This is a genomic window from Dysgonomonas sp. BGC7 (assembly GCF_001261735.1).
Lineage (GTDB): Bacteria > Bacteroidota > Bacteroidia > Bacteroidales > Dysgonomonadaceae > Dysgonomonas.
Genome location: NZ_CVRP01000019.1, coordinates 1 through 57,671 on the forward strand (window position 1 = coordinate 1; position 57,671 = coordinate 57,671).

51 protein-coding genes and 1 tRNA gene (1 of these 52 running past the window's edge) are annotated in these 57,671 nt (G+C 35.7%); 26 read left to right on the top strand and 26 right to left on the bottom strand.

The window, feature by feature from the left end:
* Positions 1-190 precede the first annotated feature (190 nt).
* From nth to BGC7_RS14915, 4 genes are all read right to left on the bottom strand, one after another.
* Positions 191-829 (bottom strand): endonuclease III, encoded by a 639-nt coding sequence (gene nth / locus BGC7_RS14900; protein WP_050702404.1) that lies wholly within the window; start codon positions 827-829, stop codon positions 191-193.
* A gap of 70 nt (positions 830-899) precedes the next feature.
* Positions 900-3,011 carry a peptidylprolyl isomerase gene (locus BGC7_RS14905; RefSeq protein WP_050702405.1) on the bottom strand — a complete coding sequence of 704 codons (2,112 nt, stop codon included), beginning with the start codon at positions 3,009-3,011 and terminating at the stop codon, positions 900-902.
* 105 nt (positions 3,012-3,116) lie between these two features.
* Positions 3,117-3,749 carry an LPS export ABC transporter periplasmic protein LptC gene (gene lptC, locus BGC7_RS14910; protein ID WP_050702406.1) on the bottom strand — a complete coding sequence of 211 codons (633 nt, stop codon included), beginning with the start codon at positions 3,747-3,749 and terminating at the stop codon, positions 3,117-3,119.
* A 95-nt stretch (positions 3,750-3,844) separates the two neighbouring features.
* Positions 3,845-5,128, bottom strand: coding sequence for an OmpP1/FadL family transporter (locus tag BGC7_RS14915; protein WP_050702407.1), 1,284 nt, complete (start codon positions 5,126-5,128; stop codon positions 3,845-3,847).
* Positions 5,129-5,545: 417 nt separating this feature from the next.
* Between BGC7_RS14915 and BGC7_RS14920 the strand changes: the two genes are divergently transcribed.
* Positions 5,546-6,244 carry an archaeosortase/exosortase family protein gene (locus tag BGC7_RS14920; RefSeq protein ID WP_050702408.1) on the top strand — a complete coding sequence of 233 codons (699 nt, stop codon included), beginning with the start codon at positions 5,546-5,548 and terminating at the stop codon, positions 6,242-6,244.
* Here the strand turns inward: BGC7_RS14920 and BGC7_RS14925 are convergent.
* The 4 genes from BGC7_RS14925 to BGC7_RS14940 all read right to left on the bottom strand — a co-directional run bounded on the left by BGC7_RS14925 (position 6,241) and on the right by BGC7_RS14940 (position 11,394).
* A complete protein-coding gene (locus BGC7_RS14925) occupies positions 6,241-7,407 on the bottom strand; it encodes a glycosyltransferase (RefSeq protein WP_050702561.1) in 1,167 nt (388 codons plus the stop codon). The two genes, BGC7_RS14920 and BGC7_RS14925, sit on opposite strands and share 4 nt — an antisense overlap.
* A gap of 85 nt (positions 7,408-7,492) precedes the next feature.
* Positions 7,493-8,650: a diaminopimelate decarboxylase gene (gene lysA, locus BGC7_RS14930; RefSeq protein WP_050702409.1), complete on the bottom strand. Its 1,158-nt coding sequence runs from the start codon at positions 8,648-8,650 to the stop codon at positions 7,493-7,495.
* A gap of 14 nt (positions 8,651-8,664) precedes the next feature.
* Positions 8,665-9,978: an aspartate kinase gene (locus BGC7_RS14935; protein ID WP_050702562.1), complete on the bottom strand. Its 1,314-nt coding sequence runs from the start codon at positions 9,976-9,978 to the stop codon at positions 8,665-8,667.
* Positions 9,979-10,167: 189 nt separating this feature from the next.
* Positions 10,168-11,394 (bottom strand): HD domain-containing protein, encoded by a 1,227-nt coding sequence (locus BGC7_RS14940; RefSeq protein WP_050702410.1) that lies wholly within the window; start codon positions 11,392-11,394, stop codon positions 10,168-10,170.
* A 338-nt stretch (positions 11,395-11,732) separates the two neighbouring features.
* On the opposite strand from BGC7_RS14940, the gene BGC7_RS14945 reads away from it, so the two are divergent.
* Positions 11,733-12,578 carry a TerC family protein gene (locus BGC7_RS14945; RefSeq protein ID WP_050702411.1) on the top strand — a complete coding sequence of 282 codons (846 nt, stop codon included), beginning with the start codon at positions 11,733-11,735 and terminating at the stop codon, positions 12,576-12,578.
* A gap of 78 nt (positions 12,579-12,656) precedes the next feature.
* Here the strand turns inward: BGC7_RS14945 and BGC7_RS14950 are convergent, their stop codons facing one another.
* From BGC7_RS14950 to BGC7_RS14960, 3 genes are all read right to left on the bottom strand, one after another.
* On the bottom strand, positions 12,657-13,052 hold the full coding sequence (locus BGC7_RS14950; protein ID WP_050702412.1) for a DUF1398 domain-containing protein: 396 nt from the start codon (positions 13,050-13,052) through the stop codon (positions 12,657-12,659).
* Between the two features lie 342 nt (positions 13,053-13,394).
* Positions 13,395-13,466, bottom strand: a tRNA-Met gene (locus tag BGC7_RS14955).
* Between the two features lie 125 nt (positions 13,467-13,591).
* Complete coding sequence (locus BGC7_RS14960; protein ID WP_050702413.1) at positions 13,592-15,076, bottom strand: DUF3078 domain-containing protein; 1,485 nt, start codon at positions 15,074-15,076, stop codon at positions 13,592-13,594.
* Positions 15,077-15,348: 272 nt separating this feature from the next.
* On the opposite strand from BGC7_RS14960, the gene aroC reads away from it, so the two are divergent.
* Positions 15,349-16,425: a chorismate synthase gene (gene aroC / locus BGC7_RS14965; protein WP_050702414.1), complete on the top strand. Its 1,077-nt coding sequence runs from the start codon at positions 15,349-15,351 to the stop codon at positions 16,423-16,425.
* 75 nt (positions 16,426-16,500) lie between these two features.
* On the opposite strand, the gene BGC7_RS14970 is transcribed toward aroC, so the two are convergent.
* Positions 16,501-17,802: a mechanosensitive ion channel family protein gene (locus BGC7_RS14970; protein ID WP_050702415.1), complete on the bottom strand. Its 1,302-nt coding sequence runs from the start codon at positions 17,800-17,802 to the stop codon at positions 16,501-16,503.
* Between the two features lie 218 nt (positions 17,803-18,020).
* Positions 18,021-18,374 (bottom strand): hypothetical protein, encoded by a 354-nt coding sequence (locus tag BGC7_RS14975; protein WP_050702416.1) that lies wholly within the window; start codon positions 18,372-18,374, stop codon positions 18,021-18,023.
* A 186-nt stretch (positions 18,375-18,560) separates the two neighbouring features.
* On the opposite strand from BGC7_RS14975, the gene BGC7_RS14980 reads away from it, so the two are divergent.
* From BGC7_RS14980 to BGC7_RS14995, 4 genes are all read left to right on the top strand, one after another.
* Positions 18,561-18,956, top strand: coding sequence for a diacylglycerol kinase (locus tag BGC7_RS14980; protein WP_050702417.1), 396 nt, complete (start codon positions 18,561-18,563; stop codon positions 18,954-18,956).
* A 16-nt stretch (positions 18,957-18,972) separates the two neighbouring features.
* Positions 18,973-19,830 carry an endonuclease/exonuclease/phosphatase family protein gene (locus BGC7_RS14985; RefSeq protein ID WP_050702418.1) on the top strand — a complete coding sequence of 286 codons (858 nt, stop codon included), beginning with the start codon at positions 18,973-18,975 and terminating at the stop codon, positions 19,828-19,830.
* Between the two features lie 101 nt (positions 19,831-19,931).
* Positions 19,932-22,739, top strand: a complete 2,808-nt coding sequence (locus BGC7_RS14990; RefSeq protein ID WP_050702419.1) for a M16 family metallopeptidase — start codon at positions 19,932-19,934, stop codon at positions 22,737-22,739.
* 186 nt (positions 22,740-22,925) lie between these two features.
* Positions 22,926-23,951: a hypothetical protein gene (locus BGC7_RS14995; protein WP_050702420.1), complete on the top strand. Its 1,026-nt coding sequence runs from the start codon at positions 22,926-22,928 to the stop codon at positions 23,949-23,951.
* A 27-nt stretch (positions 23,952-23,978) separates the two neighbouring features.
* Here BGC7_RS14995 and BGC7_RS15000 read toward each other — a convergent pair whose 3' ends face one another.
* Positions 23,979-25,325 carry an MATE family efflux transporter gene (locus BGC7_RS15000; RefSeq protein ID WP_050702421.1) on the bottom strand — a complete coding sequence of 449 codons (1,347 nt, stop codon included), beginning with the start codon at positions 25,323-25,325 and terminating at the stop codon, positions 23,979-23,981.
* A gap of 163 nt (positions 25,326-25,488) precedes the next feature.
* Between BGC7_RS15000 and pstS the strand changes: the two genes are divergently transcribed.
* Genes pstS through BGC7_RS15035 form a run of 7 tightly spaced genes read left to right on the top strand, consistent with a single transcriptional unit; the run spans position 25,489 to position 32,246 of the window.
* Positions 25,489-26,559: a phosphate ABC transporter substrate-binding protein PstS gene (gene pstS, locus BGC7_RS15005; RefSeq protein WP_050702422.1), complete on the top strand. Its 1,071-nt coding sequence runs from the start codon at positions 25,489-25,491 to the stop codon at positions 26,557-26,559.
* A gap of 37 nt (positions 26,560-26,596) precedes the next feature.
* Positions 26,597-27,445 carry a phosphate ABC transporter permease subunit PstC gene (gene pstC / locus BGC7_RS15010; protein WP_050702423.1) on the top strand — a complete coding sequence of 283 codons (849 nt, stop codon included), beginning with the start codon at positions 26,597-26,599 and terminating at the stop codon, positions 27,443-27,445.
* Positions 27,445-28,323 (top strand): phosphate ABC transporter permease PstA, encoded by an 879-nt coding sequence (pstA, locus tag BGC7_RS15015; protein WP_050702424.1) that lies wholly within the window; start codon positions 27,445-27,447, stop codon positions 28,321-28,323. Before pstC ends, pstA begins: the two co-directional genes overlap by 1 nt.
* Entirely contained in the window at positions 28,308-29,090 is a 783-nt protein-coding gene (pstB, locus tag BGC7_RS15020; protein ID WP_050702425.1) for a phosphate ABC transporter ATP-binding protein PstB, read from the top strand. The genes pstA and pstB overlap by 16 nt, the downstream gene beginning before the upstream one ends.
* Positions 29,091-29,144: 54 nt before the next feature.
* Complete coding sequence (gene phoU, locus BGC7_RS15025; protein WP_050702563.1) at positions 29,145-29,825, top strand: phosphate signaling complex protein PhoU; 681 nt, start codon at positions 29,145-29,147, stop codon at positions 29,823-29,825.
* Entirely contained in the window at positions 29,809-30,510 is a 702-nt protein-coding gene (locus BGC7_RS15030) for a response regulator transcription factor (protein WP_050702426.1), read from the top strand. Before phoU ends, BGC7_RS15030 begins: the two co-directional genes overlap by 17 nt.
* Before the next feature lie 8 nt (positions 30,511-30,518).
* Complete coding sequence (locus tag BGC7_RS15035) at positions 30,519-32,246, top strand: sensor histidine kinase (protein ID WP_050702427.1); 1,728 nt, start codon at positions 30,519-30,521, stop codon at positions 32,244-32,246.
* Positions 32,247-32,260: 14 nt separating this feature from the next.
* Here BGC7_RS15035 and BGC7_RS15040 read toward each other — a convergent pair whose 3' ends face one another.
* A complete protein-coding gene (locus BGC7_RS15040; protein ID WP_050702428.1) occupies positions 32,261-32,560 on the bottom strand; it encodes a nitrous oxide-stimulated promoter family protein in 300 nt (99 codons plus the stop codon).
* Positions 32,561-32,623: 63 nt separating this feature from the next.
* Complete coding sequence (locus tag BGC7_RS15045) at positions 32,624-33,307, bottom strand: type IX secretion/gliding motility protein PorT/SprT (RefSeq protein ID WP_050702564.1); 684 nt, start codon at positions 33,305-33,307, stop codon at positions 32,624-32,626.
* A 327-nt stretch (positions 33,308-33,634) separates the two neighbouring features.
* On the opposite strand from BGC7_RS15045, the gene BGC7_RS17710 reads away from it, so the two are divergent.
* Positions 33,635-33,802: a DUF362 domain-containing protein gene (locus tag BGC7_RS17710; RefSeq protein ID WP_006842812.1), complete on the top strand. Its 168-nt coding sequence runs from the start codon at positions 33,635-33,637 to the stop codon at positions 33,800-33,802.
* Positions 33,803-33,955: 153 nt separating this feature from the next.
* Here BGC7_RS17710 and cydB read toward each other — a convergent pair whose 3' ends face one another.
* From cydB to BGC7_RS15070, 5 genes are all read right to left on the bottom strand, one after another.
* Positions 33,956-35,101: a cytochrome d ubiquinol oxidase subunit II gene (gene cydB / locus BGC7_RS15050; RefSeq protein WP_050702429.1), complete on the bottom strand. Its 1,146-nt coding sequence runs from the start codon at positions 35,099-35,101 to the stop codon at positions 33,956-33,958.
* A gap of 33 nt (positions 35,102-35,134) precedes the next feature.
* Positions 35,135-36,694: a cytochrome ubiquinol oxidase subunit I gene (locus tag BGC7_RS15055; RefSeq protein WP_050702430.1), complete on the bottom strand. Its 1,560-nt coding sequence runs from the start codon at positions 36,692-36,694 to the stop codon at positions 35,135-35,137.
* Between the two features lie 104 nt (positions 36,695-36,798).
* On the bottom strand, positions 36,799-37,905 hold the full coding sequence (gene ald / locus BGC7_RS15060; protein ID WP_050702431.1) for an alanine dehydrogenase: 1,107 nt from the start codon (positions 37,903-37,905) through the stop codon (positions 36,799-36,801).
* 30 nt (positions 37,906-37,935) lie between these two features.
* The gene (locus BGC7_RS15065) at positions 37,936-38,250 is read right to left on the bottom strand and encodes a DUF3467 domain-containing protein (protein WP_050702565.1); all 315 of its coding nucleotides are present in this window, start codon (positions 38,248-38,250) and stop codon (positions 37,936-37,938) included.
* 145 nt (positions 38,251-38,395) lie between these two features.
* On the bottom strand, positions 38,396-38,821 hold the full coding sequence (locus BGC7_RS15070) for a YbaN family protein (RefSeq protein ID WP_185112988.1): 426 nt from the start codon (positions 38,819-38,821) through the stop codon (positions 38,396-38,398).
* A 409-nt stretch (positions 38,822-39,230) separates the two neighbouring features.
* Here BGC7_RS15070 and BGC7_RS15075 point away from each other — a divergent pair, with 409 nt between their 5' ends.
* Together BGC7_RS15075 and BGC7_RS15080 are read left to right on the top strand one after the other, a co-directional pair.
* On the top strand, positions 39,231-39,737 hold the full coding sequence (locus tag BGC7_RS15075) for a peroxiredoxin family protein (protein ID WP_050702432.1): 507 nt from the start codon (positions 39,231-39,233) through the stop codon (positions 39,735-39,737).
* 122 nt (positions 39,738-39,859) lie between these two features.
* Positions 39,860-40,480, top strand: a complete 621-nt coding sequence (locus BGC7_RS15080) for an EcsC family protein (RefSeq protein WP_050702433.1) — start codon at positions 39,860-39,862, stop codon at positions 40,478-40,480.
* Between the two features lie 45 nt (positions 40,481-40,525).
* On the opposite strand, the gene BGC7_RS15085 is transcribed toward BGC7_RS15080, so the two are convergent.
* Positions 40,526-41,101 carry a superoxide dismutase gene (locus BGC7_RS15085; RefSeq protein WP_185112992.1) on the bottom strand — a complete coding sequence of 192 codons (576 nt, stop codon included), beginning with the start codon at positions 41,099-41,101 and terminating at the stop codon, positions 40,526-40,528.
* Positions 41,102-41,438: 337 nt separating this feature from the next.
* On the opposite strand from BGC7_RS15085, the gene BGC7_RS15090 reads away from it, so the two are divergent.
* Both BGC7_RS15090 and BGC7_RS15095 read left to right on the top strand, forming a co-directional pair.
* Positions 41,439-42,317: a LuxR C-terminal-related transcriptional regulator gene (locus BGC7_RS15090; protein ID WP_050702434.1), complete on the top strand. Its 879-nt coding sequence runs from the start codon at positions 41,439-41,441 to the stop codon at positions 42,315-42,317.
* A complete protein-coding gene (locus tag BGC7_RS15095) occupies positions 42,317-42,808 on the top strand; it encodes a hypothetical protein (protein ID WP_050702435.1) in 492 nt (163 codons plus the stop codon). The genes BGC7_RS15090 and BGC7_RS15095 overlap by 1 nt, the downstream gene beginning before the upstream one ends.
* Here BGC7_RS15095 and BGC7_RS15100 read toward each other — a convergent pair.
* Positions 42,805-43,653, bottom strand: a complete 849-nt coding sequence (locus tag BGC7_RS15100; RefSeq protein WP_050702436.1) for a metallophosphoesterase — start codon at positions 43,651-43,653, stop codon at positions 42,805-42,807. The genes BGC7_RS15095 and BGC7_RS15100 overlap by 4 nt on opposite strands.
* Entirely contained in the window at positions 43,650-44,270 is a 621-nt protein-coding gene (locus BGC7_RS15105; protein WP_050702437.1) for an inorganic pyrophosphatase, read from the bottom strand. The genes BGC7_RS15100 and BGC7_RS15105 overlap by 4 nt, the downstream gene beginning before the upstream one ends.
* A 524-nt stretch (positions 44,271-44,794) precedes the next feature.
* Here BGC7_RS15105 and BGC7_RS15110 point away from each other — a divergent pair.
* The 7 genes from BGC7_RS15110 to BGC7_RS15140 all read left to right on the top strand — a co-directional run bounded on the left by BGC7_RS15110 (position 44,795) and on the right by BGC7_RS15140 (position 53,431).
* Positions 44,795-45,217 carry a deoxycytidylate deaminase gene (locus tag BGC7_RS15110; protein WP_050702568.1) on the top strand — a complete coding sequence of 141 codons (423 nt, stop codon included), beginning with the start codon at positions 44,795-44,797 and terminating at the stop codon, positions 45,215-45,217.
* Entirely contained in the window at positions 45,207-46,934 is a 1,728-nt protein-coding gene (locus BGC7_RS15115; protein WP_050702438.1) for a S41 family peptidase, read from the top strand. The genes BGC7_RS15110 and BGC7_RS15115 overlap by 11 nt, the downstream gene beginning before the upstream one ends.
* 59 nt (positions 46,935-46,993) lie before the next feature.
* Positions 46,994-47,551, top strand: a complete 558-nt coding sequence (locus BGC7_RS15120; RefSeq protein ID WP_050702439.1) for a 5-formyltetrahydrofolate cyclo-ligase — start codon at positions 46,994-46,996, stop codon at positions 47,549-47,551.
* A gap of 119 nt (positions 47,552-47,670) precedes the next feature.
* A complete protein-coding gene (locus BGC7_RS15125) occupies positions 47,671-48,810 on the top strand; it encodes a hypothetical protein (RefSeq protein ID WP_050702440.1) in 1,140 nt (379 codons plus the stop codon).
* A 179-nt stretch (positions 48,811-48,989) separates the two neighbouring features.
* A complete protein-coding gene (locus BGC7_RS15130) occupies positions 48,990-50,843 on the top strand; it encodes a DNA topoisomerase IV subunit B (RefSeq protein ID WP_050702441.1) in 1,854 nt (617 codons plus the stop codon).
* 33 nt (positions 50,844-50,876) lie between these two features.
* A complete protein-coding gene (gene purU / locus BGC7_RS15135) occupies positions 50,877-51,737 on the top strand; it encodes a formyltetrahydrofolate deformylase (RefSeq protein ID WP_050702442.1) in 861 nt (286 codons plus the stop codon).
* A 131-nt stretch (positions 51,738-51,868) separates the two neighbouring features.
* Positions 51,869-53,431, top strand: a complete 1,563-nt coding sequence (locus tag BGC7_RS15140) for a peptide MFS transporter (RefSeq protein ID WP_050702443.1) — start codon at positions 51,869-51,871, stop codon at positions 53,429-53,431.
* A 129-nt stretch (positions 53,432-53,560) separates the two neighbouring features.
* On the opposite strand, the gene BGC7_RS15145 is transcribed toward BGC7_RS15140, so the two are convergent.
* Both BGC7_RS15145 and BGC7_RS15150 read right to left on the bottom strand, forming a co-directional pair.
* Entirely contained in the window at positions 53,561-55,516 is a 1,956-nt protein-coding gene (locus BGC7_RS15145; protein ID WP_050702444.1) for a hypothetical protein, read from the bottom strand.
* A gap of 732 nt (positions 55,517-56,248) precedes the next feature.
* Positions 56,249-57,671, bottom strand: the 3' portion of a protein-coding gene (locus BGC7_RS15150; protein ID WP_185112989.1) for a tetratricopeptide repeat protein. The gene runs 218 nt beyond the window's last position; 1,423 of the gene's 1,641 nt are visible here — the last part of the coding sequence; its start codon lies beyond the right edge, outside the window; it ends in the stop codon at positions 56,249-56,251.

Genomic DNA, 57,671 nt, shown 5'->3' on the forward strand with positions numbered 1-57,671 from the left:
CAAAGCGGGTGCAAAGATAAACACAATTATTCACCAATTCCAAATATTATCCAAACTATTTTTAATCTTTTTTCCAACCATCCAAACAATATACTATAAATGAACAACTTTCAAAACAAAAAAAATTTAATACAGACTGATGAAGTCAGGCGAGGAACGTTAATTCCAACTTCAATTAATTATAAAATAATTAATGATGGTTTAAAAAATATTTGCAGTATGCAACTAAACCACACTCTTCACACTTCGGTTTTCGAGCTTGACAAATATACCTACCATGCAAGATCAACCAATGATGAGCTCGCGAAAGATATTTCTGAGGTATATATTTTACAAGCTCTTTCTCTGTTTGTTCCGGATTTTTCGAATTATCTGTCAATCCGATTCTATTAGCTACACGAAATACATGCGTATCAACAGGCATAGCAGGCTTACCGAAAGCCACAATAAGCATCACATTTGCCGTTTTGCGACCAACACCAGGTATAGACTCCAACTCCTCCAATGTATCCGGAATTTGCCCCTTAAAATCGCTCATAACCTTCTTAGCCATACCAATAAGGTTCTTTGCTTTGTTATTTGGATATGAAATGCTTTTTATATACTCATATACTTCATCCTGAGATGAAGCTGCCATAACCTCCGGTACAGGAAAAGCTTTAAACAAAGCAGGTGTTACCATATTTACTCGTTTATCTGTACACTGAGCAGAAAGGATTACTGCTATAAGGAGGTGAAAAGGGTTGTCGTAATGCAACTCTGTCTCTGCTTGAGGCATTTGAAGTTCAAACCACTCTATTACTTTTTTGTATCGTTCTTTTTTTGTCATAAAGGATGCTTAAAAAACAAGTCCCTTACAGAGTGTGCTGTAAGGGACTTTAAATATAGTAAAAAAATAATTACCAAAATTTCACTCTGTTATCTTCTACATTCATTTTTTGTCTTAAAACACTTAAGGCCTGAGACATTGTTTGATAGAAGTTGTTTTGTTTTATACCCTCTTTTGTTTGCTGTGAATTAAATTCTTTCGAATCCGTTTCTTTAGCAGCAAGGCTTAATACATAAACCCCCATCTTCCCCTTCTGCGGAGACTCTAGTTTATTAATTTGTCCGGTTTTAGAAAATACATTCATTATCGGTTCATATCCAATACCTGATATTGTATTAGTTTGGAAGGTAACAAATTTAACAGTATCTACCTTTCCTGAAACTGCTTCGGCGCATGCTTCTAATGAATTCAGATTTTTAGATTTAAGATCTGCAATTATCTTTTCAGCTTTTTTATCATTAATCAACTCTGCCTTCAAAGCCGAAGACACTTCAGACATTGGCATATAATCACCTTTAATCTCAGACTTGATAATAGCAATGATACGCTTATCAGAAGCCTCAAACTTATGGATAGTTCCCACTTTATTATTAAATGCCCAATGAATAACCTGACGTGTCCCAGTTGCTTGTCCCAAAGCCATTTCTGATGGTGATAATATCGCATTAGATACTACACTATAACCTTTAGCTTGTGCAGCATTATCGAAAGTCTCAGTATTACTGTTTTCTGAAACAAACTGATTTAATTCATTATCTAATAAATTCTGAGTTTTATCACTTACTATTACAGGCATTTGGATAACTGCCAATTTCACTTTCGACACAGGTTTTGTTTTTTCCTGAATACGAATCAATTGAGTGATGCCTCCTATATTTAGTTTCAATACGTCTCCTACTGATGCAGCAAAACATTCTTTTCCGATACCAGCACTAGATAACATCATTTCTGTCATCCACCCTAGTTCACCTCCATTAGAGCCAGGCATAACTTCATTAGCCACTGTTGCAAAATCTTTACCTCCTTTGACAACAGATAGCAAACTATCTGCTAAATGAGTGGAAGAAGCTAAATCAAGTCCTTGAGGCATAGGGATAATCTGTAATTTTACAGAATCTGCTGCAACTGTTTTGTCAACAAGTTTATACATTATATATGCTTGTCCGTTACGGGCAGGGCCGTATACTTCGCCTATAGAAGCAGACTGAGCAAAGCTTCTTGTATCAGCAGGAAGAGTAGATGCTGATGCAAATGCATCAACATATGGCACTGCAGAATATTCACTAACCAGCGTCGCAGGATTTTCTGCTGTTACAAGTTTTTCATGAACTGCATTCATTTCATTTTCTACTACAGCAAAATCTTCATCGCTAGGTACAACTTCTTTTATAAAATATGATACTTTACGAAGCTCTGTTTCTAGCTTATAGTTACTTTTACGTAAATCGTATAAAGCTTTAATTTCCTTATTATCTACTTGTACTGTAGAATCGGAAATAGAAGAATATCTCTGAACTACATATGCTATATCTGCTATATTTTTAGAGTCTTCGTATACAGCTTTAGCCTCAGTATTACTTGCCAAAAGAGAACCGGCAACAAGAGATGAATACTTTTCTTCTAAACGCTGATATTTCATCATATTTTGAATAAAAGACCAAACCTCTCTATTTGCTACAATCTGAGCGGCTTGTTGTTCCGGTAATGTTTTCGGATCAAGATTTATATTAGATAAAAACTGATTCAAGCCATCTCTGTCTATCTGACCAGTTTGAGGGTTTCCGAAAATCTGAAACAATACAGGGCTCAGATTCTGAGTCTGGCCATATACCATATCTTCAAGTTCTTGTTTTGTAACCGTTAAGCCTAATTTATCACACTCTTCATCGAGCATTATTTCTTTTACCATTTGCTGATAAACTAACTCTCGAATTTGAGAAGAAGCAAACTCATCTAAAGAATTCTGTCCAGACATTGACTTCTGGAAGCTTTCCCATTCGGTTATTCTTTTTGCATATTCACCTGTTGTAACAACTGTCCCGTTCACAACAAAGGCTTTATCTCTCATTTTATTAACAAATGTCGTCACTTCGCCCCAAGGGATTACGAAAGCCAACAGTCCTACAGCAATTATACCTACCAACAGACTGGATTTGCTTCTGATTTTCTGTAATGCAGCCATCTAAAAAATTATTAATACTTTATATTTTGTTTTCTAATTTACTTAAAACATATTCAGGGCACGAAGATAATAAATAGAGATTAAATTTCGTTCATAATTGAACAACTATTCTTTTTTTTCTTTTCCGGCCTCTTCTCCCTCTTTATTTTCATTTACATATATAACTGTTTTCCCTGCAGGAGTATCTCCTACATCCTTAAATTCGTATTCCGTCATCTGCTGATTAGCTTCAAACCCACCTTTGCCTCGAAGCATACCTTTTTCAGGACGATTGATCTCTACAAACTTATCCGAATAGATCTTCTCTTTCTGCTGATCCCAATATAGCTCATCGCTTGAAAAGGTTTCATTCAATATATTACGAACAAACACATTCCCTTTTAATCTCCACAGTTTACGTCTTGAGAAATTCCACGCAGTATCAGCTTTCACTGTCACCACAACATGGAATGAGGTATCAAATTGCTCTAAATAAACTTTATCGGGAAAATAAGAATATGGATCTTTTGCCTGATCAAAGATCTCCCATGTTTTAGTTATTACTTTATACCTGATCATTCCTGAATCGGAAATCAGCATAGTTACACTATCTGTATTAATTGTAGGGACTGTTTCCGGATCGAACTTAAGATTAACAGAAGATTTTGTTTCTTGACCACAAGAAGCAAATATAAATGGTATGGAAAACATTAGCAATACCATTCCGAATAAACATATTTTCCGTTGTACCGATTTCATTATTTACTAGATCTCCGACATTTATCTCCAATCTTATCTAAAAAACTAAGCCTCAATTTCAGAAATTGAGGTTGTTTGTTTTATTTAGTTTTTGTTTATTCTGCTTTGCGTCGGAAGAACCAGAACTCATTGATATTAACATTTAAAGATATACCAAAATATTCCTCATTAACCATATTACTCAATTTCGGTTTAAGTTTCTTATACTCGAAATTAAGATTTATATATGAAACTCTTTGTCCTAAATTATCCTTAATAGGCAGACCAAATCCCAATGTGGCACCATATTCTTTATAACCATCAATATTATTTCCGGCTTTAACATTCATATATGAATTGCTATAATTAAGCCCTCCTCTGAATTTTATTTTCTTAAAGAAACTTCTGTCATAAGGATCGATCATATACTCGGCTCCTATATTATATTTCCACCTATCATTAAAACGATTTGAATTATCTAAACCATCATTCATGTATGCAGGAAATTTCACATCAGACCATCTCTGATATGTAGCATCTGCACCCCAGACTAATTTATTACCATGAGCCATTGTAAAACCTAACCCGTATGTATCAGGAATACCAGCATCTATACTATTGTGTCTGGTAGTATCACCCAACACAGTCGATGCTATATCATAATGCATATTTACGTAGTCAGCTTTAGAGTTAATCTTAGGAGAATATACTGCACCTATTGTAAGCTTCTTTGTTTTAGACAATGGCAATTCATATTGTATCCCTAAATCGAATTGGGCAGCCTTAATGGATAGTTCTGTAACATCTACAGATGAATATGCAGGACTCACTAATGTTAGATTTTTATTATACTCGAGTGTACCAAATAGATAAGAAACATTAGCTCCAACGGATAATCCTTTCAACGGTGTAGAATATCCTATACCAGCATATACCTGACTAAGCCCGCCTGTTCCTGAGAAAGACTGACTATTAGGCACCGGTCCACTGGTATCACTTGTGCCAAATTTATAACCTAAAGACGAAAAAGGAAGAACTCCAAAACTGAACCCCAATCCCTTCTTTAAAGGCACTAACATTGTAATATAATCAAGTCCTCCTGTTGTTTTATTCTCCGAACCGCTTGCGTCACTCATTTTGCCAAATGTAGCAGAAACACCTATATCGAATAGAAAAGTAAGAGAGTCTACCCTGGAATATGAAGCAGGATTTAAAGGATTAGCACTTTGGCTATTCCTTAACCCGTAGCCTATTCCCCCCATCGATTTTGACGGGCCTACAGCTTTGTCTCTCAATACACCGTAACCATATCTACTATAAGGTGAATCTGTTTGTGCACTCAATGAGCCTATTACAGAAGCCAATAAGGCTATAAAAAGAAGTTTCTTGATCTTTAACATTATAATTTTATATACGGTTTAAATCCTTTTCCAGACATCAACATATTCTTATTTGCACAATCCTTGTACTCTTAAGTATTTATTGGCGTCTCACCTAACTATAAACAAAAAAAACAAAGAATTATTATTTATAAAATAAAAAACTTACACATCCTTCATTCTTAGCTGAATCCAACAATTATTATTATTATTTGTCCAGAATATTCTTAGCCAACAGTTTATGCTTTATCAAAACAGCATTGTATTATCACATATATTAATATTTTACCTGCGACAACCATATAAACTGTATAAATCTGTGCAAAGTAAATTAAAAAAACTCAGTAAACCGACTATTTGCGTAAAATGTCATATTTTTTTTCTCCTCAAAAGATTAATTTACCTTATTTTCATATCTTTGTGTTCGCTTTTAATTTAATGAATACAATAATAGAAAAAAGCAAAAAGACCTTTGGGGAGCAATTAAAACCATTCAGAAACATTGTATGGTTTTTATGTCTGTTTCTCATATTCGAATTTCTTTGGAAACTATGTGTACACCAAGGCGAAGATGAAAGAGTACTCTTGATATTGGGCAAGGACCTTACCTCTTATACCGAAGGCATTAATCATTGGACTGCAGAAACTGTTTACTGGGTTTTACACAATCTATTGGGATATAAAGATTTCCATTTAATCAACGGAATAACTCTCTATTTCGAAGGTTCTATCCAAATAGATATTATATGGGGCTGCACAGGACTGAAACAGCTATTCATGTTTTCGTTCATAATGCTATTCTACTTTGGACCCAGAAAAAAGAAATTGTGGTACATTCCTCTATCTTTGATAATATTGGTGATAATAAATATAGTAAGACTTGCTATTATATTTATCATAATTAAGAACCCCTACCCCGATTGGTTTATCCCCCTTAATGAATGGTACAACAATCGCATTTGGGAAAACACAAAAGAATGTTACCTTGTTTTTTACAAAGACTGGTTCAACATATTCCATCGCGATGTATTTAAGTGGATATACTACGATGGAGTTATCTTTTTATTGTGGTTGATATGGGAAGAGAAGATAAGAAAAGCTGACAGTAAAAAAAGATCTGTAAAAGAATCTGATTAGTGCCACCCTCTTCTATGCCTTGTTCTGAAGTTCATATTATAGATAGGTTGTAATATATCTAATAGAAGCAAGGAAAAATAAAATTTCCCTGAACAGAAATATTTTGCAGATTTGTTCAATAAGATTAGCTGTACAATAAGCCTGAATAAAAACAGAAAAGCAAATATCCCCAGCAAAGCCCAATTTTGTAATATTACACTATAACCCATAGATATAACAGCAACAATATAAAATATATAACGCGTAGAACTCTCTATACTAAAAAAGAAAGGCGCTTTACTTTTATAAAATGATTTAGCTAATGAATATGACTTTTTAATCTGTTTCCAAACAGAAAAACGCTCTATATGTGTCTCCACAAAACTATCCTGTGATATTGCAACGACAGTATTGTCTCCATCTATTATTCGGTTTATAAACACATCTTCTGCATTCTCAGCTCCCAAACATGAAGCAAACCCCTTTCTTTCAAAGAAGAGATTCTTGCGAAACAGAATATTGCGGTATGTGCCTGTATAGCCTTTCTTCTTGATTGCACTTGATAGATATTGCAAACTGAATAATAGATTATCGAAACGAGCTACTCTATTATAAAACTTATAATTATTCTTATAAAATGAATACCCAAGCACAACATCTTTATCCTCTGCCAAACTTCCGACCATAGTCGAGATCCATTTATCGGAAACCGGTTTGGAATATGGTTCTATAAATAAAAGAATATCTCCTTTTGCGGCCTTTATACCGATAGTAAATGCAAGCTTCCTTCGTCCAAACTGAGTATCTATCGAATAACCGGGAACATAGGTATGATATAGATGAGAGTATTGAGTATTGAGTGATATCAACAATTCATCACTCTCGTCGGTTGAACCATTATTTACAACTATAACCTCATAATCCGGATAATCCTGTTCAAGGATCAATGGGAGGTTTTCTTTCAACTCATCCACTTCATTTTCCGAAGCTATAATAACCGACACCTTTGGCTTCGATGTATTTGACACATTCCCTGCCCGAACTTCTTTTTTTGCAAAAGAATACGGCTTCTTATAATATATAAAATAAAACCACATTTGTATTACAAATGACAGCAGAACTACCGATAGGCCTACTATTTCTATATCATTAAATACAAAATAAGATAATATTTGCTCAAGCATTTCGGAATTATAGATTTTGAGAGTCTGTAAAAAACTAAGAGCCATATATTCACATGACCCTTAGCGTATATATAAGTTATTAATTTCAGATTTTATCAGAATAATAAGCTTTTGGCAACTCGCGGCAATTATACTGCGATGCCATTATTTCTCCGTATGCACCTGCTGAACGCAATATGAGGATATCGCCTCTTCTCGTTTCGTTCAAAGAATAGTCTTTCACAAAAACATCCGATGACTCACAAATAGGCCCTACTACATCATATTTTGCTAAAGGAAGATCGGAAGATATATTTTCAACTTTATGATAAGCCTGATATAATGCGGGGCGTATCAGATCTGTCATACCTGCATCTAAGATAACAAAAGTCTTGGTTTCTCCACGCTTTACATAAGTAGTGCGAGTAACCAATGTTCCTGATTGACAAACAATAGAGCGACCTAATTCGAAATGAACAATCTGTCCATCTCTTAGTTTTAGATTTTTGTGGAACAATGCAAAATAATCTGCAAAATCAGGTATAGGGTTTTTATCAGGATCTTCATAGTCTATTCCAAGTCCACCACCCATATTAATATGTTCCAGCTTTATATCTTGTGCTTCAAAAAAGTCTTGTAATTCATTTACTTTCTTACATAGAGGCTCAAACACACTAATATCTTCAATCTGAGACCCTATATGAAAATGGGCACCCATTAGTTTTATATGCTTAAGTGATTTCAGTACTTCTACAACATTTTCCAGATGTTCCAGACCAAAGCCAAATTTATTCTCATTAAGCCCTGTAGTTATATATTCATGAGTATGAGCATCAACATTCGGATTGATACGTATAGCTACTTGTGCCAGTTTGCCTTTTTTTCCTGCAAGTTCATTTATTACTTCCAGCTCAGGTAATGATTCTACATTGAAACAAAAGATATTAAGATCAAGAGCCAAATTAATCTCCTTATCAGTCTTACCAACTCCTGCAAAAACAATCTTAGAGGCAGGAAATCCTGCATTTACTGCCGCTTTCACTTCATTGCCGCTTACACAATCTGCACCAAATCCTTCGGAAGCGATTAATTCCAGAATTCGCTTGTTAGCATTTGCTTTAATGGCATAGTGCTGTATAAAACCATATTTTTTTGTTTCTTCCTTTACTATTTTTAGAGTTTTTTTCAGCAACTCCATATCATAATAGTAAAAAGGAGTTTCTATACCTTTTAGTTTATCAACAGGAAAATTTCCTTTTGTCATTGGATATCTTTAAATTAATTAAACAATTTATCATTTAATATTTGTAATGTTCTCTCTTTATCTGCTCGTTGTATCAAAAACGAAAAATTGTATTTACTGCCTCCATAAGAGATCATTTTCACAGATATGCCCTTTACGGCGTTCAATATATTAGAAGCAAAACTAGCATCATCAGACTCTAAGTCTCCTATAACAGAAATAATAACCATATCGGTATCTGTAGACACTGTTCCATATTTCTTAAGATCATTTACAATGAGATCAAGGTTCTTATTATCGTCAATTGTAAGAGAAATACCTATTTCGGACGTGGCTAACATATCTATGGCTGTTTGGTAATTCTCGAATACTTCTGTAACCCGGCGTAAAAACCCATGAGCTAAAAGCATTTTTCCGGATTTTATTTTAATAGCTGTCAGATTATCTTTAGCTGCTACAGCTTTTATAGCGCGTGCTTCTGTATTATTAGATATAACAGTTCCTATAGCATCCGGATATTCTGTATTCTTTAGGCAAACTGGTATATTGGCCAATTTGGCAGGAAGAATGCTAGACGGATGCAATATTTTAATTCCAAAATAAGCAAGTTCGGCTGCTTCGTCAAAATTTAGCTGTGGTATTGCCTTAGTTCCTTTTACATAGCGGGGATCATTATTCTGCATAGCATCTACGTCTGCCCATATCTGTATTTCTTCGGCATTCACAGCAACTCCTATCAGAGAGGCAGTATAGTCACTTCCACCCTTACGAAGATCATCTATCTCTCCGTATGCACTACGTGTAATATAACCTTGAGTAATATATAAGTCAGCATCCTTTACTGTAGCTAATGTTGACATCAACTTTTCTTTAATATAAACTGGATCAGGAGTACTGTTTTTATCCGTACGCATAAAGTCCAAAGCCGGAATAAGAGCGACTTTTACTTTTTGTTCCAGCAGATACAGATAGAACAATTCCGAACTGATCAATTCGGACTGAGCCATCACCACTCGCTCTTCGAAAAGAGTAAAAAGGTCTTTTGTGAAAGTTCTTATATAATCGAATTTGGTTGTAATAACAGCTTCTGCTTGTTGCTTAAAATTTGCATCAGAAAAAAGAGATGAGATAAGCTCTCTATATTGTTTCTCCAGTTTATTTATTATTTCAACAGCTCCTTCTTGATTCTTCTTATATAGGTAGTCAGAAACTTCGGTCAAAGCCTCAGCCGTACCACGCATCGATGATAAAACTATAATATTGTTAGAACCGTTCTTTACTATAGTTCCTACATTCTTTATTTTTTCTGCTGTAGCTATAGAAGCACTACCAAATTTAAGAATCTTCATATTCATCTATATTTAAGTCTGACGAGATGCAAAAATACAAAAAAATTGAGCATAATTTTCAGATTAATACATATATTTAAAATCATATAGTATTTTTACTAAATAAAACAGCAGACAATTACTTAATGTTTTCAATATCCTATATTTGAGAATTTCACTTTTTTTCTTTTAGTCCTATAAAGTACTAAATTAAAGTCTCAGGTAAGCAAAATAGTGTTTCTCTACTTTCTTCGACAACAGTTGAATATTCAACATATCAGATGCCTCTGATATATCTTTTATTGTACCATCATTATAAAGAATATCAATACTATCATCTACTTCATTATACATATTAGTATAGACAAGATCGGAAGAATAAAAATATGATGCCTCATCTTCCGTTATACCGAATTGTCGTTTATACAAATCAACATATTCATTTATCTGGTTCTGAGACATAGGTTCATTAGCTATTTCTATTTTAAACAGCTTTCTATTTATAAGACAAGAACTCAATTTCGACAACACAACATCTGTATTATCAGTCCAGACTTTCATCGCACACCAAATATCATTATCATCCAGATTTACAAAATGCCGGAGAACTTCTTCTTTATGCGTTACAAAGAAATTTTTCTCTATTTCATTCTCAAGAAAATACAACAAGGATGGGGAAGCGAAAATAGTTAGGCCCTTCCCTTTCAAAAACTTTGCCCTTGCCAATGTACTTATCATCATTTTCTCGGCTGCAACAGCAGTCTTATGCAGATAGACTTGCCAATACATAAGCCGACGAGACATCAAAAAATTCTCAATAGAATAGATACCTTTCGCTTCTACGACAAGCCTGTCGTTCCGCAAGTCGAGCATTTTAATAATACGAGCCGAACCTATATTTCCTTCTGTTACTCCTGTAAAGAAACTATCACGACGAAGATAATCTAAACGATCCACATCTAATTGTCCACTAACCAACTGATGTAAAAATCGCTTAGGGTATTCATCTTTAAATATAGATATACAAATATCCAGTTCTCCATTCATTTCTTTATTCAGGGATTCCATCAGAGCCAAAGACAGCTCTTCATGGTGTATACCATTCATAAGCGTATGCTCCAGAACATGGGAGAACGGTCCATGTCCTACATCGTGAAGAAGAATGCAAGCCATAGCCCCATTAGCCTCTTCGATGGTAATATCGTGCCCTTTACTTCGCAGATTGTTTATAGCTTCATTCATCAGATACATAGCTCCAATAGAATGATGAAGACGTGTATGTTGCGCACCCGGATATACAAAAGAAGCTAAGCCCAATTGCTTTATACGGTTTAAACGTTGAAGATATGGATGTTGAATAAGATCGTATAAGAAACTGTTTGGTATAGTAATAAAACCAAAGACAGGATCATTTATAATTTTCTTCTTTATGCTCATATAGATTTAGTGCAAATTACTTAATAACAAAGGTACTCATAAAAACATTAAACTTTACATGAACTATATCGGGGAGAGAAATGTTTTCTTAAATATTGAGGACATATTCTAATTAAACAAAAAGAAAATTAAAATTGGATTTTTGAATAAAATGAATAATTATCTTTGTATCAATTATTAGATAATGAGAGACAAATTTAAAAAGATTCTTTTAAGAATCGAGTACCTTTTAAGAATAAGGAGAACTGATCGCAATACTGTTATCAAAGAATATTTAGAAAAAAAGGGATAATCTCCACACGTGACAATTTCTTTATTAATTTTGTCACCAAAAACAAATGGAAATTCTAGAAACCTTTCTTTTGCCAAGTGCCTGGATAGCTCTTCTCACTCTGGCTTTTCTCGAAATAGTATTGGGGATAGACAATATCGTTTTTCTGTCTATCATGTCATCCAAACTTCCCGCAAAGGAGCAGCCTAAGGCCAGAACCATTGGGTTGTTGCTTGCCATGCTTTTTAGAATTCTTCTTTTATTCTGCATATCATGGTTAATGAAACTCACCAAACCAATAATATCTTTTGACACTACTTGGTTAGACGGCTCTATATCCGGACAAAGTATTATTATTGGCATCGGAGGATTATTTCTCCTCTATAAGAGTGTAACAGAAATACATCACAAACTGGAAGGGGAGAGCGATTCTGTACAAGGCAAGTCTAAAACAGGCTTTATTGGAGTCATCGTTCAAATTGTAGCATTAGATATTGTTTTTTCTTTCGATAGCGTACTCACAGCAGTAGGGCTTGTCAGTTTCAACGAATTCGGATATGTCGGAGCTATGACAATAATGGTTACAGCAGTTATAGTTGCTGTACTAATTATGTTATTATTTTCGGGGCCTGTAAGTAAATTCGTAAATGAACATCCAACTATACAGATGCTCGGGTTATCATTTCTGATACTTATTGGTGTTATGTTGCTCGTGGAGTCGGCACATCTATCGCAGATCTCCTTCTTTGGAAATACAGTAGGAGAAATTCCTAAAGGATATATATATTTTGCCATTGCATTTTCTCTATTAGTTGAATTCCTAAATATGAAACTACGTAAAAAATCAAGTCCGGTTAAATTAAAGGACTCTGAACTAATAGAGGAAGATAAAAATAATATATCTCAAGAATAGTATTAAAACCTATAATTGAAGAATAAAGTAAAAGACAGTTTATAAATAAACTGTCTTTTTATATTTTATTTAATAATTTTATATAGGTATCTCTTCTCTTAGAATAATATTATTTGAGCTATCATAATAAGTACAAGTTTTATTAAATATATCAACTTTCCATCTATAAATACCTGCCTCCGCAGAATTTTTACAAAAAGTCTGATAATCAGTTCCACCTTGTTGATGAATCTTTAAATAATCTTTAAACCTATTACTATTCGTTTCCGATGAAATGTATAACTCCGAATATTCAGCTTCTGAAAATATAACACAATCTTCTTTCCCTTTATACTCTGCATGTCCATCATAGACATAGACATAGATACTATATTCCAATATACCGAGTGAGAATAACTCCTTTATATATTGAGGAAAATCAGCCCCACTTTCCATTTTCGTATGAGATTTTTTTATTTGATCTAGTGTAAACATATAATTTTAATATATATGTAAATATAACAACAAGTCCAAATGCAATGTTTAAGAAAGTTACTATTAATTGTTTATATCTTTTTGCTCTTGCCTAAATTATATTCCTTGTCGTGGACAAGATTATATAATAGTAAGAAATAACTTATCAGGAGTTAATTGAGAAGTTCAAAGAACTAAAAAATGATTTTTTTGAAATAAATCCATGACAAAAAATTCTAAGAATTAATATGTGCCCAATTATTATATATCATTAAAATGGAAAAGAGAAAGTTGTTCGTGATTTAATCGAGTATTATAATCAAAACTAAAAAAGCAACCACCTATGTGATTGCTTTTTCTCAGTTGCGGAAGCTGGATTCGAACCAACGACCTCCAGGTTATGAGCCTGGCGAGCTACCACTGCTCCATCCCGCGATATTGTGAGTGCAAAAGTATGTAATTTATTATTACCCTCCAAATAAATACAGAATAATAACACATTTAATTTCATAAAGGGCACTAACTATTATATTACAAAGACGTTACACGAACACTTTTTTTTACCAAGTATATGTCAAACCAAAACGTAACATTTCATTATACATGAAATAGCCCCATTTATCATCTTTCTTGCTAGGAGGTACTCCATCATCATACTTCACATACAAGTATAGAGTTGTAGACAAATATCTGTTAAGAGCAAAGTTAAAAGCATTCTCACACTCCACATATATTTTTTCATAATTAGTAAAGTATTTAATACGGGAGGTAAAGCTTGTATATCTGTTTCTATTATATGATAGATTCACATTAAATGTAGAACCATAATCAAGTTTATCTTTATAATTCTTCTCAACACCAAACATAGTTACATCAACTCCCTCATCACCTACATATTTATAATTGAGTGACAAGACTGATAAATCTGCCGAAATTTTAAATTTTCTATATTTATCAACTTTAGATGTAGTTTCTGAAGCATAACGCATACCGACCCCGAGATTTAACTCGAAAGGAGAGAATATTGCTCGCTGTTTTTTCTTATTTACATCGTTTACCTTATATTTATTCAATAAAGGCGTCTTCATTTCAAGGTTAGACGAATAAGACCATTTCTTAAAGGCATCTATACTAAATGTACTGTATGTTCTCAGGTAATCATCTATTATATTCACACTATTCACACTATCAGCAGGAGTCTGTTGTAGATTCAGACGCCATTCTATCAAGTTGTTAAACGATACTTTTTTCTTCTTATAATTAAAAGTGAATTTTTGATTACTATAAAGGTTAAAGTTATTGTCACTCCCCCAATTGTCCGAAAAATTATTCTGAGATAATTGCAACACATGCTCTCCGTTCTTGATCCAGTAAACAGATCTTATTTGCACCTTTTCTATTTCCGGCCGATTAAAGTCTACTGCATTGTCAGCAGAAATAAGCTCTTTGAAAGGATTTTTTGCTTCTACAACCTCTTCCCTTATTACCGGCGAACCTTTGAAAGTAAGAGCATTCAGTCGTACCTTCTGAGGATTATTCATGTAGTACATCCTTCTCATATTCTCCGTATGCTCTACCCTGTCCAATATAGGAGCAAATGTACTATCAGGAGAAATCAAGTGAAAATCTTTAGATTGAGCAGAAGAAACATCTTTAGGCAGAAAATCCAGTTTTGAAGGTAATATATTCCCATCAAATACCACAGGCAAGAAGATTGGCTCAAAGATTATTGTATCTCGAAAAGTCACATCATTAGAGAAAGGTGTCCACTCTGGCTCCAATACCAACAAACCATTTTCGTCGCGCAAAGGTTCTAGATTTGCTGCATGAATGATGTTTGCATAAGCTGTATCTATCTTTAGCGGAGCAGAGAAACCTTTTGTAGTATCCTTCACCGTCACTTCTCTAACTCGAGAGGTAATATCTGTTATCTTATTTAAAAGATTATTTTTCTTCGTATTGCTATCATGTGTTTTCTGAGCATTTAACGATACAAAAACAAACATGAATATTGTAATACTAAAATAAATTCTTAATAGCCTCATCTTACTTAACTTTTTCAACAAAAGGATATTTAATTGTCTTAAATAAGTTGCAAATTTAGCAATTTAATCTTAAAATTCATTTTAAATTATATTAAATGCCTCAATAGCAAAATCTCTTAATAGAAACAAAATCACATTTTATATCAGGTTAATTTTTTATGCCTATACAACTTTTGAATAATTTGATGTAATTTTGTAATATAGATATAGATAAAAAATAAGAGAAATGATTTTTTATGACACAAAGTCTCTTTTAATTTAAAGATCAAAAGATGAATACATTTGGCAATATTTTTAGGCTTACATCCTATGGCGAATCACACGGTGCAGCAATAGGCGGTGTTATTGACGGATGTCCGGCCGGAATCACCATAGATATGGAATTTATACAAAGCGAACTTAATCGCCGACGTCCGGGGCAATCGAAAATAACAACTCCCCGCAAAGAAGCAGATGAAGTAGAGTTTCTGTCGGGTATATACGAAGGAAAGACTACCGGTACTCCGATAGGATTTATGATAAGAAACGGTAACCAACACTCTTCCGACTACGACAATCTAAAAGATATATATCGTCCATCACATGCCGACTACACCTATAGTCAAAAATACGGCATACGTGACCACAGGGGCGGAGGACGTTCCTCTGCACGCGAAACAATAGCACGATGTGTAGGAGGAGCTTTAGCCAAACTCGCCCTAAAGGAGATAGGTGTCGACATAACTGCATTTGCCTCGCAAATAGCAGATATAAAGCTAGACAAAGCATATACCGAATACGATCTATCCCTTATAGAATCTACACCTGTACGCTGTCCCGATCCCCAAAAAGCTGCTGAGATGATATCGCTCATAGAGGAGGTGAAATCGAAAGGCGACACCATCGGCGGAGTTATAACATGCGTTGTAAAAGGAACGCCTGTAGGCTTGGGAGAACCCGTCTTCGGGAAACTACATGCTGCACTAGGCAATGCCATGTTGAGCATAAACGCTGTGAAAGGATTTGAATATGGAGATGGCTTTGATGTAAACCATAGAGGATCGGAAGTAAATGATGTATTCTACAACGACAATGGAAAAATAGCTACACAGACCAATCACTCGGGAGGAATACAAGGCGGAATATCCAACGGACAGGATATATATTTCCGTGTAGCATTTAAGCCCGTGGCAACCATACTAATGCATCAGCAAACAGTAACAAAAGAAGGTGAAGCCACAGATCTAAAAGCCAGGGGACGCCACGACGCTTGTGTACTGCCTCGTGCTGTACCTATAGTAGAAGCTATGGCAGCAATGACTATACTCGACTTTTTCCTGTTAAGTAAAATAAATAAAGCATTTTTATAAGAATAAAAACAAGATAAAAGAAAGGCTTCGGAACTATTTACACCGAAGCCTTCTTTATTCTCATCTCAAGCTTATTTAGTTATCTAAAACTTTACGTTCTCTTAAATACACATCATACTTATCGCTACCCGAGCACTCCTCATAGATTTTAAGATCAAAGAATTTAACAACACTGATCAAGTGATTTATTATTTCCGACAAAATAATTTCATATTCAGCCCATACCGTAGTATCTGTAAATGTATAAATCTCTATAGGTAAACCTTGTGCCGTAGGAGCTAGCTGACGAACAAGCAATGTGAGATTTTTATTGATCTTCGGATGATTGCGAAGATAATGGATTCCATACTGCAAGAAAAGATCATTATTAGTTATGCTATGCACATTGAGAGGAATATCGCTATCTCCCTGTTTATTGAGTTTTGCATATTCTGTCTCCTTTCGTTTGATATACTCCCCTAGCCCATCTATTTGTTTATATCTGTCTAGTTCTTCGCTTGTCAAAAAACGTATTGTATCATGTTTTATATTCAATGCTCTCTTAAATCGCCTACCTCCCGTTTCCTTCATACCTCGCCAGTTTTGGAACGAATCGGAAATTAAAGAATAAGTAGGAATAGTAGTTATAGTTTTATCAAAGTTCCGTATTTTCACTGTTGTAAGATTTATTTCTTCCACATCTCCGTCTGCTCCATATTTATTCATTGTTATCCAATCCCCGATTTGCACCATATTGTTTGCCGTAACCTGAATACTACCGACAAAGCCTTTGATAGAATCCTGAAAAACCAACATCATTATAGCCGAAGCCGCACCCATAGCAGCAAAAAATGCTGTAGCCGATTTACCGGTAAGAATAGAATAAATAATAACAGCTCCGAAGATAAAAAAGATAATATATATTACCTGAATATAGCTTTTCATCGGTTTGTTCTTAAAGGCAGGCTTTTCCTGTAACACATCGGCTAGTGATTTAACAACCGACATCACAATCCATATAACCATGAAGACCATATAAATGTCTGTCAACTTTATCAGAGGAGACACAAAACTAGAAAAATCATAAAACACAACAGGTATAGAACCTCTTACAAAAGAATATGGTATAATCATTGTAAGATAATAAGGCAACTTATTCTTTATTGTATAGTCAAAAAAAGACAGATTAGTTATTTTTGCCAAACGTTTCATTGCATAGCTCAATATTCTTTTGAACGAAAATTGTAGAGCATACACTATAGCAACGACCAGTACCAATAAAACGATTAAGTATGTATATTCTACCCCCTGCTCGGGCACTCCCAGACTATGCAAGATACCACGTATCCATTTAGCTACTGAAATCGTTAATGAATCTAATTCAATTTGAGTATTCATATTATATTATATATTTGTTATATTATATATTTGTTTATGTTTTCTTACCTAAATACATCATCAATTTAATAGTGAACAACTGATTACACTACTCTATCAATAAAATTTTAACTAAAACCTGACAAAGTTGTACGACTTTTACACGATTTTCTCAACTGTCCTAATCCCCAATCTGCTCGTTAAATTGGTAAATTAGTATATTAATTATAGATAAACATCTACCTTTCTTTGAATCCCTCTATACGTAAGAATATTTTATTTTTTGTAAAGAAGCAGTTCAAAGTATCGTCTATGTTATAAATACGATAACTATCCATGTATGCCCAAGTACCTTTTATATATACTTTACACAAATATGCCTCATCCGGTTTTTCTCTCTCATTTTGAGGAACCTCTTTATAAGAAAGAGCCTTCAGGTATTCTATTTTGGTAATAGTACCATTATCAGCATCTCTGTATTTTAAATGACTTTGTACCGCTTCTCCCATTTTCTCCAAATCATAATCATATGAAGAACAAGAATACGACCAAAAGCAAGATATGATTAGCATTAAAATAGCAAACTTTTTCATATACTATATTTTTAAATTTCTCAAATTTAATAAATCCGAATATGGCGAACAAAAATTGGCTTGATTTATAAAAAAATAGTTACTAAAAAAGTTTAAATACGAATCTTCATACTAAAACAGGATAGAAAATACAGTACATTTTTATACTTTAGCATACTATACGACAATTAAAAATCTCTATATAGAATGGGAAGAAAGGGGTCTGAAAAATTTTCTTTTAAGAAACGCTCAAAATCAGCCATATATGCCCTTAGCGGATTAAAGACATTATTTCTGGAAGAACATAACTCTCGCATTCATGTTGTTATCACAATTTTAGTTATCGCAGCGGGCATCCTACTCGATATATCACTTACCGAGTGGCTGGTTGTCAGCCTGCTTGTAGGTCTTGTGTTTGGGCTTGAAATAATGAACTCTGCTATAGAAAACCTTTGCGACTACATTTCGCCTCAATGGCACGAAGCCATAAAAAAGATAAAAGATCTGGCTGCCGCTGCCGTTTTCGTAGCTTCGGTTATATCTGTTATTTGTGGCGCTATTATCTTTCTTCCTAAATTATATTTATTATTTATCGCATTATAAAACATACAAATAGAAAATGAAAAAGCTAATTTATTTTATCTTAATCTCCCTGTCATTAATTTCATGCTCAGAAAAAAAACCTTTAGAAATTAATGTCATGTCTTTTAATATCCGTCTCGATCATGCGGGAGACAGCCTAAACAACTGGCAATATAGAAAGGATGTAGCCGCAGAAGTTATTAAAACTAACGATATAGATATTTTAGGAACACAGGAAGTATTGCTCAATCAGTTCAACGACTTAAAAGAACGGCTACCTGAATATACAGGTATAGGAGTTGGTCGTGAAGACGGAAAGAAAATGGGCGAATTCTGCGCTCTATTCTATAAAAAGACCAAATTTACAGAAATAAAATCAGGAAACTTCTGGCTAAGTGAAACTCCCGAAATAGCAGGCTCTAAAGGTTGGGACGCTTCATATATCCGTGTAGCTACATGGGCTATACTGAAAGATAATACTACAGGCAAACAAGTATTTGCAATTAATTCTCATCTCGACAATGATGGACTCACTGCCCGTATAGAAGGAGGTAATCTTTTATTAAAGAAAGCAATGGAGTTGGGAAAAGGATTACCCATCATATTGACAGGCGACTTCAACGATACCCCCGAATCTGAAACAATAAAGAATATAACAGATTCGGCCAAAAGCGATTATTTATTAAATAGTAAAGCTGTGGCGGAATCTGTAGCAGGCACAGAATGGACATTTCACGACTTCGGACGATTACCTATGCAAGAACGTCCTCTTATCGACTACATTTTTGTAAGTAAAAATATTAGAGTCTTGAACTACAATACACTTTCTGATAAATTAGATGGTATATTTGTATCCGATCATAAACCAATAATGGCTAAAATCGAGATTAAATAGTATATTTGTAAGCCTTCGGGCTAATAGAAATCAAAACAGAATAAACAATAGGGTAAACTCTCTATACAATCCTCTAAAAAACGTTTTTAACACGATTTACTATGAGAAAATCATTTATTTTAATCGCTTTCTTTGCTTTAGCCGGTATAGTTAAGGCACAAGCCCCTGAACCCCTCCCTATCGACCCGCAAGTGAGATATGGCAAACTGCAAAATGGGCTGACATATTACATCAGACACAATGCTTATCCGGAGAAAAGAGCCGACTTTTACATTGCCCAAAAGGTTGGATCGATGCAAGAAGAAGATAATCAGGCCGGGTTGGCACACTTTCTTGAGCATATGGCCTTTAACGGAACTAAGAATTTTTCAGGTAAAAAAACAATGCTCAATTATCTGGAATCTATTGGAGTAAAGTTTGGTGCAAATGTAAATGCTTATACATCTTTTGACGAAACGGTCTATAATCTGTCAGATGTTCCGGTAGTGCGCCAGTCTATCATAGATTCTTGCTTACTGGTATTGCATGACTGGTCGGGTTTTATTGCCCTAAAAGATGAACAGATAGACGAAGAACGTTTGGTTATCAAAGAAGAATGGCGTACACGAAGCGGTGCACAATCGAGGATATGGGACAAACAGCTGCCTGTTATCTTCAAAGGAAGTAAATATGCAGAACGTATGCCTATCGGGAAGATGGAAGTTGTAGAAAACTTTCCTTACCAAACCTTACGCGATTATTATCATAAATGGTACAGACCCGACCTACAAGGAATCATAGTAGTCGGCGATATTGATGTAGACAAAATAGAAAGCCAAATAAAGTCTATGTTTGCAGATATTCCCAAGCCAGTGAATCCGGCCGAAAGAGTCTATTTCCCTGTACCCGATAATGATGCGCCAATAGTATCTATAATAACCGATCCGGAAGCAGTGAATACAATAGTAACCCTATATCTGAAACACGATATATTACCGGAACAACTAAAGAAAACCCAAGCAGAATTGTTGGTTGGTATTGGCAAATCATTAGCTTCATCTATGCTCTCTGACCGACTAAAGGAAATTTCGCAAAAAGCAGATGCTCCTTTTGCTGCATCTTATGCTTATGATGGCTCTTTCTTTGTTTCTAAAACTAAAGATGCATGGACTACTATTGCAATTAGTAAAGAAGGAAAAGTACAGGAAACATTAGCAAGCCTTATAAGAGAAAATGAACGACTTAAAAATTTTGGTTTTACAGAAGCCGAAGTTGAACGAGCTAAAGCCTCTATGCTACAGAGATATGAAAACATGTACAATAATCGGAACAAAGAACTGAACGAAAAATATGTAAACGAATATGTACAGAGTTTTACTGATGATGAAGGAATTCCGGGTATAGAATACGAATACGACTTCTTGAAACAACATGCACCCATAATCAGCGCAGACCTTATTAATGGAATGATTAAACAACTTATCAATGACAAGAATGTTGTAATCTCTGTAACAGGACCCGAAAAAGAAGGTCTGAAATATCCTACAGAAGAAGATCTCACAACGGTTTTCAATACCGTTGCTGCAGAAAAGATCACTCCATATGTGGAAACAGTATCTAACGAACCTCTTATTACAAAAATGCCAAAAGCCGGCACTATTGTAAAAACAGAAAAAGACAATACCCTAGGCACTACTTTATGGACACTATCGAACGGAATGAAGATAGCCATAAAAAAGACAGATTATAAAGATGATCAAATATTAATGACATCACAGGCATACGGAGGAACTTCTTTGATAGATGACAAGGATATTTACAATGCCAATATGGCTTCCTCAGTTCCGTCTATAGGAGGAATAGGAAATTTCAGCTCTACCGACTTAAAGAAGGTATTAGCTGGAAAATCTGCTAAAGTGAATGCTTTTATAGCCAATACAGTGCAAGGAATAAGTGGTTCTTCTAATATGAAGGACTTAGAAACACTGCTACAACTTACTTATCTGCATTTAACTGCGCCACGTAAAGACGAAGGAGCATATACTACCATGATGGATGTTGTAAAAAATCAGCTTAAGAATCTACAGAATGAGCCTTCAGCAATAATGAGAGATTCTATAATGTATAGCATGTACTCTAACAACCCTCGTATGAAAAGCATGAAATTGGAAGATGCTGAAAATTTAAATTACGACCGTATTATAGAAATCTATAAAGAGATGTTCTCCAATCCGGGTACTTTTACTTTCACTTTTGTCGGTACTATAGATGAAGATGTTTTAAAACCATTGGTAGAACAATATATGGCATCCCTCCCTGCTGGAAATATTCATATCAGATACAAAGATAGAAGTAACGAGTTTCGCAAAGGAAAATATGTTCTGGCGTTTGATCAAGAAATGAAAACTCCCAAAACTTCTGTATTCGAATTATATAGTGGAACACTTAATCGCGACCAGAAAAACCAAATCTCATTAAATGTACTAAAACAAATACTGGATATTGTATATGTACGTACAGTAAGGGAAGAGGCCGGTGGAACTTACGGCGTAGGTGTTTCAGCAGCTATCAGTCGTGTGCCTGAAGGACAAACGTCTCTACAAATGAGTTTTGATACAGATCCTGAAAGAGTGGCCACTATATCTCCTATCATAGATAGAGAACTGAAGAAAATAGCTCAAGATGGTCCTGAAGATGCTGACTTTTTGAAGGTAAAAGAATATTTAGTAAAGAAGTTCCAAGAAGATGAAAAGACAAATAACTATTGGAACAGCATTGTGAACACTAAATATTTCTACGGGGAGGATAACTATTCCAATTACCTGTCGACAGTGAATGGCTTGACTAAGGAAGACATAAAGAACCTGACTCAGAAATTAATATCACAAAACAACTTCATCGAAGTTATCATGAATCCTAAAGAAAAATAAAATAACCATTCTATCTTTTTTAAAGCTGCCGGAGTAAAACTTCGGCAGCTTTTTATTATAAAAAAGCCCTCCAGAGCCTTTTCTCGTTTACAATATCGTCACATATTCTTAACGTAAACTTAACTACACATTCCCGCAACAATCAAATCTTTAATCTTTACTTTGCAGAGAATTAACAAAAATGCAATGAAACGATTATTCTTTTTTATAGTCTCTCTTAATATTTGCTCGATAGGATTATCCTACGGACAAGACTCATTAGCTTTCAAACCATCCGGAAGAGTTATAGCCAGAGGATTTTTAGATTATAGTAGTGGCTTCGGTGAAGCTAATAAAGAAAGAGGATTTGATATTACCAGAGCTTTCCTAGGATATAATTATCAATTTACAAAAACATTTAACGGACAGGTTATCATAGATGGAGCTGCCGGAAAAACATCTTCTGATGGAATGGAAGTCTATCTTCGTAATGCTTTTATCAACTGGAAAGATAACGGATTCAATATAAACGTCGGATTAATCGGACTAATGCAGTTCAGCACACAAGAAAACTACTGGATGCATCGGTATGTAATGAAGTCTTTTCAGGATTTAAATAAGATGGCACCCAGTGTCGATTTGGGTATAACTGCTGAATACAATATCAACGACTTTCTGTCTGCCGACCTAAGTCTTACGAATGGAGAAGGAAATAAAAAAGTGCGAAAAGATAATAATATGCGCTATGCTGCCGGCCTCAATCTACATCCCACAAAAAACACAATCTTACGAGTATATGCAGACATATACAATGATGATGAGGGCACAAGAGATAAATTACCCGAAGGCGTTACTTCTTCCGAATACAAAGACCAATACACCCTATCCCTTTTTGCAGGCTACAAAGATAAAGTTATATCGGCAGGTGCTGAATACAATAGGGTCTATAATAAAGGATTTATAGAAAAGAAAGATTATTTCGGATATTCATTCTACACATCTGTAGCATGTTCGCCTAAATGGAGAACTTTTGCACGCTACGATTTAGCAGACTCGTCCTCTCCTGATAACTTTACTACGCCTTGGTATGGCTCGGACGGACAGCTTATGATGATTGGAATAGAGTTTCGTCCTATGAAACAATTGAAAATTGCACCGAACTTTCGGAATATAAATCCCGACAGAAGTAAATCGGAACAATATCTATATATCAATGTAGAGTTTAATTTATAATACAGGGTTTTTATCATCCTGCGTCTTTCAAGACCTGATCTTACCCGTTAATTTGCGGAATCTCAAAAACATTAATATTGCAGCGCAAGATAGCCCCGTAGGGAACGTAACCCAGACTCCCTGAATGCCCCAGCCAAGTATAAACCCACATATATATCCTATTGGCAAAGCAATGACAAAGTACGAAACAAAAGCAATAACCATAATAACCTTCACGTCGGCAATCCCTCTCAATGCATTTGCGAAAGCAATTTGCATTCCATCACTAAACTGATATAACAGCAAAGAGAAAATAAGAGTACCAACTACCGCTATCACTTGCGTATCATCAGTAAACCATCCTCCGATATCGTTTCTGAATATAAACACCAAGCATGAAGCTGTCAGAGACATAAGAGCTATTACATGAGCCCCAGCATATGCCGTATTGCGAATATTACCTATATCATTGGCTCCCTTAAAGTTGCTCACCCGCACAGCTATGGCAGCACCCATACCATAAAACATCATAAAACTGACTGTAGATATAGTAACCATAATCTGATGGGCAGCCAAAGCAATAGTTCCAAGCCAACCTATCATAATGGCACTAAGACTGAACGAAGCTGTTTCCATTCCCATTTGCAAGGCAATAGGCCATCCCAGTTTATTTACACTCTTGAGGTCTCTTTTATTAACAGACGATTGTTTGAATCCATCTTTATATTGACTATATTTTTTAGTACAGAAAAATATTATAACAAATGCAGTCAACATCATCATACGCGAAAACAAGGTACTTATTCCTGCACCCAAAAGCCCAAGCTCGGGCATACCAAATTTTCCGTGGATCAATGTATAATTGCTGAATACATGAAACACATTACCACATAGCAATATCCACATAGCTGTACGGGTATTGTTTATCCCATCTGCGAATTGTTTAAACCCATTAAACAACATTACGAACAAAAGAGAAGCAAGTAAAGTTAGATAATAGGGTTTTATCAATGGCATCAGTTCTTCGGGCTGCCCCAATCTCTCTATGTTAAAGTAAAGAATTGTCATTGCAATAGTCAATAACACAGCAATAATAGAATTGGCACAAAGGCTGTTTTTCAATATACGCCCTGCTGCCGAAAGCTCTTTTCGTCCGAAAAGGCTGCCTATAACAGGCGTCAATCCATACGAAAACCCTGTACCGAATATAATAGTAAGATTAAATACATTATTTGCAAAAGACGCAGCGGACAAACTCTCTGTATTATAATGTCCCACCATCAGAGTATCGGCAAATCCGACTATAATCATTCCTATCTGTCCCACAACAATAGGCAGTCCCAAGCGAAGAAGTGCTACGTAATGGGATTTGTATCTATCAAAAAACTTTTTCATTTGTGGACACAAAAGTAGTCATTATTTACTATTTAGAAAAAGGAATAAGAGAAAAGGCCAACCCAATCTTAACAGTTTCGTAACAAATCCTTAGTCTCATTGTTACAACTACTCAATAATATTGTATCGTAAAAGAAAAGATAATTAACAAAAAATAAATAATATGAAAAAAGCGGTTTTATTTACATTAGTAGCTTTAGTAATAGCACTAAGTTCATGCGGAAACAAAGAAAGCAATTTATCCGGAGCCGGAGCAACTTTTCCTGCACCTTTTTATAATATTGTATTTAAAGAGTACGCAAAAATAGGAAGTAATGTTTCTTACGGAGCCATCGGTAGTGGTGGAGGAATACGCAGTTTGAAAGATCAGACAGTAGATTTCGGAGCTACAGATGTATATCTTTCCGATTCGGAACTTGCAGAAATGGGTAAAGAAATAGTCCATATACCTACGGCTTTGGGTGCGGTTGTACTATCATACAATCTGAAAGGTGTGAAAGATATGAAACTAACTTCTGAAATTATATCAGATATCTATAGAGGGAAAATAACTAACTGGAACGACAGCAAGATAAAAGAACTTAATCCGGATCTGAATCTACCTGACAAGAGTATTACTCCTGTATACCGTTCAGATGGTAGTGGTACTACTTCTGTATTCTCAGAATATATGTCGAAAGTAAATGAAGCGTGGAAGCAAGAAATAGGAGAAGGCAAATCACTGAAGTTCCCTGTAGGTATAGCAGCAAAAGGCAATCCGGGAGTAGCAGGTATTATCGCTCAGACAGATGGAGCAATCGGATATATAGGTTCCGAATATGCTTTAGCTCTCAACATGTCTTCTGCTTTGATTCAGAACAGTGTCGGTAATTTTATTGCAGCAGATACAAAAAGTATTTCAGCAGCAGCAGATGTAGATATGCCGAATGACACACGAGTAGTAATCACAAATTCTCAAAACCCTGAAGCCTACCCTATCAGCACATTTACATGGATTATAGCATATAAAGAACAAAACTACAATGCAAGATCGGAAGTTCAGGCTAAAGCTTTGGTAGGCTTACTAAATTATATAATCAGCGAAGAAGGACAGGCAATAGCAACTAAAACACACTATGCCCCGCTTCCGGCTACAGTTGTAGAAAAAACCAAAGCAAATATAGAAGCTATGACTTACAACGGAAACAAAATAGAAACATACCAACTTTCGACTGCAAAAAATACTCAACATTAATACTTAAAGAGTAAACTAACGGCTACAAGCAAAAAGAATGAAAGATAAAATATTCAAATCGGTACTATTGATAGCCTCTTGTCTTATTATCCTGCTAACAGCAGGTATAGTATACGGGCTGATAAGTAAGAGTATCGGTGCATTCTCTGAGTTCGGGTTCTTTGGCTTTCTTACCTCCACCGAATGGGACTCTCGCAATGAACAATACGGAGCATTGCCATTCATAGCAGGAACTATGATAACATCTATACTGGCGCTCCTGTTTTGCATCCCATTTTCGCTATCTGTTGCTTTGTTCAACGGAGAGTATTTCCGCAACAAAAAAATATCGACCGTAGTAAGCTCAATAGTAGATTTGCTGGCAGGTATACCATCAATAGTATATGGGCTATGGGGATTTTATACCCTTCGTCCTATACTCATCCAAATGGGAGTAAGCGATCAGGGCTTCGGAGTTCTTCTTTCGTCCATAGTTTTGGCAATAATGATAATTCCATATGCCTCGTCACTCAGCACAGAGTTTATAGCTATGGTACCCAACGAACTGAAAGAAGGAGCATACAGCCTTGGGGCAACCAATCTAGAAGTAATCACATCTGTAAATCTGCCTGTAGCAGGATCGGGAATATTTGCCTCGTACATTCTGGCTTTTGGTAGGGCTTTGGGCGAAACGATGGCAGTGACGATGCTGATAGGTAATACAATAAACATACCAATGGCTTTGTCCGATACAGGTAACTCTATGGCCAGTGTGATTGCTAACCAGTTTGGTGAAGCCAGCGGTTTAAAGCTCAGTTCGCTGATGGCTATCGGATTACTTCTGTTCCTTATCACGGCTTGTATAAATTTCGTTGCCAAGTATATTATGAAAATGGTAAATAAATAATGAAAAAGCGACTCACATCAACTGCAAAATTCAGACTCACGAAGAGTAAGGTATTCTTTTGGGGAGTATGTACTCTGTCAGGCATTACAATGATACCGCTTTTTCTTATCCTCTGGGAATTAGTAAAGAAAGGATATAAGCAATTCAACCTGAGCCTGTTTACAGAAGTAGCCCCAACTTCGATGGAAGCTATGCTGGCACGTATCAGCGACAGTCCCATTCCGGGAGGTATACTCAATGGTATCACAGGAACATTGCTTATACTATCCATCGCAATAGTAATTGCCATACCTATAGGCATAATGACAGGAGTATACCTAGCTGAAAATCCGAAAAAAAAATTAGCTAATTTAGTTCGCAACCTTAGCGACCTGCTACAAGGAATCCCTTCTATCGTTATAGGGGTAGTAGTATATATTTGGGTAGTAATACCAATGTCCGGCTATTCTGCTTTGGCTGGTAGTGTAGCTCTGGCAATAATGATGCTACCGATGATAATCAGGTCTACCGAAGAAAGCCTGAAGATGTTGCCTGCATCCCTAAAAGAAGCGGCTTTAGCGTTAGGCGGATCATACACAAGTGTGGTCGTAAGAGTTTTATTACCTTCTGCATTCAGCGGTTTATTCACAGGTTCTCTCCTTGCTATATCACGTGTGATGGGCGAAACCGCGCCTTTGCTGGTAACCGCGCTTGGAGCAGCCTCCGTAAATTGGAATGCTACAAGCCCTACCAGTGCTATTTCGCTGTTGATATGGGAGTTTTACAATGATCCAAATCTGGCAGATTTGGTATGGTCTTCCTCTCTACTCCTATTATTATTCGTATTAGGTATTAATCTTTTAGCAAAAAGAATAGCAAAAAAATGGAAAATACAATAAATTTGAATGAACAAAATATTCTGGAACTCAAAGACGTTTCAGTATCTTATACACCCGGCAAGAATGCTGTCAATATGGTAAATGCGAACATAAAACCAAATACCGTCACTGCCATAATGGGACCTTCGGGTTGTGGAAAAAGTACATTACTACGTGCTATAAACCGTATGCACGAGCTTTATCCTGATATTGTAACCACAGGCGAAATATTACTGAAAGGACAGAATATTTTCAATATGAATCCGATGAAAGTACGCCGATTGGCTGGTATGGTATTTCAGCGTCCGAACCCGTTTCCGACAATGAGTATTTTCGACAATGTAATAGCAGGATATAAACTGAACAACATAAAACTAAACAAAACCGAAAAGGAAGAAATAGTAGAGAACAGCCTACGCAGTGTGGCACTGTGGGATGAGGTAAAAGACTCTATGACAAAGAAAGGAACATTCCTTTCGGGAGGACAGCAGCAAAGGCTCTGTATAGCACGTGCATTAGCTCTGAAACCGGAGCTTCTTCTTATGGATGAACCAACCTCGGCACTGGATCCTATATCAACTAACAGAGTGGAAGAATTAATATTCGAACTCAAAAAAGAATATACCATAGTGATTGTTACACACAATATGTCGCAGGCTGCACGGTTGTCAGACAACTCTATGTTTATGTATATGGGTGAACTTGTCGAATATGGTACTACCAAACAGATGTTTACTAAACCTGTTAATAAGCGTACAGAAGATTATCTGACAGGAGTATTCAGCTAATTAATAAAGAGAAAAGAAGAGAAGACAAATAAAAAAATGATATATCAGCAAATTATGACAACAAACATAAAACTTAAACAATTAGAGCTTTTGCTCAATGATTTTGAGCTTCTGTCGAAAACGGCATTGGTACAAATGCAAATTACAACAAAGTTACTCAACGACAACACTATCGAGTCGTTATATGAAGAAGCGGAATCGAATGAAATAATAATGGATAGATTAGAAATTAAGGTACGTGAAGAAGTTGTTTTCACTATCTTTCAGTTTAATCCGGTAGCCGCCGATCTACGCAAAATAATCACCTATCAGGATATAACAACCAATCTGGAGCGTATAGGGGATATGTTACTGAATGTGATACACTTCCTTAAAAAAACAGACCTGTCGACACCCCATTTCGAACCGATAAAGAAAATGATAAGCAAGATGGTTCAGTACACCGGCGAAATGTTACGTAACACTATATTTTCATTCTCGAACGAAGACAGTCATACTGCTTATGAAGTTATTGCAGAAGATGACAAAGTTGATGAATTGTTTCACCAAATTAGTCTATCTTTACAAGAGATCTATGCCGATAAAAAATTGAACAAAGAAGATATACGTAATATGATAAATGTAAACGCCATTTCTCATAATCTAGAACGCATAGGCGACAGTGCCACAAACATAGCCGAAGCCACTATATATTTAACAGAAGGAAAAGATATCAGACATGGAAACAAACAATAAAGATATATCTATACTAATAGTAGATGATGAACCCGATATAAGGGAAATACTACAATTCAATCTGCAAAACGAAGGCTATAATATAGACCTTGCCGAATCAGCTGAAGAAGCCGCTAAAATATTGACATCAAAACACAGGCTCATTTTGTTAGATGTTATGATGGGCGGCATATCTGGATTCAAATTTGCAGATCAGTTAAGAAAAGAAGGAAACAGCACGCCTATTATTTTCCTAACAGCTAAAAATACAGAAAATGATATGCTGACAGGATTTTCGATAGGAGGAGATGATTATATATCAAAGCCATTCTCGATAAAGGAAGTTATAGCTAGAGTAAAGAGTGTATTGAAAAGAAGCAGGGAAGCAAGCTCTGAAGTAGAAAGTAATACAATAAAAGTTGACGATCTTATTATAGATCGTGATACAAAAACAGTTACCGTAAACGGAAAGTTAGTAGATCTCACCAAAACAGAATTTAATATACTTGTCTTGCTAGTAGAAAACTCAAGTAGAATATTTTCCCGCTCAGACATACTCGATAAGGCATGGAAAGACGATGGTATAGTACTCGAACGAACAGTAGATGTACATATTGCACGCCTGAGAAAAAAGATAGACCCTTATGGAGATTGTATTATCAATCGTACCGGTTATGGATACACATTCAATATACAAAATAAGTAATTAGTATTATGAAGTTAACATATAAGCAACGGGTATTTTTCTATTTCTTCATCATATTTGCTGTGTTTGCAGCCTGTATCATTGTGCTCGAACAAAAAGAAGAAAAAGCACAACGCACACAGTCGCTTATTGATAGGCTCGACGGCTATGCAGATATGATAAATACATACATCGGAGAGGTGCATTATCCGGATAGCAATATGGTAAGAATGCAATCGTTGGCAAAAGCGATGCCAATGGATATCCGTATTTCGATTATCGACAATGATGGCAAAGTTTTCTTCGACAAGAATGTCTCTGACTTGTCTAAGCTCGATAATCATCTCGACCGCCCGGAGATACGCAATGCTCTCTATCAAGGAACAGGGTTTAACATACGTACTTCCGAATCAACACACAGGGAATATCTTTATTATGCTAAACATTACGATAGTTATTATGTGCGGGTTGCATTGCCATACACAATACAGACTAAAGGAATGCTAAAAGCAGACAATTTCTTTGTGTACATCGTTGCCGGTATGTTTATCGTTGTGTTACTATTACTCAATTTTGTAGCAGGGCGTTTCAGCAAATCTATTCTTCAGCTAAAAAGCCTTACAACAAAAATAAAAGAGGATAAGCCTCTTTCCGAGAAAATTGAATTTCCTGACGATGAGTTAGGCGATATAGGAAAAAAGCTGGTAGATATATTAAATCAAAAAGAAAAAAATAAAGAAGCTATCGAACTGGAAAGAGAAAAACTGATCCAACACTTCCAATTCTCTCACGAAGGTATATGCATCTTCGATTCCGGATTCAAAAAAATATATGCAAATACGCACTTCTTTCAGTATTTCAACTTTATAGTTGATGAACCGGCATTCAATCTGGAAGCTATTTTGCATGAGAAGATATTCGATCCTGTTGTCGAATTTATTTCGAATAGAAAAAAAGAAGACAATTTTCATACATTCCAACTAAAAAAGAACGGGAAAATATTTTCGATACAAACAATAGTATTTGAGGATAACAGCTTTGAGATTACAATAAAAGATATCAGCAGAACAGAAAAAACACGGCTGATGAAGCAGGAAATGACCAACAATATAGCTCATGAGCTAAGAACACCGGTAACAAGCCTGCGTGGTTATCTGGAAACCCTGAGCACCCAACAGTTGCCATCCGAAAAACAAGCTCAGTTTATAGAACGGGCATACCAACAAAGTATCCGCCTGTCTAATCTGATTGACGATGTAAGCCTTATAAGTAAAATAGAAGAGGCATCCTCTCAGTTTACTCTTGAAAAGGTCAATCTATCTCAACTGATAAATGATGTCAGAATCGACCTTTTAGATAGATTAGAGGCAAATGACATAAAACTGAATATTTCGGTAAACGACCACCTTGTTATCAACGGTAATTATACTCTTTTGTATTCTATTTTCCGTAATCTCTTCGACAACTCAATCAACTATGCAGGACAACATATTGTGATAAATATCAACAACTACATGGAGGATAATGAGTTTGTCTACTTCACATACTGTGATACAGGACGGGGAGTAGAAGAACAATATCTGCCTCGCCTTTTCGAACGGTTCTATAGAGTAAATGAAGGTCGAACACGCGACACAGGAGGTTCTGGTCTAGGCTTGTCTATTGTAAGGAATGCAGTTATTTTTCATAAAGGAGAAATACAAGTAAAAAACAGATTGGAAGGAGGTTTAGAATTCTTCTTCACACTAAAAAAATAGATAAGAAATCTTACTCAACTTATAAGATTTCGAATAAGATGCAAAATTGCTAACAAAGGGCTGCGAAACAACATTTGTGGCCCTGAATAGCGCATTACTTCTTTTATATTCTGTCTCATATCTGGTCTATAACAGTGTACAGGGCACTTCTCGCAATTAGGCTTATCCTCTCCAAATCTACATTTCTCTAGTCTGTTCAGAGCATAAATATTAAGATCTTTACAGTCTGGGCATAATTTCCCCGATGTATTGTGCTTAGCAGCACAATAGATATGGATCATCTTTGTTACAGTTCTTTTTTCTGTATTATTCATTCTGAAACTGAAAAGAGAATATAATATATTTACCGGACAGATATATTAAAAGAAGAAAATCTGTTATTCAAAATTGAATACTAAAGAGATCATTCTCGATTTTCCTGACAATATAGCCTGTGTATATTTCAACAAGTCTTTATCAGTAAGATCCGATCTGCCTTTTCGTACGAGATCAGTCAAACCAAAAGAAAACTTCAACTCGGGACAAAGTTTAAATAAAGGCAAGTAAAAATTACACCCTATTCCAAATTCTAAACCATAGTCCATTTTCTTGAAGCGAAGCACATCTTCTTTTTTCGAGCCAATATCCATTGCTGCATATCCGCCTGCAAGAAGATATGGACGATAATTTTTGATTCGAGGAGCACTAAACTTGAGGAGCAAAGGTAATGTCAGATAATTACTCCTCACCGAAGCAGTATATTCTTCACCTGATGTCTGTTCTTTGAATACAAAGCGCCGTTCTCCCAGATACAGCGTTGGAGCCAAACGCAGATTGAAATACTCATTAAGGTATCTATCTCCTATCATACCCACATTGAAGCCTACCGAATAGGAAGGTATCTCGGCAAACCAAGCTTCTCCATTATCACCTACAAACCCTGTATGAGTGAGGATCATATCATGCCCTGTTATACCAATGGAAAAGCCCAAATGATACATCTTCTGATCTGCAAAAGGTTGATTAACAGCCCTACGCAATTGTGTCTGACCAGCTAATGGCATAATATAGCACAAAGCCATCAGCAATAATATCTGTGTATATATCTTTTTCAACTTTACAATTTTACGACTAATCTTTAAAACGTGATTACAAACAATATATTATGATAAACACTTTATAAAATAACTTAGAAAGATTAAAAATAAAGAGCAATATTATACATATACAACATAGCACTGAACATTATAAAAAACTACAAATGAAACATTTATAAATACAGCTTAATACTTAATAGATAAATACTATGTTATTATTTATAATATCTAACAATCTGAATTTTGGATGAAACAAAAAACTAGCTATATTTGCCACATCAAAGTTAGTAATAATCTTAAAAAAAGAAAATCATGGCTTACGTAATTAATGAAGACTGCATTGCTTGTGGTACTTGCATCGATGAATGTCCAGTAAACGCTATATCAGAAGGAGATATTTACAAAATAGATCCGGACGCATGTACCGATTGTGGTACTTGTGCAGATGCTTGCCCAACTGAAGCTATTCATCCTGCATAATCTGTTAGGATTGATAAAATATAGAAGGAAACTGAATATTCAGTTTCCTTTTTTATTGAGTGTGCTATTAAAGAACAATAGAAAATAGAGAAAGATATAAAAGAGGAGCATCTCATTAGATGCTCCTCTTTTATAATATCTCAAAAATTCTAATCAATACACATGACCATCGTCTTTCAAGTCTTCTGCTTTCAGGCGTTTCTTCTCCAATGCATTCCATGCATAGAAAATATATGCCAAAACAAATGGTATCAAAATAGAAACAATACTCATTACAGTCAAAGTAAATTCACTCGAAGAAGAATTTTCGATAGTTAACGAACTTTGCAGATCTGTCGCAGATGGATAATAGGCAGTATTGTTAAAGCCTGTTACCAATAATAGCATACATACTGTAAGTACAGTACCGATACCCGAAAACCAGATTCCTTTACTAAATTCTTTGCTCAGTAAAGTCTTACCTATTCCGAACAATACAAGAAGTACACCTACAAGGAAAACAATTCCTACAATCGGCATCTCTACCATATTCAGAAAATATTTATACTGTACGAGTTCTACAACTTTTGTCACAGGATCTACAGCATAACCTTTAGCAAGAAATGTCCAGATTACAAAAGCAAGGAAGAATACTACAAATGGAATAGAGTTATATAGTAAAAACTTACGTGAGCGATTAACCAATGTTTCATCTGCCAAACGGTTGACAAAGAAAAGACAAGCTAATGTGCGGGCAAGGAAAAATACTGTTAGCCCCAATAACCAACAACGAGGTTCGGCCAAGGCTTCAAGTCCGTGCCATTCTGTTCCCCAACGGCTGATAATTGGGTTTGCTATGTCTGTAAGATTACCTTTATTTACTGTAAAATCCGAACCGGTAAAGAATGTAGCCAATGCCGCACCTACCAAGAATGTTCCAAGCAATCCGTTAATGAACAGGAAAGATCTGTATGTAGTCTTGCCATAAGTATTACCCGGCTTCGACTGATATTCATAAGATACTGCCTGTATCACAAAACAAAGCAATATAGCCATCCAAACCCAGTATGCTCCACCAAAGCTGGTAGAATAGAACAAAGGGAATGATGCGAACAAAGCTCCTCCGAATGTTACCAGTGTAGTATATGTATACTCCCATTTACGCCCTAAAGCATTTACAAGTATCATGCGTTCCTTTTCTTCTTTTGCCAAAGAAAATAGCATTGACTGCCCTCCCTGTACGAAAAGAAGGAAGGCAAAAAGTCCTCCGATCAAACAGATAAGGAACCACCAATAATGTTGTAAAAATGAATAATCCATAGTTATATCTTTTTTTAGTTAAAAAATCAAGTATTAGTGAGCACCTTCCGGACCTTTTCTTATTTGATTAAGCATGATACGGATTTCGGCAATAAGTAAAGCGGTGAACAAAGCTAAGAAAACAAAGAATGTAATAACAACAGACATTGTAGAAATAGCGGATACAGCAGCTTGTAAAGGCATTACATCCTGAATAGCCCATGGTTGACGACCAATTTCAGCAACCATCCATCCGGCTTGGGATGCAACGTATGTCAATGGAATAGTCCATATACAAATCCACAAAAGCCATTTTTTATCCTCAATATTGATCTTACGATATACTAAAAATGTAAGAACGGCGAAGAACAAAATAAAATAACCACCCAAATAAACCATAATATGGAATGCCCAATATACTGTTTTAGCAAGATTAGGTACTAATTGCTCCGGATTCTCCAAATATCCATATCCAAAGTAGGCAAAGTTATCTTTCAATATTCCTTTATGTAAAATTGCAGTAGCCTCATCACCATCAGCCTTAGCTTTCCTATAATCGGTTAATGCCTGAATCGCTACTCGACCTTTAGTACGCATCTCTTCAAAAGACAGCGCTGTTGTTCCATCCGGTTTTGTATAACCTCCTTCAATAATATCATTGATACCCGGTACAAAAGCCTGAGTATCATAGAACGCAATTAAAGACAAGCCTCCGGGAAATTTTACAGGAGGAAATATAAATTCCTCTTTACCATCATTATATGATTCTTTAGAAGGATTAGGAATACCGAATATAATAAGCCCCTCGTTTGTACCACCTTTATACAAGCCTTCCATCACGGCCAGTTTCATAGGCTGTTTTTCTGCTACCTGTACAGCAGATCCATGACCTGAATATAGTGTAAGCAATGAAGCACAAAGTCCAAATACTGTAGCAACCTTCAAACTCTGCATGGCAAACTCTTTGTCTCGTTTTTTAAGTAGATACCAGGCTGCAACTCCTATAACAAATGCAGATCCAAGAATCCAACTGGAAACAACTGTATGGAAAAACTTATTGATTGCAACAGGAGATAAAGCGACTGCAAAAAAATCGACCATTTCGTTGCGGGATGTATCAGCATTAAACTCCATTCCTACAGGATATTGCATCCATGCGTTAGCAATAAGAATCCATAATGCCGAAATAGTAGCACCTGTTATGGTCAACCATGTAGCAGCAAGGTGTACACCTTTACTTACACGTTTCCATCCAAAAAACATAATAGAAATAAATGTAGCTTCCATAAAGAATGCTACAGTAGCTTCAATAGCAAGAGGCGCACCAAAAATGTCCCCTACAAAGAAGCTGTAATTTGACCAGTTTGTACCAAACTGAAACTCAAGAATAAGTCCGGTAGCAATACCGATAGCAAAGTTAATTCCGAAAAGAGTCATCCAGAATTTTGCAGTTTTTTTCCACTGCTCATTGCCTGTCCGCACATACATTGTTTCCATGATTGCCATAATAAGCCCCAACCCAAGGGTAAGGGGTACAAACAACCAGTGATACATTGCTGTCAGAGCAAACTGGGCTCTAGACCAGTCGATTAACGATGTACTTAGTAGTTCCATAAAAATAGTTTTATATTAGTTAATATATGAGGATTATACTTTATTTAATGATTATACCTTTTGGCTAACTTTTCTCTACTACAATTTGATTATCATGTATACTATCAGATACTATACTCTTTGAATTCAAGTCCAAAAGTATTAGCTACGGCTTTATAGACAATATCACCTTTTACGATATTCAATCCCTTTCGCAATTCTTTATTATCTGCACATGCCTTTGCCCAGCCCGAATTTGCCAATTGGAGAGCATACGGAAGTGTCGCATTAGTAAGAGCCAATGTAGAAGTCATAGGTACAGCTCCCGGTATATTGGCTACGCAATAATGAACAACATCGTCTACAACATATACAGGATCTAGATGTGTAGTAGGTTTTGATGTTTCGAAGCATCCTCCCTGATCAATAGCCACATCAACCAATACTGTTCCAGCTTGCATCAATTTCAACATATCCCGAGTGATTACCTGAGGAGCTTTATCTCCCGCAATCAAAACAGCTCCTATTATCAGGTCAGCATCTTTACATAGTTCCGCTACAGTATGAGTGTCCGAATATCGGGTAGTAACATTTGCCGGCATAACATCGCTCAGATAGCGCAAACGAGGCAAACTTTTGTCCAAGACGGTAACACGTGCTCCCATTCCTGCTGCAATCCATGCAGACTGAGCTCCTACTACTCCGCCCCCTATTATGACCACATGTGCGGGTTTTACTCCGGGAACACCACCTAGCAGAACACCTTTTCCTAAATGGGGCTTTTCAAGAAAACGAGCACCTTCCTGAATTGCCATACGTCCGGCGACTTCACTCATAGGCACAAGTAGAGGTAAGGATCTATCTGACAGCTCCACTGTCTCGTAAGCTATACAGACAGCCTTACTTTTTATCATCGCTTTTGTTAGTTCTAGGCTAGAGGCAAAATGAAAATAGGTAAATAGGATCTGATCTTTTCTTACCAAATCATATTCCTGTAGTATAGGCTCTTTTACTTTCACAATCATGTCTGCTATTGCGTATACTTCCTCTATAGACGAAAGTATTCTTGCTCCTGCAGAAACATAGTCTGCATCAGCAAATCCACTTCCTACGCCTGCACTTTCCTGAACAAACACTTCATGTCCGTTTGCAATCAATTCATGTACACCACCAGGTGTAACAGCTACACGATTTTCGAAGGCCTTTACTTCTTTTGGAATTCCGATTTTCATAGGGTCTCTATTTAATAGTTAATAAATAACTTAAGCTTCGCCTATAGGTCCATTTATTGGAGGTAGAAAACCTGCCGACTGATCGGCAGAGATAGATCCGTTTTGAGATTCGAATCTGTTTATATTTTCATTTAGAGCGTACAATAATCTCTTTGCATGCTCAGGAGTAAGTATTATACGTGATTTAACTTTAGCCTTGGGTAGTCCGGGTAAAATACGAACAAAATCAATAACAAATTCGGATGATGAATGGGCTATAATAGCTAAATTGGAATAAGTTCCCTGCGCTACGTCTTCCGGTAATTCTATCTGAATCTGATTTTCTTGTTCATTTCTATTTTCCATAAATAATTTTGATTTTGGTTTTACTGTTATTTCCTTTTCCAATTTCTAATACTAAGACTACATTTACACAAAGGAAGATAATTATCGTAAGACTTCAAAGTATTACATATATATTTTATAACACAATTATACAATTTTTCAGAACCTAAGACACATTTACCTTTTCTTCCTGCTCCCCTATATTATCTATACTTAAAGCAACTACCGCAGCCCGTTTTTTTCTTTTTCTCAGCACTATGATTTGAGATATAGTACCTATTACCCCCAGTCCAATCATTACAAAACGCATTGTACCATAATCAAAAACATAAAAGGCTGTAAAACAAATCATACACCACATAAAAGATATGGAAAAGATCAGACCCTTGACACTAAAACCGTCATTAACCCGCCTGATATATTTTCCGGTAATTTTATTGTCTAATAGCTTTTGATGCAGAAAGGGAGATCCTTTTGCAAATAAGACTCCTGTAAGCAAAATAAACGGAGTTGTAGGTAAGCCCGGAGTAACTATACCGAGTAGTCCCAGACCTAATGAAATTAAACCTAATATTATATATAAATATCTCATTATTGTGTGTGCGTGCCTTGAAACCAATAGCATTAATAACAAAGGAAAGAAAAAAAACAGACATAAAATAGTAATAGTCCCATTTTAATATAAATAAAGTGGTAAATAGCGCCAACTAACAAAATAAAGCAAAAACAGGCAGTCATCACAAGGTTACTATGAGAATAAAAGCTAGACACACAAATAAGAATCAACCACCTAATAATAAACAAATTACACAAATAAAGAATAAAAAAAGCGACATCAAAAGAATAGTTTTAACAAAAATGTATTATCTTTGTGCCCGAAATGCAAAATATTGAACACCTAAGCGTAGGATTCAAGTTTTGTTCCCAAAAGTTGGGAGGGTCTTTTTCTTTTCTGTGAGGAAGCGAGAATAAGACTTTAGTGGTAACCTAATGATTATTTTATGAAGTATTTGAAGTACGCCTTGATTATGGGGGTAGCTCTTATAAGCTTATCGTCCAATACATCAAGAACTTCTAGGCTTTCGGAAGGTATTTATCCGGGAAACCTGTTACCTGATATTAAAAATTTAGAAAACGTATCAGGAACAAAAATGAATTTATCAGATCTGAGAGGTCAAAAAGTATTGATAAATTTCTGGGCTGCTTATGATGCCTATTCACACAAAGAAAATGTGTTATTCTCTCATATCATAGAGAACAAGCAGTATCCTTTACAAATGGTATCAGTATCTTTTGACAAGAGTGAATCGGTATATGAAAGAACCTTGGCCATGGATAAAATTGATAAAGAGTATCAGTTTTTGGCAAAAGACAATATTTCGTCCGACCTATTCAACCTTTACCAATTGGATAGAGGGTTTAAAAACTATTTACTCGATGAAAATGGAGTAATTATAGCAATGAACCTTAGCCCTAAGGACTTGGATTTACTAATGAAAAAGAATTAACTATTTTACTTTTATTAAAGCGTTTCATTTCTTGTAAATGAGGCGCTTTATTCTTTTTTAGGAGTTATGGCATAGTTATTGTTTTTGATTAGTCAGTATATTTGTAGTTAATGCTTTTTATTATGTCAAGAAACAAACAGAACATACAAGACAATAAGAGTTTAATTTCTAAAACATTGAATTGGGCTTACTCGAAGGCCATAGTAGGATTTACAGGCATAGATTCAGCATACGATCTTGGTAATAGCTACCTCAGTCAGGAAGGTACACTAGAGCAGCAAGTAGATTCGTTAATAAAGTGGCAGGTGGCAAAGGCAGCGACCAGTGGTTTTGTTACAGGTCTGGGCGGTGTTATGATTATGCCTCTCACTGTACCTGCCAATATAGCAAGTGTGATATATGTTCAAATACGCATGATTACTGCAATAGCTTACATGGGAGGACATGACATACACGACGACAGAGTAAAATCTTTGGTCTACATATCCATGGCAGGCAACGGAGCCAAAGAATTACTTAAAGACATGAGTGTAAAAGCAGGAGAAAAACTCATGACAAAAACAATAGAAAAAGTAAGTGCAAAACTTGCTGCAAAAATAGGAGAAAAGGGTGTTGCTAATCTGGGCAAAGCTGTCCCATTAGTAGGAGGTGTGGTAGGAGGCTCTTTTGATGCTGTAACAACACGTACTGTAGGCAAGGTAGCAAAAAGTATATTTATTACCTCTGACAAAAAAAGCAGATAATCCGTAATAGATTATCTGCTTTCATACTTTATGACTAATTATTTCTTAGTAGCGTGCAGCAACTGCATCCCAGTCTATTATTTTCCACAATTCAGCCAAGTGATCAGCACGACGATTTTGGTAATCAAGATAATAAGCATGTTCCCAAACATCAAATCCAAGAAGAGGAGTTAAGTCTTTAGTAATAGGATTACCGGCATTTGGTTCTTTTACTATTTCAAGTTTTCCGCTTTTATCTTTAGCCAACCATACCCAGCCAGATCCAAATACAGCAGTGCCTGCTGCCACAAACTCTTTCTTAAAATTATCGAATGAGCCCCATTGTGCATTGATAGCATCAGCTAATTTTCCTTTAGGTTCTCCACCACCATTAGGGCTGAAAGAAAGAAAATATATATTATGATTCAGAGTCTGACCTGCATTATTAAAGATTGCTCCATCGCTTTCTTTTACGATAGTTTCCAAATCTGCATTCTCAAATTTAGTTCCCTGAATCAGATTATTCAAATTAGTAATATAGGTTTGCAAATGTTTTCCATAATGCAATTCTATTGTTTGTTGTCCTATAACCGGTTCTAACGCGTTAGTTGCATATGGCAACTTTGGTAATTCAAATTTCATAGCTTTTGTTTTTTGTTGATTGTTATTATTATTTATATTTTGTGCCTCTACCACATTGAAAACGAATGCCGTCAGAAGCATTATATATGTCAAAGAAAGTTTCTTCATGATTCTATTATTTTTATCAGTTGTTACAAATTTAACAATATTAATTTGATTATTGTTTACAAAGTACTTCATAATTTACATAAATTAATCTTAAGACATTATTGTCAAAATCTATAACCATTGCACATCAAATAAATACAACTTATTTCTTTTTATTACTTGATTAAGAAAACACTAAAGCTATTCTAATTTTATTATTACTTTTGTTGTAAATTTAGAAACAGAGCCAATGTTATTTTTAGATGCATCTTCAATCCTATCTGAAGTAATAGAAGAAAACCACCAATTGATACCGGTTGTAAACCGTTTTGGAGTAAAACTCGGACTGGGAGATAAAACAATTGGCGACATTTGTCACTCTGCAAATATAAATACAGACTTTTTTCTGGCTATATTAAACACTTTTCTGAACGAGGACTACTTTCCCGAGCGAAAGCTACAAAAGTTCGATCTTGAATTGGTTCTCAAATACATTAAACAAACAGACGTTTATTTGATTCATGGGCAGTTGCACAACCTGGAAAAGCATATGAATGCTTTCTTATCTATGAGCGACCCCAACAACGCTCAATTGAAGTTAATAGGTAAACTATTTTCCGACTTTAAGAAAGAACTGCTCGGTCTTATTGAACAGGGAATGGTAAAAGGAGACACTCCTTTGGCACTCTTAACAGACCTGAAAAGCATTATCATAAAGCATATATCAGGAAATTTCAATGAGAACATGTGCTATGCTGTAATCTTTACCTTAGACAGCTTTCAGAAAGACCTGGAAAAGCACAACCGTATAAGAGAAAAGATATTGAAACCAATGCTTGACGAGCTCGACGAATCCAGCATCGAAGATCTGCAAGAGCTGATTGCCGCCAGCCATTCGGTAAAGGAAAACAAAGGTCATTCTCTCTCGCAACGCGAACTGGATGTTCTTCGCTTAATAGCTTTAGGCATGTTGAACAAGGAAGTAGCAGACAAACTCAATATAAGCTTAAACACTGTTTTATCTCACAGGAAGAACATAACTGCAAAACTGGGGATAAAGACTGTATCGGGACTCATTTTTTATTGTATAACACACGGCCACATATCAGCTGACGAAATAGAACTATAATGGAAAAAATAAACAGATACATCTCTTTCGAAATACTCTTTGCTATATTATTCATCATTGCTTTTTTTCTACCTTGGCTCGATTGGGGTATGATAAAAATTGTGGGATGGGACATCCCCGATATACAAAAGAAGATAACGAAAGTCTCTAACTTTTTTTCGCGCAACAAAGAGTCTGTATATACCACCTATATTGTATATCTGATACCGATATTAAGCTTGATTGTATTTTCCACATGGTTAGCTCTGAAAAAGAAAACAGCCCGTGCTCTTTTAATGACAACGGGAATTCTTGCTTTTATCGTTTCTCTTAACTTATTCTACAAACTACCCAAAGCCGGCAGTGGCGTTTACTTACTGTGCGGAACTTCGATATTATCTATCGTATACCTTATTTTTATCTACCGTCGCAACAGAAAGAAAAAAGAAGAAATGTTGACTGAAATCCCTGATAGAATTGAAGAAGAACTAGACAATAAAATAGAATCTTAGTCCCGCTTCAAAGTGATTTCTACAATCTCAGGCCACGCAAAGAAACGAAGAGGGAAGCCTCCCATACCTACGCCTGATGTAACATAGAGACGAGTATTACCTCTTTCTTTCCACCCATAGCGGTATTTCATTCCTGTTTGCATAAACTTGGCATGACCTGTACTTGGCATGATGGGAGCCCACAAACCAAACAAAGTAACCTGCCCGGCATGAGTATGTCCCGAAAGCATCAGGTCTACCTTATCAGTTTCCAAAATCTCAAGATAGTCAGGATTGTGAGACAAAAGAATACAAAAATCCGAAACCTTAACATCATCAATCGTATTTTCGGGCAATTGTACATCTGTCCAAAAATCACCCACTCCACCAATCTTGATACTATCATTACCTTCTTTTATCCAATAAGAACGATTATCTGAAACATTAAAACCACAGTCTACCAATCCTTGCTGTATAATATCAGCATCTTCCCAGTGATCATGATTACCAAGCACGGAATATACCCCATACGTACTCTTTAACTGTTTCAATCCTTCAAAAAAAAGTCTTGTATAAGCTGAATCTTTCAACACATAATCGCCACCCAACACTACAATATCAGGCTCACACTGATTGATGCGTTCAACCATTTCGGCTAGATTCTCCTTATTAAAATATCGGTTGAAGTGGATATCGGATACAAAGACTATTTTTTTGCCATCAAATGACTCAGGTATATCTTTGTGAGAGAATGACATTTTCTTCAACTGCACATTCCGGGCTTCGAAGTAAGCATACCCCAAGCAAAGACATGGCAACAGAAGACACAAAGCCAGAATAATCGACAATCTCTTTTTCCAATTCATTTATCCCTGTATTCGGCATCATAATCTTCTATGGCCCTCTTTATTACTTCATAAGCTGTATCTACACCGTATGTATGGGTAAGGATACAACGTGGCGACTGATCGCCCGGAAGATCTTTATATGTAGTAAAATAATGCTTCAAGCGATCAATAACCATACACGGAACATCATTAATATCTTTATAAGAGCCATATATAGCATCATTTTCAAGAACAGCGATCAATTTATCATCAGCTTTATTATGATCTAGCAATCTGAACCCGCCAATAGGACGAGCTTTTACAATAATATCTCCATGTGTGATATCCTTTTCTGTCAGCACACAAATATCCACAGGATCATTATCCCCTTCAATATCGTTCCTATTCAGTGCCTTATTAGTAACTTCAGCTACGCGGTCGGCACTATAGGTCTGCGGGATAAAACCATAGAGAGCAGGTATTATATTAGAATATTTTTGAGGTCGGTCGATACTTAAATATCCGGTTTCCTTATCCACTTCATACTTTACAGTATCGGTCGGTACAATTTCTATAAAACAAGTAACAACTTCCGGCGCACTATCGCCAACACTGATCCCATGCCATGGATGAGCCTTAAACTTATGATTATTCATTCTTATATTTATGGTTTTTATCTATTACTAATACTAATCAGTCGTTGATTTCGGTGTGCAACAACTGTTTGGCGAGTTTCTGTAAAATATGATTTTAACTAAAACCTGACAAAGTTATACCTTTTTTTCTATTTTCTGCAATCACCCTTTTTCGCTCTTCAGATTCCATTCATTGGTTTTAATATATAAATTAAAGAACTTCTGCCACTCCTTAATTATTCTATTAAGTAAAGTCAATTTTAACTAAAACCTGACAAAGGTGTACAGTTTCACCTATTTTCTACAATCGCCAGACATTCTCTTTCGCCTTCCGACCTCTGCTTTATAGATAAAGTTTTACCACCTCGAGAAAAAACTATTATCCAATAAAAAAACAGAGTTCCAAGAGCTAATTATCTAAAAAAATAATGTCTTTATATATTGAGAAACAAGCGTATTTATCATTTACTTTTAATTATCTTTGCAATGCCAATTTTAATATAAAAAAAGTGAAAGAAAAACAACGACTGCTAGATGAACGTTATATGCGTATGGCTACCATTTGGGCTGAAAACTCATATTGTAAACGACGTAAAGTAGGAGCACTTATAGTTAAGGATAAAATGATTATATCTGATGGCTACAACGGCACACCATCGGGATTCGAGAATATATGCGAAGACGAAAATAATGAAACCAAGCCTTATGTTCTACACGCAGAGGCCAATGCCATTACAAAAGTAGCCTGTTCGCACAACAGCAGCAAAGATGCCACAATGTATGTAACAACATCACCTTGTATAGAGTGTGCAAAACTAATTATACAAGCAGGGATAAGAAGAGTTGTGTACAGTGAGAAATACAGGCGTTCGGATGGAGCTGCCCTGTTAGAGAGAGCCGGAATAGAGGTCGTATATATAGATTCAATTACAAATTTGGAAGAAACAAAAGAGATAAATGGAAAGTGACAATAATTTTTTCTTAAAACAAGAGGGAGAAAACAAACCCTTTGAGACAAACATCCCTAACAAAAAGAAAGAAAAAAGCAGTAAAATACTCATCTGGTTACCATTATGTATCGCAGTGAGTATAGCTGTAGGCATATTTATAGGAAATGCCTTTTCTGTATTCAATCCTGTGCGTGGCTGGCTCAACAATTCGGCTACTGGGAGCAAGAAGTTGGAGACTATTTTCGATTACATAAACAAGGCTTATGTAGACACTGTAAACGTCAACGATATGGTAGAGAATGCCATACCGACAATCATTGCAGGACTAGACCCCCACTCTACTTACATCTCGGCAGAAAACATGGCTCTTACAGGAGACGAACTGGATGGACACTTTAGTGGTATCGGAGTAGAATTCATGCTTAGCAACGACACAGTTGCTATTGTCAATGTGATACCCGGAGGCCCGTCTGAAGCCGTAGGCATAATACCGGGCGACCGCTTGGTATATGTAAACGACAGCCTCTTTGTAGGAAAAGGATTGAGCGAAGAAAAAGTATTCCGAAATCTTAGAGGCAAAAAAGATTCGAAAGTAAAGCTAACCATAAAGAGAGCTACAAGCAAGGAGCTTATTACATTTGAAGTAACGAGAGCCGATGTGCCGGTAAAAACCGTTCCTGCATCATATATGCTAGACAACAAAGTCGGTTACATAAAAGTTACTAAATTTGGAAGCACTACATACAATGAATTTATTACAGCCATAGCAAAACTAAAAAGCCAAGGCTGCGAATCATTCATTGTAGACCTTCAACAAAACACAGGCGGATATATGGGTGCTGCTATCATGATGACTAACGAATTTCTTTCAAACGGTAACATGATAGTATATACAGAAGGTCGTTCATATCCAAGAGAGAACGTATTTGCCGATGGTTCGGGCACATGCAAAAGCAACCCGCTGGTAGTGCTCATAGATGAAGGCAGTGCTTCGGCCAGTGAAATATTTGCAGGAGCAATGCAAGACAACGACAGAGGACTGATTGTAGGCCGCAGATCTTTTGGTAAAGGCCTAGTGCAGAATAGATTTGTGTTCAAAGATGGCTCTGCCCTCCAGCTAACGATTGCACGCTATCACACACCTTCGGGCAGATGTATTCAAAAAGCATATACCAAAGGCGACAGAGGCGATTACGACATGGATCTTGTTAACAGATACAACCGTGGTGAGTTTGACAATAGGGATAGCATCAAACTCGACAACCTACCTTTATTTGCGACATCATCCGGGCGCCCTGTATATGGAGACGATGGCATACTGGCAGACGTATTCGTTCCTCGCGACACAGCTGGGATAAACTCTTATTACCTAAGAGTAGCTAATAGTGGACTTATGCGTGAATATGCCTTCAACTATACTGAGAAAAACAGAGCTACTATCAAGAAATTCAAAACATGGCAAGAAGCGGCAAAATACTTAGAAAGTCAACCTTTGGTAGACTATCTTGTGGAATATGCTTACACCAAAGGGATACGCCGCCAACCATATTTGATAGAACAGTCTCGTAAGTTATTACACACTCAGTTAACAGCTTTCGTCATACGAAACGTATATGGAGAAGATGGCTTCTACCCCATATTCCAGAAAGACGACCTGATTATAAAAGAAGCAATGAGGCTGATAAAAGCAGATAAAGCCACTACCAATGCGATAAAAGAAGAATCATATAAATAACTATTTATAGAATGTGACGCCAATTTCATAAAAATTGAGCGTCACATGCGTTTTATAGAATGAGTAATATACAAGAGGATAAAAATAGGTTAAGGAAAAAGATATCTTCTATCAAGAATGAGTATAATAAAGAAGAACTTGAAAGACGATCGCAAGAAGTATTAGATGTTCTTGAGCTTACCGGAGTTTTTCAGAGTGCAAAAACCATCTTCATATACAATAGTATGGAAGATGAAGTAAAGACTTCCGATTTTATCAGAAAATGGGAAAAAGAAAAAGATTTCTATACTCCGGTTGTAAAGGGAGATGAGATCATATTCAGGCAATGCAACATTAACACCCAACTCAAAGAATCTTCTTTCGGCATACAAGAACCAATAGGAGAGAATTTTTCTGACTACTCGAAAGTAGATTTAGTTATAGTTCCCGGACTAGCCTTTGACAGAAAGAAAAACCGAATGGGTAGAGGAAAAGGATATTATGACCGTTTCTTACCCAAACTAACAGCACCTAAAATGGGTATCTGTTTTGAGTTCCAATTATTTGACACAATTCCTTCCGACAAGAATGATATAAAGATGGATTATATCGTTTCCGAGAACGAATTCATCTGGTAATGTTAATTAACATTCTACAAAGCAAAAAAGATTTCATAAGCCCTGTATTACAGAAACGAAACAAATAAAAGTTATATATTTGTAGAAAATATTGAAATAAAGCCATTTTAAAAACAGATATGCCTGTAACAGTAAAAGCTATAGACGAAAACGACAAGAGCTTAAAAAAAGCATTCGTCAAATTCCCCATCCAATTATATAAAGATTGTCCGTATTATGTACCATCGCTTGTATTAGATGAATTGGACACTCTGAATACAAAGAAAAATCCGGCTTTCGATTTCTGCGAAATGCAACTATTTTTAGCTTATAAGGATAATAAAATTGTGGGGCGAATAGCAGCTATCATCAACCATAAAGCCAATGAAGTATGGAATGATAAGCATGCTCGTTTCAGTTTTGTTGATTTCATAGACGACAACGAAGTCGTAGATGCATTATTCGATGCTGCTCAAAAATGGGCTAAAAGTAAAGGTATGACAGCCATTGTAGGTCCCATGGGATTCACCGACTTAGACCCTGAAGGAATGTTGATTTACGGCTTCGACCAAGTAAGCACAATGGCTACAAAATATAGCTATCCTTATTATGTAACCCAAGTCGAACGCTTAGGCTTTACCAAAGAAGCAGACTGGAACGAATATCGTATACCTGTACCCGATTCCGTACCGGAAAGACATCAGCGAATAGCTAATATAGTAGCCCAAAGGTTTGGGTTGAAAGTTCTCAAATTCAAAAATCTTGAACAAATCAGACCATATGTCGACAGGTTGTTCAGACTGATGAATGAAGCATATAAACCACTATACGGATTTTCACCCCTTACTCAGAAGCAAATAGACCATTATGTAAAAATGTATGTTCCTCTTCTTCGCTGGGACATCGTTTCTATAATTATAAAAGAAGATACAGACGAGGTAGTTGCCTTTGGTATAGGAATGCCGAGTATGTCTGACGGGTTGATTAAATCGCGGGGGAAGTTATTCCCATTAGGCTGGTATCATTTATTGAAAGATTTAAAGAGTAAGAAAAATCCGGTTATAGACCTTTTACTTATCGGCATATCACCCGAATATCAGGGAAAAGGAGTTAATGCTATCATATTCAACGATTTTATACCATCTGCTTATAAGTGTGGATTTCAATGGGCAGAATCGAATCCTGAATTGGAGATGAATAATAAAGTAGCCTCCCTATGGGAAGGCTTTAATGCAGAAAACCACAAAAAGCGCAGAGCTTATATCAAGCATCTGAATTAAACGAGCACATAATATAAAGGTAAGCAGAGCTAAATAATAGTTCTGCTTATTTTTTAGGCTAATCATGCAGCTTACCTCCCTAGATGCCCCCTTTACTTAACATTTAAAAACTTACTATTTACAAAGATTTTTTGTATTTTTACACTGCATTTTTCAAAACGTGTGACTTTTTTTAATTTATGGAAGAAGAAGAAATCAAACTACCGGAAATAAACTATTCTGATGATGATATAAAAACCCTCGATTGGCAAGAACACATTCGTCGTCGTCCGGGTATGTATATTGGTAAGTTGGGCGATGGCTCATCTGCCGATGATGGTATCTATGTACTACTGAAAGAAGTGCTGGATAACTCTATCGACGAATATATGATGGGATTTGGAAAAACAATAGAAGTCACTATAGCTGATGGATCTGTAAAAGTTCGAGATCATGGCCGTGGAGTTCCATTAGGTAAAGTAAAAGATGTTTCATCAAAGATGAATACCGGAGCAAAATATGATTCCAAAGCTTTCAAGAAGTCGGTTGGACTAAACGGAGTTGGTATTAAAGCAGTAAATGCACTGTCATCTGTATTCTATATACAAAGCTTTCGTGAAGGGAAAACAACTTCGGTAGAATATAGCAAAGCAATAGTAACAAAGGAAGAAGCGGTACATCCTTCGACCGAAGAAAATGGAACACTGATCGAATTTGTTCCTGACGAAACGATTTTCACCAATTATAATTTCAGAGATGCATACGTAGAAAGCCTGCTAAAAAACTATGTTTTTCTAAATACAGGACTCACTATAATATATAACGGAAAGAAATTCTTTTCCAAAAACGGACTTGTAGATCTTCTAAATGAGAATATGACTTCCGACCCTCTTTATCCTATTATTCATATAAAAGAATCGGATATCGAGGTGGTTATTACACACACCGACCAGTATGGAGAAGAATACTATTCGTTTGTAAACGGGCAACATACCACGCAAGGAGGAACGCACCAATCGGCATTCAGAGAATCTCTGTCTCGGGTAATCAAGGAGTTTTACAACAAAAACTTCGATTATGCCGATATCAGAAGTGGAATTGTAGCCGCTGTAAGTATTAAGGTAGAAGAACCTGTTTTCGAATCTCAGACGAAGACCAAACTCGGTTCGAAAGACATGGGACCTGATGGACCATCGGTACAAAAATTCATTGGTGATTTCCTAAAAAAAGAATTGGACAACTATTTGCATAAAAACGCGGATACATCAGAATCTTTACTAAAGAAAATACTGGAATCGGAAAAAGAAAGAAAGGCTATTGCCGGAGTAACCAAATTAGCCCGAGAACGAGCAAAGAAAGCTAATCTTCACAATAAAAAGTTACGAGACTGTCGCATACATTACAGCGACACCAAAGGCGATAATCTGGACGAAACATCTATATTCATTACAGAGGGAGATTCTGCCAGCGGATCTATAACAAAAAGCAGAAACCCCAACCTGCAAGCCGTATTCAGCCTTCGGGGAAAACCTCTGAATAGTTTTGGGCTGACGAAAAAAATCGTTTACGAAAACGAAGAGTTTAATCTGTTACAAGCTGCTCTCAATATAGAAGACGGACTTGACGGCTTACGCTACAATAAAATAATAGTGGCCACCGATGCTGATACCGATGGTATGCATATACGTTTGCTCTTGCTTACGTTCTTCTTGCAATTTTTTCCCGATCTGATTAAGAAAAATCATGTATATATTCTTCAAACTCCTCTATTCAGAGTGCGCAACAAAAAAGAAACAATCTATTGCTACACCGAAGAAGAACGGATAAATGCCATCAGCAAACTAGGAGCAAATCCTGAGATAACCCGATTTAAAGGACTTGGAGAAATATCCCCTGACGAATTCAGGCATTTCATTGGTAAAGACATTCGTCTGGACAGGGTGACTATGAAAAAAGAAGACCTAGTAAATAATATGCTCAATTTCTACATGGGGAAAAATACTCCTGAGAGGCAAGAGTTTATCATAGATAATCTTGTCATTGAAGAAGATTAATTTCCACGACAGTAAGTAATTTCATCAAAAATAATGAATAACGCCCACGCAATTATTTTAATTTCCTCGCCCGATCGTCCCGGGTTAGTAGCCGCAGTTACAGACTTTATTAATGTAAATGGAGGTAATATCATCAATCTGGAACAGCATGTTGATAAACAAGAAGATTCTTTCTTCATGCGAATAGAATGGGATCTGACAAATTTCATCATTCCCAGAGAGAAGATAAGCGACTATTTCCAAACAATGTACGCTAACAAATATAATATGACATTCAGGTTATACTTCAACGACTATACTCCACGTATGGCTGTTTTTGTATCCAAGATGTCTCATTGTCTGTTCGATATACTGGCGCGTTATACTGCCGGCGAATGGAATGTAGAAATACCTTTGATAGTAAGCAACCATGAAGATCTTCGTTGGGTAGCCGATAAGTTTGGAATAGAATATCATGTCCTGAAACTGAATAAGACGAATAAAGAAGAGATAGAAGCCAAACAAATGAGCCTACTTCAAGACAAGAAGATAGATTTCATTGTTCTTGCCAGATATATGCAAATCTTATCCGATAATTTTATAGAGTCCTACCCTAACAAAATAATCAACATTCATCATTCATTTCTGCCTGCCTTTGTGGGAGCAAAACCATATCATGCAGCCTACGAAAGAGGCGTGAAAATAATTGGTGCAACAAGCCATTATGTAACAGCCGAGCTTGATGCAGGACCTATCATAGAACAAGATATTACACGTATTTCGCATCGCGACAGTGTAGAAAACCTTGTTCGTAAAGGACAAGACTTGGAAAAGATAGTATTATCTCATGCTATAGAATATCATCTGATGAGAAGAGTATTGGTGTATAAGAATAAAACTATCTTATTTTCATAACAAACACGATTTCAATGATTATATGTTCTTTAATATATCAAAAAAGAATGAATATCAATCATGTTTTCTTACATTTGTACAGCTTACAACTAAAACAATTTAACTTATAATATTAATTAAACTTTAACCTTATGTTTAAAAACCATCCTAAAGGCTTGCTCGCCGCTTCATTATCGAATATGGGAGAACGTTTCGGCTTCTATATTATGATGGCGATTCTTACCCTGTTTATTTCATCTAAATTTGGACTAGATGAAGGCAAAGCAGGTTATGTTTATTCTGCGTTTTATGCTTCTATCTATTTACTAGCTTTAGTAGGTGGTTTAATTGCAGATAAAACTAAAAACTACAAGCGTACTATTATGATAGGTATTATTTTAATGGCTATAGGATATTTGATTATAGCTATTCCGACTCCAACTCCTGTCCCTAGTATGGCTCTATACCTTACTTTAACCTGCTTTGGTCTTTTAGTGATCGCATTAGGTAACGGTTTATTTAAAGGAAATCTACAGGCTCTAGTTGGTCAAATGTATGATAATCCGAAATACTCGGACAAGCGAGATACAGGCTTCCAACTTTTCTATATGTTCATTAATATCGGAGGTTTCTTTGCCCCATTTATTGCCATTGGAGTACGTAACTGGTGGTTAAAGCTACATAACTTCGACTATAATGCTTCTCTACCTGAATTATGCCATCAATATATAGAGAAAGGAAATAATTTACCCGCAGAATCTATTGAGAAATTAACTCAGTACGCTAATGGAGCAATAATTGATAAAACACCTGTAACCGATCTGTTAGCATTTTCAAATGACTATCTAAATATATTTAACACTGGTTTTCAGTATGCTTTTGCCGCTGCAATATTTGCAATGCTAATCTCTCTTGTTATATATAATATAAATAAGAAATCATTTCCTGATCCGGCAAATAAAACAATATTGAATAAAGATGGTGAAAATAAAATATCAAAAGAAGAGATCCAAATGAGCGCTCAAGAAATAAAACAACGCATTTATGCTTTATTCGCTGTATTTGGTGTTGTTATTTTCTTTTGGCTTTCTTTCCATCAGAATGGATATTCCTTAACTTATTTTGCACGTGACTATGTAAATCTGGAAGTAATAAATATAGACTTAGGCTTTACCAGCATCAAGGGAGCAGAAATATTTCAAAGTGTAAATCCATTTTTCGTTGTAGTGCTCACTCCTCTCATTATGTGGATATTCGGAGCAATGAGAAAAAGGAGTAAAGAGCCATCAACACCAATGAAAATAGCTATAGGTATGGGAATAGCATCTCTTGCTTATGTTTTCTTGACAATTGTTTCATTCGCTTTACCAGCTAAAGATCTATTAGCAACAATGAGCGCTGCTGATATAGAAGCAATACGGGTTACACCATGGATAATGGTGGGAATGTATTTTATACTCACGGTTGCTGAATTATTCATTTCACCACTTGGACTATCATTCGTGTCTAAAGTAGCACCTCCTCATTTGCAAGGATTGATGCAAGGATGCTGGCTAGCAGCAACAGCTATAGGTAACTCAATACTATTCATAGGAGGAATATTATATATGAATGTCCCAATATGGGCTTGCTGGTTAGTTTTCGTTATTGCAACAGGCTTATCAATGATAGTAATGCTATCTATGGTGAAGTGGCTTGAGAGAGTTGCAAAATAATAAGAATCAAAAAGCTTCTCAAAAAAAGAGAGAAGAGTTGATCAATTCGTAAAAGCAAATATTTATAATAAGAATCCTCGTTACTTATGTATAGGTAACGAGGATTCTTATTAATTCAATACACTATCTTTATGGCTGTTTAGTCTCATCTTCTCTTTCCTGAGCTTTTTTGAGTCCCCAAGCAATTGCATTAGCAGTTAATACCGAATTGTATACATTGTAGGTAGTTCCTCTACCATAAGCAGCTCTTGGTATCGGCTTATTATTGTTCGACTCATCCACACGGAAAGGATATGCATATCTGTATATAAAATCCGAATAACCGGAGTTGAATCCGCCATCACCACAATACAGATAATTAAGGCTGGTATGCCTGAACATAGTAAGCTTATCCGTATTTGCAGTAGCTGTTTGAGTCATATCGTCTCCTGTACTGTATGAAATAATAGATCCCGCAGGAATGTTACTAAATGCTCTTGTAGCTGTAGCATCTTCTCCCCATTGCTTGCCTCTGATGTCACCAAAAGGGCCATTCAATATTTCGTCATTATTATAAGGTAGTGCATATACTGCTCCTCCGGCATTGATGGTTGTGGAAGTAATTGATTTATTTCCAAATATGGTTTGATTGATAAGTTCAGACCCTCCAAATTCAAGAAATGCCAGTAAAACTCCTCCTTTTGCCAGATAGTCTACAAAATGTTGACAAGAAGCATCATCTGGTGTATAATAAACACCAAGTATTACTACTGCAGGCATTGCATCCAACTCCGTTTTCAATTGAGCAGCTGTCGGGGTGTAGTCTCCTATGTTGTCATCATTAACTATTATATTTTCTACTTTTACGATACTATTTTCCAATAGTCCAAAGTTTGCTGCGGTTTTTATTAATTTGGCCGATTGCGAGAGTCCTAATCCATTACTAGGACTTCCTGAAAAGGCGTAACCATAGACACCAGAATAAGTGCCTAATGTTAATATTTTTTTGGGTGTTAATGCTACATCTATAAAAGCTTTACATGTAGCACTATTAGACTCACTGTTAGTCGATATGGTTACTGTTTTTTTTCCGGTACTGGTAGGAGTACCAAAACCCATTAGTTTAATAGGCTGTAAAACCATTGATGCCGACAATATACCTGAAGCCTTATAATATACACCATCTACAACATCAGTCTTGATATCATAAGTAGCTCCATATGAAGCAACAGGTACATCAAGATAGACCTCGATATAATTGGTCGGATCAAGTTCCGTATTTAGCTTAAGAACCCCAAAGGCTTTTGTTGTATTACATCTTAAGGTATAATTAGGCCTGATAGATGAATCTGCAACTGTTATTGAAAATGTACAAGCCGGGTTACTTCCATTTTCGCGCACTCCATTAATAGATACAGTAAACTGGTCAACTTGAGGATCTTTAGGTGTACCCATTCCTGGGATTACCAATGAGAAAGTACCTGTTGATAAGAATTCTCCGGATGTAATGAAAAAATATTCATTATCGTTAGCCGGATCCGTTGCAGTTGCTGTAATAGAATAGGCTCCTGCTTTAGTTACAGTAACATTTATAGTCAAAAAATTACTAGATGATAATGATTCTCCGTTACTATATCCTCCATAAACTTTAATGTCATTACTACAATCGGCGATAGTAAATATTGATTGCCCTTTTCTTGTTTCAAAACAAGTCCATTCTCTACCATTCCATTGATTAAGACCCTTACATAAACCATTCTCGACATCTTCAACCAAGTTGTAGACAATCAGACCGGTATGTTTTTTATCCTCTACTTCTTTTTTGGCAGCATTGTTATAATCATTATTTGCACTTGTTGAAAGAGGGTTGTCAGGATCTAATAAAAACATCGGATAGAGTTGATTTTTGTCGGATAATATTACGCGCGGAAGTCCCAACCCTCGATAGGCATTCCGTGTACTATCGCTTATATTCTCTCTTTCTTTTATTTGTAACAAAGCTCCTTTCTCAGGCTCTTCTCCCAAACCAATAGTTACCTGAGCACCCAAATAACTGGTATAAAAGAAACCGATCAATATCGCAAAGATAAATACATAATTTTTCATTTTTAATCTGCTAGTGTTTATTAAATGTTTGTGATTATTATTTGATTTTGTCTATTGTACAGATCTTTAGTCTGATCTTTAGTCTGATCTTTAATCTGTTTAACAAAAGAACAGACTATTTTGATTCGTCAAAATGAGCAATGTTAGAAACTTCCACGGCTAATATACTTCCATATACACTATGTATCTGCACATTACTAATTTTTTGTTTATCTCATATGTTAGATTGATTTAAACAAATATAAATATTAAAATACTCTTTCATAATTCTTGTTTATGCAACAATTTCTTATCAGATCGCATAATATAAGCTAGTTTATTACTACTATTTGTCATTTTAAATTTAACGTATTATTGGACATTTACACGATAGTTATTTAGCTTGTGTAATTACTTATTAAAGCATTGCAACAACGAGTATAATCACCACAAAATTAGTGCTTATATCCTTCATTTACTATGTAAGAAGTAAACAACCCTTTGTACTACATGAAATGTAACAACCTTATATACAAATAGTTAAATTCTATATTGAACGATAGTTTTGTAATAAAGTAAAATGTATTGGTAAATACTGTATAGTTGACTAAATATGTAAAATACATATTTTTTTTATGTACCAACTTGTATTTAATTAAACAGAACAATACGGCATTTACTGATTGAAATATTTATTATGATAGAATAACTATAGATATTAAAAATAAATAATATAATCTGAGATCTTCATTCTTACATAGCAAGTACACTATCCAGGAATTCAACTGTATTTTTATTCTCTGGAATACCTGCTTTTTTACGGATATGAGAACTGTATTTATAAATTGTATGGGAACTTTTTCCTGTTATTTCAGCTATTTCAGTCAAAGAGAATCCGCACTTCAACAATATACCGATCTTTATTTCCATATCAGTCATCTCTGGATATGTTTGAATCAGGCGGTCTACATAGGCATTATAGTTCTCATTTACCAATGCAGACAAATATTCCCAATCAAATTCGAATAAGTAGTCTTGTCCAAATAATATTTTGTTAGCGCTTTCCAAAAAATGTCTATACTTATTCTTTTGGGGAGAAATAGATAAAGTCACCATTCTTCTATAGATTTCTATATTTTGACTACGAGCTTCCATCACTGAACGTATTATCTCTTTTTTGTCATGTAATTGTTGACTGATAACCTCAATATGCTTCTTCTTCCGGTATCTGTAATAAATAAAAGCAATAGGTATAATAACCGCTACAAGAACAGCTAAAAAGATTATTGTTTGTACCTTAAGCCTATTCTTTAGGTATAAGTTACGATTCTTTTCAAAATCAATTTTTCGTTCCAGGTATTTAATATCGTCATATTTTTGTTTCTGACCGATAATTTCTGTTACTTGATTAAAACTTTTGTAATTATCCAAAGCCAGTTGTAGATTATTACTCTTAGTAGCTATTTCATATATAGAACTATAAGCATTGTGCATAGTCTGATAATCTTTCGATTTTTTCGCAAAACTTATCGCTCTATTATTATAATACAGGATTGAATCTCCCTCCCCCTCTTTTTCAAAAATATCACCTTTTATAGCGTATCCTATAGCAAGATCTTTATTTCTCACTGATATATCAATCGCCTTGTTTATAGCATATTTGGCTTCAGGATATTTTTTGAGTCCTATTAGAGTAACGGCTATATCCCTATAAATTTTAGCTTTGGAACTGATACTGTCATCCGGTATTTTAGCTATTGACTTTCGGTACATTTCCACACCCTTATCAAACTGTTGGTCTTTTACATAACAATCGCCAATAAGCTTAAGTATATTTTCCTCTGAAAAGAAAAGATTATTTTGTCTGAAATAATCTAATCCTTTTTGGTAATAGTCTATTGCCTTTTTATATTCTTTCAGATTATTATCATATATGTCGGCCAGAAAATACGCGGAATAGGCTTTCAACTTATGAGTATTTATCCCTTCAAAGTTAAATGCTTTTAAATAGTAGTGTTCAGCCTCAGTATATTTTCCCTGTTCTTCAAATACCTGTCCGGCATAAAAATATGCTCGCCCCAAATCGTCGCAAGGATGTTTCTCATAGTAATCTATGATATATGTAATAAACGCATCATCAGTTATAGATATTCTATTTAATTTATGAGCCTTTATC

Coding starts and splice junctions, on each gene's coding strand:
- nth (WP_050702404.1), bottom strand. CDS start 829: ATGACAAAAAAAGAACGATACAAAAAAGTAATAGAGTGGTTTGAACTT.
- BGC7_RS14905 (WP_050702405.1), bottom strand. CDS start 3,011: ATGGCTGCATTACAGAAAATCAGAAGCAAATCCAGTCTGTTGGTAGGT.
- lptC (WP_050702406.1), bottom strand. CDS start 3,749: ATGAAATCGGTACAACGGAAAATATGTTTATTCGGAATGGTATTGCTA.
- BGC7_RS14915 (WP_050702407.1), bottom strand. CDS start 5,128: ATGTTAAAGATCAAGAAACTTCTTTTTATAGCCTTATTGGCTTCTGTA.
- BGC7_RS14920 (WP_050702408.1), top strand. CDS start 5,546: ATGAATACAATAATAGAAAAAAGCAAAAAGACCTTTGGGGAGCAATTA.
- BGC7_RS14925 (WP_050702561.1), bottom strand. CDS start 7,407: ATGCTTGAGCAAATATTATCTTATTTTGTATTTAATGATATAGAAATA.
- lysA (WP_050702409.1), bottom strand. CDS start 8,650: ATGACAAAAGGAAATTTTCCTGTTGATAAACTAAAAGGTATAGAAACT.
- BGC7_RS14935 (WP_050702562.1), bottom strand. CDS start 9,978: ATGAAGATTCTTAAATTTGGTAGTGCTTCTATAGCTACAGCAGAAAAA.
- BGC7_RS14940 (WP_050702410.1), bottom strand. CDS start 11,394: ATGAGCATAAAGAAGAAAATTATAAATGATCCTGTCTTTGGTTTTATT.
- BGC7_RS14945 (WP_050702411.1), top strand. CDS start 11,733: ATGGAAATTCTAGAAACCTTTCTTTTGCCAAGTGCCTGGATAGCTCTT.
- BGC7_RS14950 (WP_050702412.1), bottom strand. CDS start 13,052: ATGTTTACACTAGATCAAATAAAAAAATCTCATACGAAAATGGAAAGT.
- BGC7_RS14960 (WP_050702413.1), bottom strand. CDS start 15,076: ATGAGGCTATTAAGAATTTATTTTAGTATTACAATATTCATGTTTGTT.
- aroC (WP_050702414.1), top strand. CDS start 15,349: ATGAATACATTTGGCAATATTTTTAGGCTTACATCCTATGGCGAATCA.
- BGC7_RS14970 (WP_050702415.1), bottom strand. CDS start 17,802: ATGAATACTCAAATTGAATTAGATTCATTAACGATTTCAGTAGCTAAA.
- BGC7_RS14975 (WP_050702416.1), bottom strand. CDS start 18,374: ATGAAAAAGTTTGCTATTTTAATGCTAATCATATCTTGCTTTTGGTCG.
- BGC7_RS14980 (WP_050702417.1), top strand. CDS start 18,561: ATGGGAAGAAAGGGGTCTGAAAAATTTTCTTTTAAGAAACGCTCAAAA.
- BGC7_RS14985 (WP_050702418.1), top strand. CDS start 18,973: ATGAAAAAGCTAATTTATTTTATCTTAATCTCCCTGTCATTAATTTCA.
- BGC7_RS14990 (WP_050702419.1), top strand. CDS start 19,932: ATGAGAAAATCATTTATTTTAATCGCTTTCTTTGCTTTAGCCGGTATA.
- BGC7_RS14995 (WP_050702420.1), top strand. CDS start 22,926: ATGAAACGATTATTCTTTTTTATAGTCTCTCTTAATATTTGCTCGATA.
- BGC7_RS15000 (WP_050702421.1), bottom strand. CDS start 25,325: ATGAAAAAGTTTTTTGATAGATACAAATCCCATTACGTAGCACTTCTT.
- pstS (WP_050702422.1), top strand. CDS start 25,489: ATGAAAAAAGCGGTTTTATTTACATTAGTAGCTTTAGTAATAGCACTA.
- pstC (WP_050702423.1), top strand. CDS start 26,597: ATGAAAGATAAAATATTCAAATCGGTACTATTGATAGCCTCTTGTCTT.
- pstA (WP_050702424.1), top strand. CDS start 27,445: ATGAAAAAGCGACTCACATCAACTGCAAAATTCAGACTCACGAAGAGT.
- pstB (WP_050702425.1), top strand. CDS start 28,308: ATGGAAAATACAATAAATTTGAATGAACAAAATATTCTGGAACTCAAA.
- phoU (WP_050702563.1), top strand. CDS start 29,145: ATGACAACAAACATAAAACTTAAACAATTAGAGCTTTTGCTCAATGAT.
- BGC7_RS15030 (WP_050702426.1), top strand. CDS start 29,809: ATGGAAACAAACAATAAAGATATATCTATACTAATAGTAGATGATGAA.
- BGC7_RS15035 (WP_050702427.1), top strand. CDS start 30,519: ATGAAGTTAACATATAAGCAACGGGTATTTTTCTATTTCTTCATCATA.
- BGC7_RS15040 (WP_050702428.1), bottom strand. CDS start 32,560: ATGAATAATACAGAAAAAAGAACTGTAACAAAGATGATCCATATCTAT.
- BGC7_RS15045 (WP_050702564.1), bottom strand. CDS start 33,307: ATGGCTTTGTGCTATATTATGCCATTAGCTGGTCAGACACAATTGCGT.
- BGC7_RS17710 (WP_006842812.1), top strand. CDS start 33,635: ATGGCTTACGTAATTAATGAAGACTGCATTGCTTGTGGTACTTGCATC.
- cydB (WP_050702429.1), bottom strand. CDS start 35,101: ATGGATTATTCATTTTTACAACATTATTGGTGGTTCCTTATCTGTTTG.
- BGC7_RS15055 (WP_050702430.1), bottom strand. CDS start 36,694: ATGGAACTACTAAGTACATCGTTAATCGACTGGTCTAGAGCCCAGTTT.
- ald (WP_050702431.1), bottom strand. CDS start 37,905: ATGAAAATCGGAATTCCAAAAGAAGTAAAGGCCTTCGAAAATCGTGTA.
- BGC7_RS15065 (WP_050702565.1), bottom strand. CDS start 38,250: ATGGAAAATAGAAATGAACAAGAAAATCAGATTCAGATAGAATTACCG.
- BGC7_RS15070 (WP_185112988.1), bottom strand. CDS start 38,821: ATGAGATATTTATATATAATATTAGGTTTAATTTCATTAGGTCTGGGA.
- BGC7_RS15075 (WP_050702432.1), top strand. CDS start 39,231: ATGAAGTATTTGAAGTACGCCTTGATTATGGGGGTAGCTCTTATAAGC.
- BGC7_RS15080 (WP_050702433.1), top strand. CDS start 39,860: ATGTCAAGAAACAAACAGAACATACAAGACAATAAGAGTTTAATTTCT.
- BGC7_RS15085 (WP_185112992.1), bottom strand. CDS start 41,101: ATGAAATTTGAATTACCAAAGTTGCCATATGCAACTAACGCGTTAGAA.
- BGC7_RS15090 (WP_050702434.1), top strand. CDS start 41,439: ATGTTATTTTTAGATGCATCTTCAATCCTATCTGAAGTAATAGAAGAA.
- BGC7_RS15095 (WP_050702435.1), top strand. CDS start 42,317: ATGGAAAAAATAAACAGATACATCTCTTTCGAAATACTCTTTGCTATA.
- BGC7_RS15100 (WP_050702436.1), bottom strand. CDS start 43,653: ATGAATTGGAAAAAGAGATTGTCGATTATTCTGGCTTTGTGTCTTCTG.
- BGC7_RS15105 (WP_050702437.1), bottom strand. CDS start 44,270: ATGAATAATCATAAGTTTAAGGCTCATCCATGGCATGGGATCAGTGTT.
- BGC7_RS15110 (WP_050702568.1), top strand. CDS start 44,795: ATGCGTATGGCTACCATTTGGGCTGAAAACTCATATTGTAAACGACGT.
- BGC7_RS15115 (WP_050702438.1), top strand. CDS start 45,207: ATGGAAAGTGACAATAATTTTTTCTTAAAACAAGAGGGAGAAAACAAA.
- BGC7_RS15120 (WP_050702439.1), top strand. CDS start 46,994: ATGAGTAATATACAAGAGGATAAAAATAGGTTAAGGAAAAAGATATCT.
- BGC7_RS15125 (WP_050702440.1), top strand. CDS start 47,671: ATGCCTGTAACAGTAAAAGCTATAGACGAAAACGACAAGAGCTTAAAA.
- BGC7_RS15130 (WP_050702441.1), top strand. CDS start 48,990: ATGGAAGAAGAAGAAATCAAACTACCGGAAATAAACTATTCTGATGAT.
- purU (WP_050702442.1), top strand. CDS start 50,877: ATGAATAACGCCCACGCAATTATTTTAATTTCCTCGCCCGATCGTCCC.
- BGC7_RS15140 (WP_050702443.1), top strand. CDS start 51,869: ATGTTTAAAAACCATCCTAAAGGCTTGCTCGCCGCTTCATTATCGAAT.
- BGC7_RS15145 (WP_050702444.1), bottom strand. CDS start 55,516: ATGAAAAATTATGTATTTATCTTTGCGATATTGATCGGTTTCTTTTAT.